The sequence below is a fragment of the Morganella psychrotolerans genome (assembly GCF_001676055.1).
GTDB classification, from domain to species: domain Bacteria; phylum Pseudomonadota; class Gammaproteobacteria; order Enterobacterales; family Enterobacteriaceae; genus Morganella; species Morganella psychrotolerans_B.
The window spans coordinates 1-57,671 of sequence record NZ_LZEX01000009.1 but is presented as its reverse complement, the minus strand read 5'-3'; the positions used below and the strand labels follow the sequence as shown (position 1 = coordinate 57,671).

Sequence of the window (57,671 nt, the reverse complement as noted above, 5' to 3'; positions counted from 1 at the left end):
TTGCCGCTATTTTTGATTTAACCCTCGCCAACTACGGCATCGACCGCGGTCTGAGTGATGTAAACTGCGCCACTGACTACAGTGAAATCAAAGCCTATACTCCTGCGTGGGCAGAAAAAGTAACCGGTGTCAGCCAGCACAATATCATCCGTATTGCCCGTGAATTTGCCGATAACGCAGAGAAAACACACGGTCGCTCAATGGTGATTGTCGGTGCCGGGATCAACCACTGGTATCACATGGATATGACCTACCGCGGCATCATCAATATGCTGGTGTTCTGTGGTTGTGTCGGTCAGAGCGGCGGCGGCTGGTCCCACTATGTGGGTCAGGAAAAACTGCGTCCGCAGACCGGCTGGCTGCCGCTGGCATTTGGCCTGGACTGGTCACGTCCGCCGCGTCATATGAACAGCACGTCTTTCTTCTACAACCACTCAAGCCAGTGGCGCTATGAAACTGTTCAGCCGCAGGAACTATTGTCCCCGCTGGCAGACAAATCCCGTTTCAGCGGCAGTCTGCTGGATCTCAATATCCGCGCTGAGCGCATGGGCTGGCTGCCGTCTGCACCTCAACTGAACGTCAACCCGCTGGAGATTGCCGCGCGTGCAAAAGACGCCGGACAAGATCCGCTGGCATACACTGTCGACAGTCTGAAAAACGGCAGCATCCGCTTTGCCGCAGAGCAGCCGGACAATCCGCAGAACTTCCCGCGTAACCTGTTTATCTGGCGCTCCAATCTGCTCGGATCCGCCGGGAAAGGCCATGAGTATCTGCTGAAATACCTGCTCGGAACGGAAAACGGTATTCTGGGTAAAGATCTCGGTCAGCAGGGTAAAGTCAAACCGGAAGAAGCCGAATGGGTGGATGACGCCCCGCAGGGCAAAGTAGATTTAGTCGTTACACTCGATTTCCGTATGTCCAGCACCTGTCTGTTCTCCGATATCGTGTTGCCGACGGCGACCTGGTATGAAAAAGACGATCTGAATACCTCCGATATGCATCCGTTTATTCATCCGCTGACAGCGGCTGTTGATCCTGCCTGGGAGTCCAAAACCGACTGGGAAATTTATAAAGGGATCGCCAAATCCTTCTCTGAACTCTGTCCGGGACATCTGGGCAAAGAGACCGATATTGTCACCCTGCCGATTCAGCATGACTCCGCCGCTGAAATGGCGCAGCCGTTTGATGTGAAGGACTGGAAAAAAGGCGAATGTGACCTGATCCCGGGTAAAACCGCACCGCACCTGATTGCTGTCGAGCGTGATTATCCGGAAACCTACGCCCGTTTTACCTCTCTCGGTCCTCTGCTTGATAAACTCGGTAACGGCGGGAAAGGCATCAACTGGAATACACAGGAAGAGATTGATTTCCTTAAAAAATTAAACCGCACCCGTACCAATGGTGCCGCAGACGGTCGTCCGTCAATTGAAACCGCGATTGATGCCGCTGAAGTGGTTCTCACCCTGGCACCTGAAACCAACGGGCACGTTGCCGTGAAAGCCTGGGATGCACTGGGTAAAATCACCGGACGCGACCATACTCATCTTGCTATCCATAAAGAAGATGAAAAAATCCGCTTCCGCGATATCGTGGCGCAGCCGCGTAAAATTATCTCCAGCCCTATCTGGTCCGGTCTGGAAGATGAACACGTTTCTTATAACGCCTGTTATACCAACGTCCATGAAATGATCCCGTGGCGTACCCTGAGCGGACGCCAGCAGTTGTATCAGGATCATGAATGGATGCGTGCTTTCGGCGAATCCCTGGTGGTGTACCGTCCGCCGGTTGATACCCGCGCAGCACAGCCGTTGCTGGGTGCGAAACCAAACGGTCATCCGGAAAAAGCACTTAACTTCCTGACACCGCACCAAAAATGGGGCATTCACTCCACTTACAGTGATAACCAGCTGATGCTGACACTTGGTCGCGGCGGTCCTGTGGTGTGGCTGAGTGAAGAAGACGCCCGCTCTCTGGGGATTGAAGATAATGACTGGGTGGAAGCCTTTAACAGCAACGGCGCACTGACTGCCCGCGCGATTGTCAGCCAGCGTATTCCTGACGGCATGATCTTTATGTACCACGCCCAGGAGCGTCAGATTAACCTGCCCGGCTCTGAAGTGACCGGTATGCGCGGCGGGATCCATAACTCCGTCACACGTGTCTGCCCGAAACCGACGCATATGATCGGCGGCTATGGTCATCTCGCGTACAGCTTTAACTATTACGGCACTGTCGGCTCCAACCGCGACGAGTTTGTTGTCGTGCGCAAAATGAAAAACGTGGACTGGCTCGATGGTGAGCAAGATGGCTACCAACAGACCCTGAGCGGGCAGGAGAAAGCGAAATGAAGATCCGTTCCCAAGTCGGCATGGTATTGAACCTGGATAAATGTATCGGTTGCCATACCTGCTCTGTCACCTGTAAAAACGTCTGGTCAAGCCGCGAAGGAGTTGAATACGCGTGGTTTAATAACGTCGAGACCAAACCCGGTCTGGGCTATCCCCATAACTGGGAAGATCAGGACAAATGGAAAGGCGGCTGGGTAAAAAATATCCGTGGCAAACTGGTTCCCCGCATGGGCGGCAAAGTCGGCGTGCTGGCAAAAATCTTTGCCAACCCGAATCAGCCTGAGCTGGATGACTATTACGAGCCGTTCACTTATGACTATGATCATCTGAAAAATGCACCGGAAGGTAATTTACCAACTGCGCGTCCGCGCTCTCTGATAACCGGCCAGCGCATGACAAAAATCGAAAATGGTCCGAACTGGGAAGATGATTTAGGCGGTGAATTCAGTCGCCGCAGTGCGGACAAAAATTTCGATAACATGCAAAAAGAGATGTACGGTCAGTTCGAACAGACTTTTATGATGTATCTGCCGCGTCTGTGTGAACACTGTCTGAATCCTGCCTGTGTCGCGACCTGCCCGAGCGGCGCAATTTATAAACGCGCCGAAGACGGGATAGTCCTTATCGATCAGGACAAGTGCCGTGGCTGGCGGATGTGCCTGACCGGTTGCCCGTACAAAAAAATCTACTTCAACTGGAAGAGCGGCAAATCGGAAAAATGTATTTTCTGCTACCCGCGCATTGAAGCCGGTCAGCCGACAGTCTGTTCGGAAACCTGTGTCGGACGGATCCGTTATCTCGGCGTACTGCTCTATGATGCTGACAGGATTGAAGAAGCAGCAAGTGCGGATAATGAAAAAGACCTGTATGAACGCCAGCTCGGGATCTTCCTCGACCCGAATGACCCGGACGTGATCCGTCAGGCGCAGGCCGACGGTATTCCGCTGAGTGTGATTGATGCCGCACAGAAATCGCCGGTCTATAAAATGGCAATGGAGTGGAGACTCGCTCTGCCGCTGCACCCGGAATACCGCACATTACCGATGGTCTGGTATGTGCCGCCTCTGTCACCGATTCAGTCTGTCAGTGATGCGGGTATGTTACCGCACAGCGGCGTACTGCCGGATGTGGAGAGCCTGCGCATTCCTGTGCAGTATCTCGCCAATCTGCTGACCGCCGGTGATACCGCGCCGGTGCTGCTTGCCCTGAAACGGATGCTGGCAATGCGTCATTACAAACGCGCTGAAACTGTGGATAAAACCCGCGATATCAGTGCGTTGGAAGAGGTCGGACTGACGGAAGCCCAGGCGCAGGAGATGTACCGCTACCTGGCTATCGCTAACTATGAAGATCGCTTTGTTATTCCGTCAAGCCACCGCGAACTCGCGCGGGAAGCCTTCCCTGAACGCAACGGCTGCGGATTCAGTTTTGGTGACGGTTGCCACGGCAGCGACACTAAATTTAATCTGTTTAACAGCCGACGTATCGATGCCATCGATATCACCCAAAAGACGCCTGAAGATGCGCCAATCTCAGAGAGGCATTCATCATGATCACACTGAAAATCATCGGATGCCTGCTGGATTATCCGAATGACGCGTTATGGGCACACCGCGATGAACTGATCACAGAGATTGAACAGGCGCACGAACTGCGCCTGACTCAGGCAGCCGCGCTGATGTATTTCACCGGTGAACTGACCGCCGAATCCCTGCTGGACAGCCAGGCGCGTTACAGTGAACTGTTTGATCGCGGCAGAGCCACGTCTCTGCTGCTGTTTGAACATGTTTACGGTGAATCACGCGATCGTGGTCAGGCGATGGTTTCCCTGCTGGATCAATATGAAGAAGCCGGGATCACCCTGAACAGCCGCGAATTGCCGGACTATCTGCCGGTTTATCTGGAATACCTCTCTGTCATGCCGCCGGAAAAAGCCATTCAGGGGCTGAAAGATATCGCGCCAATCCTGGCACTGCTCGGTGAGCGTCTGCGCCAGCGGGAGAGCCATTACCATGAGCTGTTTAAACTGCTTCTGGAACTGGCGGACAGCGAGCTGACACTTGAATCACTGAACCGTCAGGTCGCAGGTGAAGCCCGTGATGATACCCCGGCAGCACTGGATGCCGTATGGGAAGAAGAGCAGGTTACATTCCTGGCGGATAAAGGCTGTGACAACTCCGTGCTGACACAGCATCAGCGTCGTTTTTCACAGAGTGTCGCCCCTGATTATATTCAGGTCGGTGACGCCCCGGCGTCCCCTGCGGCGAAAGGAGTGAACCCATGAATTTCCTCAATACGTTTTTCTTTAATATTTTCCCGTACATTGCAGGGACTGTCTTTATCGTCGGCAGCTGGCTGCGCTATGACTATGGTCAGTACAGCTGGCGCGCGGGTTCCAGCCAGATGCTCAGTAAAAAAGGCATGCATCTGGCATCCAACCTGTTCCATTTCGGGATAATCGGGATCTTCTTCGGTCATTTCGTCGGAATGCTGACGCCGCACTGGATGTACGAACCCTTCATTACGGTGGGGCAAAAACAGATGCTGGCAATGGTCGCGGGCGGCACCTGTGGTGTGATGACGCTGGTGGGTGGTGGTCTGCTGCTCAAACGCCGTCTGACTAACCCACGCGTGCGTGCAACCTCTTCAACCGGCGATATCCTTATCCTGTCACTACTGGTGGTTCAGGTGATCCTGGGTCTGGCGACCATTCCGTTCTCCGCCCAACACACTGACGGCAGCGAAATGATGAAATTGGTCGGCTGGGCGCAGGCCGTAGTGACGTTTCAGGGGGATGCCGCCGCACACTTAGAGGGCGTTGCCTTTATCTTCCGGATGCACCTGGTGCTCGGTATGACCTTGTTTATTCTGTTCCCGTTCTGCCGTCTGGTGCACATCTGGAGTGCGCCGGTTGAATATATTACGCGCCGCTATCAGTTAGTGCGCAACCGCCATTAATGCAGTACCCATAAAACAACGACAGTCTCATCCTTTAAATGCACAGTTTCGGGTGGCGTATGCCACCCTTTTTTTTGCTCACAACCAAAATTCAACATTTACAACATCTCCGTGCAGATAAAAAAATTACTGCTAAATCAATTCAGTAAAAACACACCAGCAGAAACATACTGTTTTCCTCCGGTTGTGATGCTCATAATTACTATTTTTCACTGCTTTTTTGTTATTAAAATGATTTTGTAATCATTAAAAAATAGTTGAAATTAATGTTGACCGGCATCACAAAACTGGTAAGATACCTCCATCGAAGCGAAACACGCTTACTCAACTAAATTCAAACGCAGGAGTTCATTATGAAAATGATTAAATCTTTCTTTTCTCACCTGACCCATGCTGCTGCTATCATTGCTAAATACAGCAAAGCATTCTGATTATCAGACAGATTTAAAAAAGCGCCTTTAAGGCGCTTTTTTATTGCCCGCAATCCGGCATTCAACAAAAGTTGAAGAAAGCCCGGCTGACTCAGTAAACGATCCCCGCCACGCAGCGAAAACGCAGCCTCTCAACCAAAATTCAACATTTACAACATCTCCATGCAGATAAAAAATTACTGCTAAATCAATTCAGTAAAAACACATCAGCAGAAACATACTGTTTCTCTCTGGTTGCGATGCTCATTATTGCTATTTTTCACTGCTTTTTTGTTATTAAAATGATTTTGTAATCATTAAAAAATAGTTGAAATTAATGTTGACCGGCATCACAAAACTGGTAAGATACCTCCATCGAAGCGAAACACGCTTTACACCTAATTAAAACGCAGGAGTTCATTATGAAAAGCATCAAAACTTTCTTCTCAAATCTGACCCGTGCTGCTGCTATCATTGCTAAATACAGCAAAGCATTCTGAGTTACAGATTGACGAAAAAAGCGCCTCTAAGGCGCTTTTTTTATGTCTGCAATTTATACCTTTATTTAGTCAAACGGCAATTTCCCGTAATTTTTGTACCAGATAATCAATAAATACCATCATGTGTGGCGGCTGATAGCGCGAAGGCGGATAAAGCAGCCAGGCATCCCCGCTGTAACGTGTTTTAAATGTCCAGTCTGCCAGCACCTGAACCACCTCACCCTTTTCCAGTGATTTACGGGCAGTAAATACCGGAAGCCCGCCGATACCAAGGTGTGATTTCACACCATCGAGTCGCACCCCGCTGTGATTAGACGCATAACGCCCGTGTACATTCACAGACACCACTTTATTTCCCTGCTGAAAACGCCAGCGGGTATCTGTTGCTTCCTCGCTCAAAAATAAACAACTGTGATTTTTCAGCTCCTGCGGATGAGACGGCACTCCGTGCTCAGCAAGATATTGCGGTGTGGCGCATAAAATATGACTGACAGCAAATAGCCGCTTGCCGATAAGTCCCGGCGGCGGCTCATTGGTGATGCGGATAGCAAGATCGATCTCTTCATCAATCAAATCCATATAGCGATCTTCGAGGCGCAACATTACATTCACCCCGGGATTAGCATTAAGGAACTCATTGATAAGCGGATGCACCATAAAATACCCCAGTGCTTTCGGCGCACCCATACGCACCAGCCCGGAGGGCGTTTCACTGAACTGCCCGCTGGCATTCATCACTGCACCCGCAGAATTGACCAGCGCCTGACAATGCTGATAAACCGCTTTACCACTTTCATTCAAACGCAGCTTACGGGTTGTGCGCTGTAACAGGCGGGTATTGAGCGCACGTTCAAGACGGGAAACCGAGCGGCTGATAGCAGAAGGGGTTGCCCCCAGTTGCCGGGCGGCTTCAGAAAAGCTGCCGGTCTCAACCACTTTGGCAAATACTGCCATTTCTTCGAGTAATGCGAGGGTTTCACTTGTGATCACAGGGAATAAATCCTTTGCATTTTTGCCGTATTATCATATTACAGTGTCTGCAATACAATGGATAACAACCAAACAGAATAATCACGGGGCGCACATCATCATGACCGAAAAATGTTATCTGACCAGCACGGCCTTACAAGATACTGTCACTGTACTGGATTGCCATCCGGCAGAAGACGGGCATTATGCGGTAATCCTGGATAAAACCCTGTTTCATCCACAGGGCGGCGGGCAACCGGGTGATACCGGAACCATTGGTGATGCGAATGTTATTCAGACCGCTTTTATGCCTGAGGGAATTATTCATTACACTGATGCACCGGTTCCTGCCGGTGAAGCGGTGATTTGTGTGGATGCACAAAAGCGCCTGTTGCACTCACGGCTGCATACCGGCGGGCACCTATTGTCTCATGTGATGGAAACTCTCGGCTGGAAACCAACCAAAGGTCATCACTGGCCGGATGAAGGACGGATCCAATATATCCCGATAGGATCGCCGGTGATTATTGATTCAGAAGATGTCCGTCAGCGCTGTCAGCAATTGATCGACGCGGATCATAAATGTCACCATTATCAGGATGACGACGGACTGTTTCAGATCCGCTTTGCTGACTTTGAACCCTACTCCTGCGGCGGTACACATGTGCAGTCACTCGGGGAAATCGGCACAATTATTCTTAAATCACAAAAAACCAAAAAAGGCGTTCTGTCCATTCAATACGACGTCACCTGAGGTCATTATGAACCTGTTTAACTGGAATGAATTTCTGGGGCTCGCGCTCGTCCATTTTTTCATTGTTGTCTCGCCGGGGCCGGACTTCGCCGTCACGCTGCGCCAGAGCATTTACCATGGACGCAAAGCCGGACTGATGACCGCGCTGGGTATCGGCGCAGGTATTTCTGTGCATGTCATTTATACACTGATTGGCGTGACAGCCCTGATGCAGGCAACCCCCTGGCTGATGAATGTCGCGAAATACATTGGTGCGGCTTATCTTATCTGGCTCGGGATCCAGTTCCTGCGCAGTAAAGGATCACATGCAAACATCACACCGGATACTGCGGATTCAGGAACTGCACAAACTGCCGGAAAGGCATTTTGGATGGGTTTTCTGACCAATGCCACCAATCCGAAAGCGATGCTGTTTTTCCTGGCGATGTTCACCAGTCTGGTCAGCGTCTCAACACCGGTATCAATCAAACTGTTTTACGGTGTCTGGATGTGTGGCGTAAATGCCGCATGGTTTATGCTGGTTTCCCTGCTTTTTTCCCATCAGCGGATCCGCGAACGCTTCCTCGCCCACAGCAAACTGTTTGATAATATCATCGGTGTGGTGCTGCTGCTGTTTGCCGGGCGGCTCTTATTGATGGTGTGAGTATTGATGGTATAAATTCACATACGGCAGGGGAACGGATATATCCCCTGCTGCTTAACACTGCGATATTATTTTAAACGGGGAATATCAGGGTTATCTCTGACCAGGTTCTGATAGGTTGCGTTATCCATTTTTAAAAATGTGTATTTTTCGCCGGGTCTGGTCAGTCTGATCGCTAAGATTTCATTCCCGAGCATATACAACTGTGTGTTGTAATGCGTTTTTTCATTCAATTCTTCAATTTTCGGTGCTTTTCCGTTTATAACAGACTTGCGTTTAAACGAATTCATTGTGAATATTTTGTCTTTCTCATTAAATTCCCAGGTGTAATATTCACTGTATTCCGACTCTGGTTTTCCGTCTTTTTCATCGATTGAAAGATAATTTAACCCTGAATGGTTCGGAAGAAAAACCGCCAGATAAAGAAAATCCACAGGATCTTCATCGGATATCGCCCAGGCGCCATATAAGTCTTTAGTTTTAATTGTTTCCGCTATTGTCGCGCTTTCCACTTTCTGGTCATTCACCCCGTCCATTGGTGAAGAAAGCATACTACAGGAAACTATAAATAAGCATGATAATGCAATTAAACCATTTTTAATCAATGACATATTTCATCCTGTTTATTTTTTTATCCGTTGAGTGCTTTATTTATATCATCATCATTTTCACAATACGGTATGACAATATAATACTGCCGGCTTAACCTCCGGCGAATAGCATGCAAGGCACTGAAATGCTTATACTACAGACAGAAAATAAAAATATAAACATCCGTAAATGACCTTACCTTCCTTCGCTTGTGTCTTTTTTACAGGTAACACCCGGGTTGACGAGTGTCGCAAAATATCTTGATGCAACTTATCTTATTCGGACGGCTATTATTGATGATGCGAATTGAAGCCCGGCGTTACGCCCCGGGCAGAAAATCAAAATACAGCCGCCCGCCGATTGCCTCAGCATAACGAAGTAATGTCCCCAGTTGAGGATCGTACTCGCCTTTTTCCAGGCGTGAAATATTTTGCTTTTGAGTTGCCATCCTCGCTGCAACCTCGGTCTGCGATATTTTTTTGGCTTTGCGGGCAGCTTTCAATGTACTCAACAGTATTTTTCGTGCCGCTATTTCATCCAGAGCTTCCCTGACTGCATCGTCTTTAAGCAGTATCGCTTTCAACTCAGAAAACGGTACCAGGTCATAGTCATCATGATGGTTCATTTCAGCCTCCGTTTATACCCTTATTCATTCAAACTGCAGGTTCGTTGGCTACGCTCAGCTAGCCGGGTCACATACTGATGTATGCTCCCCGGCTATCTTCCTTTGCCGCCTGCCTGCATTTTGAATGACGTTGGGTATAACTTCTTTCATTCTTTCATTCTTTCTTCTGCTAATTCTGATAGCTGCGACATTACAGGCAGTTTTATGATTTCTTTTTGAGCGGACCTGATAACTGATAGTGTAAACATCTTTGATTCCAATGTTTTTTCTCAGTTTACACACACCCCAAAAAGTAATCAAATACGATTACTTTATAATATACCTCAACTTTATTCTAACAATCAATAAATTTGGTAATTAATGCTGCCTTTTGCAGTTATAGACAAATTCATCACCACGTTAATAGTTTGATATGGTAATGTTCATAGACGTTAATAAAATACTTGTCAGCTATATTTCTGTGAATTTGTGCCTTGTTGTACCGATGAGGCCATCCCGGCACTCATCCGTCACCCGGATAGAACGGAGAAGATAATGATTAAGTTGAAAGATATTGAACAAGCACTACGCCCGCAGCCATCCTACAAAATGCTGATTAACGGCCGCTGGACGCAAAGCAGTGATCACGCTCAAAGCCAGACATTTAACCCGGCAACCGGCGAGCTGTTAGCCGATTACCCCGCCGGTACTGCGGAAGATGTAAATACCGCGGTCGCCGGTGCCAAAAAAGCATTTGAAACCTGGCGTCACACTTCCCCCGCCGAACGCCAGCAACTGTTACTGAAAATCGCCGACCGCCTGGAAGCAGAGAAAGAGCGCTTCGCCACTCTGGAATCCCTTGATAACGGCAAGCCGTACAACGAAGCCATTTCTATTGACCTGCCTGCCGCGATTGACCATTTCCGCTACTTTGCCGGCGCTATCCGCGCTCACTCAGACCAGGCCGATGTGCTGGATGAAAACACGCTGAGTCTGGTGATCCGCGAACCGCTGGGTGTTATCGGCCAGATTATTCCGTGGAACTTCCCGCTGCTGATGGCAGCGTGGAAACTGGCTCCGGTGATTGCCGCCGGTGACACCGTGGTGATAAACCCCGCCAGTCTGACACCCATCACACTGCTGGAGCTGGGGCGCATCATGAATGATGTTCTGCCTGCCGGTGTGGTCAATATTGTTACCGGGCGCGGCTCGGTCGTGGGTCAGGCGATTCTCGACCATCCGGATGTGGATAAAGTCGCATTCACCGGCTCCACCAGCGTCGGCTATACTGTGGCAGAAGCAGCGGCGAAGAAACTGATCCCGGCAACACTGGAACTGGGCGGGAAATCCGCCAATATCGTGTTCCCGGATGCCAATATGGAAAAAGCGGTAAAATATGCCGCGATTGCTATCCTGATGAACCAGGGTCAGGCCTGTGAATCCGGCTCGCGCCTGTTCCTGCATAAAGATATCCATGACGAATTCCTGAAAAAACTCAAAGCCCGCTTTGAGTCAGTCAATGTCGGTGACCCGATGGCGAAAGAGACACAGATGGGCAGCCAGGTCAGTCAGGGACAACTGGACACCATCCTCGGCTATGTTGAACTGGCGAAAAAAGAGGGTGCCACTGTTCTTACCGGCGGCGAACGCCTGACCCATGACGGGCTGGATGCCGGTTTCTTTATGAAGCCGACAATCATCACCAATGTCACCAACCAGATGCGCGTTGCCCGCGAAGAAATTTTCGGACCGGTGCTGGTTGTTATCCCGTTCAGTAATGAAGACGAGGTTGTCGCGATGGCGAATGACTCTGAGTACGGGCTGGGTGGTGCGGTCTGGACACAGGATATCAACCGCGCATTACGCGTGGCAAAAGCGGTGAGAACCGGTCGTATGTGGGTGAATACCTATCATGAGTTACCGGCACATGCCCCTTTTGGTGGCTATAAAAACTCCGGTCTGGGGCGCGAAACCCATAAAATGATGCTGGATGCTTACACAGAAGTGAAAAATATCTATATCAGTACCAAAGAGTCATAAATAAACCGCCCGGTGACACAGACTGTTACCGGGCATTTTCTGTCTGTTCGTTACTTTTTATCTGTTGTTTCCGGGTTTTTCCCGATAGATCGCGCAATACTGTACAGTCGGCGCATGGTGTCCGGATCAGGCGTTTCCGCTACAACAATCACATAGCGCCGTTCTTTCAGATCATACCTGAAATAGGTACTTTCCGGCTTACCCCAGCGGTTGTAATAAATAGCCCCGTTCTCTTCCTGATGAATCACACCTTTTTGTTTTTTCAGCCATTCATCAAAACGAAGCCGGTACTTCGGAATTTTAACCAGATGAATAATACCTTCGGCGCCGCTGACAGGATCAGTAAAGCGGTAGATTTCTACATTTTGATCGTCACGATCAATCTGTATACCGCCAATATCGCGGACATAAGAGTCCGTTTCCTGCTTTTTCAGGCTCAGTGCCATCATTTCAGGCAGCGTGATAGTGATGTTTTCTGTCATTCTGACAGCATCACCGGGCACATCCGGGAAGCCTTCCTGCTTATAATAAAGCCGCTGAGTATCCAGATATGCTTCATAGGCGGATGCTCTGGCATCAGACACTGCTTTCAGTCCGGCCAGTTTTTCTGACGTATGATCAGCTTTGGACAGTGTCATATTAAGCGTGCAGTTGAAAAAGCCGCATGCACCTTCTTTTTCTGTGGTCAGATACACGATCTGTCCGCTGTCCGGCGTAGTCCATGTGGTTTTTATATTATTAAGATCAAACGTATTGCCGCTGATATCGCTGTCAAACCGGCTACCGCTGTTATCGACGGTGACTTTGGCCGGTTCAAAATAAAAATAGGTTGTCTCTTTCAGACCAACCATTGTTTCGCGGATAGCTGATTTTACATTTTGCTCCGGATCTCCGGCTGAGCTTTCATTATCTGCAGTGTTATCATATGTGACGGTAATATTATCAATCACATAATATCCATCCGGTGCCGGTGGCGGTGCTTCTTTACAACCCGCCAACAGTGCAATCGCAACAGATAAAAAAAACGCCCCTTTTCATGCAGTTTCCTTTCATTTTACTTATTACTTAATTCCCCGCGTGATCATAACGCAAAAAATTCCAAATGCTGACCGGAATTATCCTTATCTTCATCAACCCGTTTTACAAATGTGATACCGGGGACAATTCTGCGTTTTTTTAGGGCTTTGCACCCGCTTGCGGTATGATAATACGCCTGTTTTATTCTGTATCAGGGAACAAAATGATAGCGACACTCACAACACTGGCCACGGGTGCCGTTACCGGGCTGATTATCAGTACCACCGGCGTGGGCGGCGGGGTTATCGTGTTGCCCATCCTCGCGTATCTCTACGGAATGAATGCGCTGATGGCTGTTGCGACAGCCAATCTCCTTTCCATGCTGATGAAAATCACCTCATCCTGGCTGCATTACCGGCTCGGAAATATTCCGCTGAAACGCGCAATGATTGTTATCGGTATTATGCTGCCCGCAACATTTGGCGCGAGCCTGCTGGTAAGCTATCTCGCCTCTGTTCCTGCCTGGCAGACCACCGTTAATCAAACCATTAATCTGCTGGTGGTTGCCGCAATCCTCTTTTCTCTCTGGTTGTTTATCCGGCGGATGTTTTTTTGCCCGTCGCTGCCGCCTGCGGATGCTTCAGACCCGATATCCGTGCGCACACTGCTGCTGCCGGGGATTGCCGCCGGTGTTGTGCTGGGCGCAACGGGTGTCGGTGGCGGAATAGTGGTACTGCCGATGCTGCTGCGTTACGCAAAGATGGATATCAGGCAAGCTATCGGTACCTCCATTTTTGTCACAACACTGCTCTCCGGGTCCTCTGCCATTGCGTATATGCAGGACGGACACACTGATGTCACGCTGGCATTATGGCTGTTCGCCGGTTCACTGCTCAGTATGCCGCTGACCAAAATTCTGCTGATACGGATGCCGGATCGCGCATTTCAGTATGCAACCCTGGTGCTTATCCTGTGCAGTGCCGTGATGATGATCCTGAAACTGTTTTAAGCGACTGTAACGCCTGCCGCCTGTAATGCCGCCGCCAGACGGCGGATCCCGTCCTTAAGTTGTTCTGCCGGATACGCGGCAAAACCAAACAAAATCCCTTCCTGCGGGGCATCCGGGCGACAGTAACGCGACAGCGGCTGCATCCCCATGCCACAGGCGCGCCCTGTCTGTATGACAACCTGAGCCGGAACCCGGTTTTTCATCCGGCACATCAGATGAATACCTGAATCACTGGGCACAATATCAAATACCGCAGGCAGATAAAGATTAATTGCATCAGTGAGTGCATGCTGGCGCTCATAACAGGCTTTGCGGACGCGCCGGACATGACGCGCGTAATGACCTTCATTAATAAAGCGCGTCAGTGTCGCCTGCTCCAGATAGCCACACCCGGTATCAGCAAAATATTTTATCGCGGCAAATGCCGGGATCAGCGCTTTCGGCACCACCAGAAAACCGAGCCGGAACGCAGGATAGAGCATCTTGGAGAAGGTGCCCGCGTAGATCACCCGCTGATGTCTGTCCAGCCCCTGCAATGCCTGCAACGGACGATCCGCATAGCGGAATTCGCCGTTGTAATCATCTTCCAAAATCCAGACATGGTGTTTCGCCGCCCAGGACAATAGTGCCGCACGCCGGGACAAGCTCAGGGTTCCGCCTGCCGGAAACTGATGAGACGGCGCGGTAAAAACCAGCCTGGCATCCGGCCAGCGGCTCAGCCCGTCATAAATATCCATCCCCTCTTCATCCACCCGGACCGGGCGCACTGTCAGCCCCTGAGACACAAACGCCCCGCGCGCACCGTCATAGCCCGGATCATCCAGCCAGACTTCATCTCCCGGCTGTAGCAATGTCTGGACAGTGAGATTGATCGCCTGTTGTGTACCGCTCACAATCAGGATCTGATCTTCATCGCACTGCAAGCCTCTGGTTGCGCGGACATAATGACAAATTGCACGGCGCAGCGGCAGGTAACCATGCGGATCACTGTGTGTATGTAACGCGTGACGCGACTGACGCCAGACCCGCCCCAGCAACCGGCCCCAGACATCATGAGGAAAAAGATCAACACACCCGGTGCCGACCATAAATAACGAATCTGACGGCGCGCCGGAGGATGCCCGCAAGGACAGCAATTGATCCGCCAGCGGGCTGATATTCGCAATCACCGTCTGTGCCGCATCCTCTGCCGGAGATGAAACCGGCTGACTGATACTGTGATCCGGCAGATTATCGGCGACAAAGGTTCCCGATCCCCGCCGGGTGATGAGATAGCCCTCATCCTGCAAACGCTCAAATCCGGCAATAACAGAGTTCCGGGAAATCCCCATCATCTCTGCCAGCGCCCGCCCGGACGGAACTTTACTGCCCGCATGCAGGCGTCCGCTGAGAATAGCCTCGCGCAGGGCGTGATATACCTGGTCTTTGATTATTCCGTGACCGGTAAGTAATTCAGGAAACGCTGCTGCGCCAGATTTTTTCATTATTACCTGCCAAATCATTTGCCAAAAGTGGATCTGCTAAATATACAAAAAGTGTATCTTATAAAGAACCAAAATAACACGTACTCTTCACATCATGGAAAACGCGTTTTCTTCTGATTTTCACAATTTTGCGACACACCGGGTGCTGTCGCGTTAAGAATGATGAGGGAAAAACCATGAATAATACAACGACATCGTCAGCACCAATGCTGGCACAGGTAACTGTTTCACCTGCCACACAGAATGATTATGCGGGTTGGTTGCCGCACTGGCTGGCGTATCAGGAATTCTATAAAGTCAGCTTTCCCGAAGAAGTCACACTGACCACCTGGTCACGTTTCTTCGATGAAAATGAACCGATGTTCTGCGCCATTGCCCGCATGGACGGCAAAGTCGTGGGATTTGTTCATTATCTGTATCACCGCTCGTGCTGGGCAGAAAAAGAGTTCTGCTATCTGGAAGATTTATATGTGGATCCGACTGTACGTGGGCAGCATATCGGTAAGCAACTAATTGAATTTGTTCAGCAACAGGCGGTAGCCCGCCCGTGTGGACGCCTCTACTGGCATACCCACAAAGATAATACCCGCGGTCAGCGCCTGTATGACTGGGTTGCTAATAAATCCGGCGCTATTGAATATATTATGCCACTTAAATAACCGGTATTTATTGCAGATATGAAAAAGACCTTTGCGGGTCTTTTTTTTATATAATTTTTATGTATTACACTGAGTTATACTCTGCCTGGCCGTTTTCCGGTTACTTCTGCGGTTGTTTTTATATTGATAAAAAACGGTTTAAAACCGAATTTTTCATAGCGCTGCAATACATACCAGAGACGGAAAAACCGGTTGCCGCCATTAAAGCGTTTCATATCGCCGGTACTTAATCCGAAATGCCCCTGAAGCTGATAACTGAGCAGTGCGGTAAAATGACCATTCTTAATATTCAGCGATTCCAGGGTAATTTCAGTCGCCCAGGTATCATTGAGAATAACCGGTGTTTTTCTTTTTAAATCATGCCAGCGGCTGTATGCCGGTAACAATGTCTTATTCAGCCCTTCGCGGAATTTATTCTCAATATTCACATTGCTGCACAATTTACCTGCCTGCCAGTCGATATGCGCCGTCAGTGTTTTTCTGACAGAGGACAGCACAGGATTAAATACATCCCGGCTCAATATATTGTCACGCAATGAATAATCCAGCGCACGATCACGATACGGTTTACCGTCTGCACGCTGCATGTGGGAGATAAGTTTACTTAAAATTCCCCGGTAGCCACATGACCAGGAAAACTGAGAGGATAATTGCCGCATCTCATCAAACAGGATCCGGCTGCACGCTTTTGCGCCGAGGTTAAAAACCTGAGGTTTGTAATTCAGCCCCATAAAGGCAGGATGACAACCCGAATCAGCCTCGGGTTTTTGCATAGTCCAGGGATCCGCCAAAGCGGAAACATCGCAAAGCCGCAATTGGTCACGGAGTACAAGTATATCCAGATCACCACACCGCATATCGTCCGTATGGTAATCATCCCTGCGCCGCTGAGACTGATAAATTAATAAAGGTACTGAGATTATCGCCATTCTGTCCCTGAATGTTGTCTGCATCTTTCTTATGCAATGGTGACTTTATCACCAATAACAGGATAAATCTTTTCCGTCTGTCTGAAAGCGGGACGAAATCAACAGAAAGTGGGCAAACACAGAGAAAAGGCCCGTTTCCGGGCCTTGTCGGGGATTATCAGCTTTTAAAGGAACCGATAAATTTGAGGTACTCATCTTTTTTCATCAGCGGTGTGTATTCTGCTAACAGTGTTTCAGCACCGGCAGCATCATCAAACAGCAGATCGATAATGGTCATTGCCATCATCTGAGCCGGACGGATATAGGCCATATCATCATCAAAGACCACATAATCCTTCCCGTGCAGACCGCCGCGGATTGAACCAATCCACGGATGACTGACCGGCATGATGTGGGAGAGATCCCCGGTGTCGGTACTGCCGGTCATGTGCGCAGCAACCCAGACATTTTCATCACCAATCAAATCACCCGCATTTTGCTGTAACAAGTCATTCAGTATGGCGTTGTTATACAGCGGCAGATAGCCCGGTAAATCCTTCACTTCCACTTCGGCACCAACAGACATAGCACCTGCCACCAGCGCACGGGTAATGCGTTCGTTAGCATCAATCATGGCCGGCACGTTTGATGCGCGGACATAGCTTTCCATCCGTACATCACTTGGTGTGACGTTCACCAGATCACCGCCCTGGGTGATGATCGGGTGGAAGCGGATGTAATCTTTCTCCTGAAAGGTTTCACGCAAAGCATTGACGCCCATGATACCAATCATTGCCGCATTCAGAGCATTAATGCCAAGATGCGGAGCCGCCGCGGCGTGTGCCGGTTTACCTTTATAATTAATCAGTTTACCGACAAACCCGTTAGTGGTTGTGGAGATTTCAATAAAGCCATTCTCACGCTCAGGCTTAACGCTGGTTAAGTGGATTTGCATTGCCATATCCACATCGTCAAATTCGCCGAGAGAAATGAGCTCCGGTTTACCACCGATATAACTGATTTTTCCCTGCTCAATCAGTTTGTTGCGGTACGCAAGTTCCACATACTCTTCCGCAGGAACCGCGAAAGGTACAACGTCCCCCGCAAGATACGCCATCGCCCCGGAATCAACCAGTCCCATGGTGACAGCCATCATATTAGCTATCTGCGCATTGTGACCACAACAGTGCGCCGCACCGGTCTGATCGTCAGCATCGGGGTGTTCAGCACAAATAATGGCATCCAGCTCACCGATCACCGCAACACTTCGTTTACTGCCTTTTCCGCCTTTAAGGCGGGCTTTAACCCCGGTGAGTGCCAGCTGATTGCGGTAGCTTACGCCCAGAGAATCAAATGCGGCTTCAACTTTCTTCGCCGTTTTGGTCTCTTTATAACCGAGTTCAGGCTCTGCCCAGATATTCTCTGCCAGTTTCTTAATGTCACTCTTGCGGGCAGCAATTGCCTCACAGACTTTCGCTTTCAGTTGGTCTTTAGTCATTGTCATGCTGAATACTCCGCCTGATTAGATAACACCGCTCCATGTGAGCGTTAGTTGACCGATAAGTGCAGCAAATAAGAATGTCCCGGAGAACACTGCCAGCGATACCGGGATGATGCGCCAGGAGATCGCTTTGAACTTATCAATATCTTTACCCAGTGAAAGACCGGCAAAGGCCAGTACTGTCGTACTGATAACCGCAATGGAGACTTTACCGGTCATCGCGATCATTTCTTTGTCGTACGGGAACAGCGGTGAACACAGACCGGCGGCAATCAGGGAAACCCAGAAGATAACCGGCAGTTTGCCTAACGGCGGGATCATCGCAATCAGGTAAGCCACAAAGGACATTCCGCCCAGCAGACTCATCGCCAGCAAGGTATCACTGAAGATCTGCCCGAACTCACCACGTCCGGACATAGACCCGCCGACGGCATCACCAAGCGCGGTAAACAACACGACCAAAACCAGGATTACGGCAATTTCTGTCATCTTTTTCATGATTAATTATCCTTATTAGTATCCGCAGCCGCCGTTGCACGTTTTCCTTTAAATTTGTTGTACAGGTAAGACGCAAACGGTAAGGAGAAGAAGATATAGATGTACAGACCTAACACAGAGGACATCAGGTTTGCAGAAGATGAGAATGCCTGAATATCAGCAGCCTGATCAGGATAGAGTTCCAGCAGAGGTGCAACAGCCGCCGCCAGCATTGAACCACTTCCCACACCGGCGCCCATCGCCAGAGCAAGCGGGCTCATAATATCCAGACCGGCAATCACACTCGCGAGAACGCCCATCCAGACCGCACCATATAACGTACCGCAGATATACATCGCCATCACACCGCGGCCTTCCGGTGAACTTAATCCGTATTTGGCTTCGATAATGGCAATATTAGGTTCACGGCCGACAGAATAAGTCGCGCCGACTGCTTCACGTCCCATACCTAACATAATAGCCAGCGGCAGCCCCATCAGAATGGTGCCGATAAAGTGGCCGACTTCCTGTAAAATCAGCGCACCACCCGCCTGAATGATTTTCTCCCAGGATGCCCCGACCGATGTACTCAGCTTGGCAATCAGGATAACCAGCGCCACACTCATAATGGAAGCAGCGCGGGCCATGTTCTTTTCATTGAGGATTTTGAATTTCGGAAAACTGATAATACCACCCATCAGCATCGAATAAAGCATCGGAAAAATCATCACCAAACTGATCTTAATTTGCCCTATTGCTTCCGCGAGGAGAATGATAAATAAGCTGACCAAAAGCAACTTACTATCTTTTAATATATCCATAGTGTTACCTTTATAGTAATTGTTATTGAGAATTACTCGTGTGTATTTATATAAAACGTACCCTTTCCTTATTCATACTACCTGTGAGACTGTTTTCCTGACAATATTCCGAAAATTCCTCTTCCATGCCTTTTAGGAATGACGAAAATAAATAAATAAATATTTATTGATTAACTTTGATTTTCTCACTTATTTCGGGATAATAATTAATTAAAATAACGTTATTTTTCATGATGATATAAATTGATGTGTTTTTGTGAAAAATATTATTCGATAAGTGATGTTTGTTTTGGTTCAAATAATCATAAAAATAGTCAAATAAATCCATAATGTGAGCCTGACCCTGTTTTTTTAATTATCTCTCCATAAAGTCACATTATTAATGGTTTTATATAATCATGGAAATAGAACTTTACTGCTGGATTTATTCAGCAGAACCCTGCCATAGTATGGGGTTACACCTTATTACCAACGTTAGGTCAGAATATTAAACTGTTTACTGAAAGACAGACCGGATACCGACAGGATAAATAAATCAGATTCAGATCACATTATGATGTAAATATAGATGCAGCTCACAATATTGAGCATTCCTCCCTCCGGAAACATAAAATCAGACAAAAGGAGGCTATGTCAGTAGCGTGAGTCCCGGCGGATAGTATTTCAGATTATGGTTGTTCAACCCATAGTCCGGCAAAAAATGCCTTATTTATGTTAAAATAATGAGTTAATTTGTGTATTTTATGTTTCATTTGTGTACAATTGCTCTTCTCACCAAAAAATCGCTCCCACCAAAATAAAAAAAAAATACGCTGAGTCACATACAATAAAACACCATTGCTCATCCATTTTTGAGTTAATGCACACATCCGATAACACATAATATAAGTAAAAAAATTGTTAATGTTAATATTAATGGATTTTTATTATCACTGTGTTTTTCCTTAATATTTATGACAGAAGAATGACTATCACCTTATATTCCACCAACCAGTCATAAGAAAATCTGTATAGTATAATTGATGACACAAATTACTATCTTAAGTAATCAATTTCACTTATATCGGTAAGCATAAAAACCAGTCAATTAACTACATTATTATAGTTGGCCGGGCAATAAAAATAGTATTTAAATCTATTTACACGCATTTATTGCTAACAAAACCAGATTAAAAACCCAATATTGCAACTAAAATTAATTCAAAAATATTAAAAATTTCATGTTTGTTGATATGTATGCAATATGATAATAAGACGGATTAGTATTTATACCTTAATCATAAATTCACACCATGAACTAATTATGCTCATATCAATGATATAATTCTATTTATAATTACTCACTCAAAACTTAACATTGAATGTTAATGTAATATAGAAAAAACACATCTATCCGCACCAAATTGACACTCTATAAAACAAGTAACATAATATGTTTAAGCATTTGAAATTCATTACTCATATATTAATCACATTAATATCCACGGTATATTACCTGTCGTGGGACCTCTATTTCATTGCTTCTGTTATACATAAAAATAGTCTTTTTAGTTTGTTAACTACGACAAATACTCCGATAAAGGAAATAACATGAAAATCCAAAAAGTATTACTCTCAGTTGTTCTGGGGTCTTTATTTACTGTCGGCTTTGCTCAGGCTGAAGATGCTGTACCAGAAGTAAAAAGTGGTCTGGGTACAGTTCATTTTAAAGGTTACATTAATAATGTACCTTGCTCTATTGATAGTAAATTCCTGGACCAGACAGTTGATTTCGGTGAAATCAGCCGTAATGAATTAACTGCCGGTACTTACCGTACTGACAGTAAAAATTTCAGTATTGAACTGAAAAACTGTGACACCACAACATATAAAACAGCTCAAATTCAATTTACAGCGCCAACTATCGAACTGAAAGACGGTACTGCAACCTCTAAATATGTTGGTCTGGGTTCTATTCAAAATGCCGGTATCGCACTGACTGACAGCGGCGGTAAAGCAATTGAGCTGGGTTCACGTTTCCCTGCTGAAAAATATTCGCTTAACGGTGGTAAAGATCAGATAACTCCGCTGAATTTCGCAGCTTATGTGAAAGGTAATCAGTCTGCAGTTGCCGGTGAACAGGCAACAACAGGTCGTTTCGATACTCCGGTTAACTTCCAGATTTTCTATCAATAACAGGACTGTTACTGATTAAAAATTGAATACATGCAGTGGTTGCAAGGATTGCTTCAGTCACTGCATTAATAAATAAAACAATGGTGGCTCGCGTTATTTATGAAGCTCATGACTACAATAAAAATACTTGCTGCTTCAATCATTGTATCCTTTCAGATAAACAATGCATTTGCAGAAGAGGCGGTTAATTTCAATACCTCTTTTCTTGATGCAGAGAGCCAGGAAATAGATTTTTCTAAGTTTAGTCGTGCTCATTATGTTATGCCCGGCACTTACCCTTTAGCTATAAAATTAAACAACCATATTATTGACAGTGAAGAAAACATACTTTTCTACACGCCTGAAGATGATCAGGAAATAACACTTCCTTGTATTACGCCTGAATTATTCAAACAGCTTGCACTGAAAGAAGAGTGGAAGAATAAAGCAAACTGGCTGACTCAGGATAACTTACAGTGCCTGGATATCCGTGCTATTCCTGAGATGCAGACATCCGGGGATATTCCCGGAAATAAACTGAATATTAATATTCCCCAGGCCTATATGGAGTACAACGATCCGGCCTGGGATCCGCCTGCCCGCTGGGATGACGGTATTGCCGGTTTTATTTTTGACTATAATGCCACCGCAACCTACAGCAAATATCAAAAAGAGCAGGATCACGGAAAAAACGATAAGAAAGAGGTCGTCGGTTATGGTGATGTCGGCGTAAACCTCGGAGCCTGGCGTGTCCGTGCTGAGTGGCAGGGAACCGGAGGCGACCAGCCCGACAGTACAAAACGCTGGCAGTGGAACCAGGTATACGGCTATCGCGCTCTGCGTTCAATCAGTGCCCGCCTGATGATGGGGGAGCAATATCTTACCTCCGAACTGTTTGAAAGCTTCCGCTACCTTGGCCTGAGCCTGGAAACAGATGAAAATATGTTTCCGCCGCTTTTACGGGGATATGCGCCGGAAGTAGCCGGCGTTGCGCGAACCAATGCGACCGTTATTATCCGCCAGGGCGAACGTATCGTGTACCAGGAGCAGGTCAGTAAAGGACCTTTCCGTATCCGTGATATGAACTATATCGGTGATGGTATTCTGAATGTCACCATTAAAGAACAAGATGGCAGTGAACAGCATTTCACTATTGAAACATCCCGCCTGGCGACATTAACACGCCCCGGTCAGTTCCTGTTTAAACTGGCCGCCGGGAAACCGATGGCAGATAACCATAAAACGGAAGGTCCCGACTTTGGGGTCGGCAGTTTCTCCTGGGGGATGAACAACAACACCACATTATTCGGTGGTGTGCTGGCGGCGGCTGACTATCAGAATATATCAGCAGGGATCGGGCGTGATATCGCACCATTCGGGGTATTTTCCGTGAAAGTATCCTATTCACGGGCGCAGCTGGATAACCTTGCGGATAAACAAAATAAGAACGGCTCATCTTACAGTATTACGTATTCAAAAGAATTCGATGCCATCAACAGTCAGCTGACATTTGCCGGTTATCGCTTCTCCGAGCGCAATTACATGACAATGAACCAGTTTGTCGAACAACGCTACCGGGGTGATAATACCGACAACAATAAAGAGATGTATAACATCATCTTTAATAAGGTGTTTCCGTCTTTACGCATGAACGCCTATCTGAACTACAGCCATCAGACATTCTGGAATAAGCCAAGCATCAATAACTACAGTCTGACACTGTCACGCAGTTTTGACTGGGCGGATAAACGCAACCTCAGTGTCAGCATGTCAGCGTACCGGACAGAATCTGACAAATCCAAAGATAATGGTATTTACGCCAGTTTGTCTGTTCCGCTTGATGACCACAAAGGTATGGTCAGCTATAGCGGCAGCTATAATAAAAAAGCACACAGTAACAACATTAACTATTATACCGATATTGATAATGCCAGCAGCTATTCTCTTTCCGTCGGGGAAGGTGATAATCATGCTAATGTTGCCGGTTTTTACAGTAATGAAGGGGGGAATAACTACCTTTCACTGAGCGGTACTTATGTGCAGGATGATATTGTTACATTATCAGGTCAGTCGCGCGGTGGCATGACGCTGACTAAAGAGGGTGCGGCATTCCACCGCAACGGAAATACCATGGCACCGCGTATTCTTATCGATACCAATGGTGCGGCTGATATCTCTGTACGCGGTACCGGAAAAGCAGTGCATTCCAATCATTTCGGAAAAGCGGTTATCCCGACAGCAACTGCCTATTCGCGCAGTCAGTTATCTCTGGAACTTGATGAACTGCCGGACAATGCAGAAGCCCTGACATCCGTTCAGGCAGCAACATTGACATCCGGTGCTATCGGCTATCGTAAATTTAATATTGTAGAAGGCTATAAAATTATGAGTATTATTGCTATGAGTGATAATTCTCATCCGCCATTCGGTGCATCCGTTCTGAATGATAAAAATGTGGAGATCGGAATTATTGCGGATAATGGCGCGGCTTACCTGACAGGTATTCAACCGGGCCAAAATCTGAGTGTTGCCTGGAATGGAAAAACACAATGCTCGCTCCACATTCCGGCGACACTGGCTGATAATTTTAAATTTAATATGCTGTTGCCCTGCCTGAAATAATAAAGCGGCACAGACATTGTACATACCCGAATTGACAGATGACTCCGTAAGGAACGATACATGCAAAAAGTAACAACATTATTCTGTGCCGCACTGGCGACACTGGTTTTAACCCCACTGGCGGCCAATGCTGCAATCGCACTGGACAGAACCCGCGTAATTTATAATGAAGGTGATAAATCGGTACCGCTGACCGTGACAAATGAGCATCTCAGTAAGCCATACCTGGCTCAATCATGGATTGAAAACAGCGCAGGCCAGAAAATCACGTCTCCTGTCTTTGTCACCCCGCCGGTTCAGCGGATAGAAGCCAACAGCAAAAGTCAGATAAAGGTTCAGTTATCACCGGAAGCCGCGTCATTACCGGCTGATCGTGAGTCTGTATTTTACCTGAATATCCGTGAGATACCGCCGGCAGTTGAAAAAAGTAATGTTCTGCAAATTGCACTTCAGACCAAAATCAAACTGTTCTACCGCCCGAAAGCGATTCAGGTACAGGACAGAATGGAGACTATTGAGGGTGCTCAGGGTATCCGTATGACGCAGAACGGCGGGCAATATACCATTGATAATACAACCGCTTTCCATCTTTCAGTCACACGCATGGAAGCCAGCGGCGGGAAAGAAGTGAAATTCAGCCCGATAATGGTGGCGCCAAAATCCTCCGCAACATTCAGTGCCCCGGCGCTGGGTAATACGCCAACCGCTTACTATGTGAATGACTATGGTGATACCAAGCCGCTGAAATTCAGTTGTAACGGAAATACCTGTTCCGTACAGACTGAAAATAAATAACCAGCTAAGTAATAAAAGGAGGTTCGCCGGTGATCCAGTCATGTTTAACCCGCGCAGGATGCGCAGCACTTTTGTGCCTGCCGCTGACGGTATCCGGCGTGTCCTATACCTACCTTGATGTGTATGTAAGAGGCGAAATTAATTCTGCCCCCTGCAAAATTAATCAGGGAAAAAATATCCTGGTGGATTTTAAAGATGTCATTACCACTCACATAGAAAATGATAATTACAGTGAAAAACTGGATTACCGTATTGAATGTCAGGATAACCGCCCGCGCGGGATAAAAATGTACATAAGCGGTACGCCGTCTTCCCTTGATGCGCGCTTCCTTTCCACCAGCGTGGGTGACCTGGCTGTAAAATTTCAGGCTGATAACACACTCATGGAACTGGGTAAAAGTATAAATATTCAGTCTCAGGCACAGCCGGAGATCCGGGTTATTCTGGCAAAAAAATCCGGTGTCAAACTTCCGTCCGGGGATTTTAATGCAAATGCCACTATCCATATTGAGTATGAATAAGGAGCTGTCATGCGATTTTTTGTAACCACACTGCTCCTGATTTGTGCAGCAACCCCCGGTCATACTGCAAATGTTGTCCGAAGCGCTGTTGATATCCGGATCATCGGAAAGCTGGTACCGCCGCCGCCCTGCAAGGTCAATAACGATGAAGAGATACTGATTGATTTTCAGCGTATACAGATAAAATCTCTGGAAAAAGCAGATGCCCGCAGAGATGTGGATATCCCCTTTGTCTGTGAGCAGGAAGGCACTGATTTCAAATACTATCTGACCGTAGATGGCCCGCGCGCCCAGTTCAATAATAAGCTGATTAAAACCAACCAAAGCAACCTGGCATTTAATATTGAGTTAGCAGGAACAAAACTGGATTTAGGTAAAGCACAGTTGGTTAACAGCCGTCATCTGACACTGACAGTGGTATTGACAAAAAATCCGAACGGAGCGCTGTCGCCCGGCAACTTTAACGGAACCGGTACTGTGACTATGGAGTATTTCTGATGATATTTCGCCCGTCTGCACTCTGTACGTTGATAATGAGTACCGCGATCACTTTCTCCGCCGGTTTTATCCCTGCCGTCAATGCGGCAGATAATCTGCGGGTCACCGGCGAATTATATAATGACCCCTGTACATTATTACCTGAAAATAAAGAGTTACTGGTTGATTTCAGTGATGTTTCACTGCCTGACCTTTATGACGGAAATGAAGTCAGTAAATCATTTTCGCTGGTTTTATCTGAGTGTGATATCAGTGACATGAACCGTTTTAAAATTAAATTTACCGGCGCGACCGCAGCAGAGCTGAAAGAATATCTTGCGCTTGATGCTTCCAGTGATGCCGGCGGCTTTGCTATCGGTATCAAAACAGAATCGGCATCCGTTATCCCGCTGAATCAATTCTCTGATGCCATTAATATTGCCGGTAACGGCGAGAATAAAATCCGGTTTATCGCCTTTTTAAAAGTCGCCCCCAAAGCACTGGCCGATAAAACAATTAAGTACGGTGCATTTAATGCCACTGCGTTCCTGACTATCGACTACTTCTGAGGCCGGTATGAAAAATATTATCCGTTATCTGAGTGTACTGTCTGTACTTTTTTTATTCACCCTCTCCTCCGCACAGGCAGAAATTTACAGCTATATCACCCGGTCGGAAGGGAAACCTACAAATATTGATTACTTCTATACCATTGCAGCCTGGAGCCCGCCTGCGCGCGGTACACCAAACCCATGCCTTCAGGCCGGGCTTTCTAAAACCTGCTATGCCAATATTAACCATCGCCATACAAATGCCAATAAAGGCGGGATAACATCACGTAACGATAGTAATTTTAATAGTCGCTGTCAGGGAAACTTAGCTATTCTGCCGGATGCACGTGATGTCTATGACTATATTTATAACAACTGCTTTGGCGGATTACCTTACTCAAGCAATACAAACCATGTCGGCGATACTATCCGTAATGAATGTGTCACCCTTTTTCTGACCTCCAAATCCAAGGAAGGCGGAGGCTATATGTTCCCCGGTGCCATTTGTGGTGTCTCCCCTCCGCCCGGCGGGATATGCAGTTTTGATGTCGGCAACCCGAACATCTTCTTAGATCACGGCCGTATTCAGGACGATATGATTAATGGTAATGTCGCCTCGCAATACCTGACCATAAAATGCAGTAAAGATGCGGTTGTCCGGGTGTACTCTGTTTCTGATTCAGATAGCCGACTGAAACTCAAACAAAATCTGTATAGCCGGCTGACACTGAATAACTACCCGCTGAACGCATCGCATGGTGGCGTACCTATGTATGTCAGAGGTGATTACCCGACAGAAGCCGAACTGAAAAGTACACTGGAAACAACCGGAACCGTCGCTCCGGGGGCATTCAGTGGTATGATTTCGATTATCATGACTATCGACTGATACTCAGTTACACGCCGGCAGCACTCTCTGCCGGCGCTTTTCCTCCCGCCCGCCTTTTCGTGTAGAATAGCGCTACTTTTCACCACTACCGCTGAGCCGCCATGAAAAATGTAGATTATAAATCACTGAGATTGCTTGATCTTATTATCAAAGAGCAGGGATTTGAAAAAGCATCGGCAAAACTGTTTATTACCCAGTCTGCAGTCTCTCAGCGCGTGAAACAGCTGGAAAACCAGGTCGGCTCTTTGCTCCTGACACGAACAGTGCCGCCGAAACCAACAGAGCTGGGTCAGAAATTACTCGGACTTTTATATCATGTTGATTTAATTGAGCATGATGCATTCGATAATGAAAGCGGCAACCATGTAGTGACCATTCCCATTTCTATTAACGCCGACTCCCTGGCAACCTGGTTTCTGGGCGCAATAAAACCGATTCTGGATGACCGGGCAATCCGCCTGGATATAAAAGTGGATGATGAAAGCCGTACACTCGACTATCTGCTGAAAGGTGAAGCGGTCGGGGCGATCAGTATGCAGCCGCTGCCTGCGGTCGGCGGAACCTGTGATTATCTGGGCGCGATGGATTATATTTTTGTTTCAAGCCCGGCATTTGCAGAGAAACACTTTAAAAACGGTGTCACCAAAGAGGCATTGCTGCGTGCGCCGGTTATCTCGTTCAATCACTCATCTGATATGCACCATATTTTTCTTCAGGAATACTTCCGGTTAACCCCCGGCAGCCTGAACAGCCACATAGTGCCTTCATCAGAAGCCTATATTCAGCTGATATTACAAAACTCAGCCTGCTGTATGATTGCAGAACATCAGATTAAACATGAGCTTGAATCAGGCCGGATGGTTAATCTTGTCCCGGAACTGGTTCAGCAGAAACAACTTTACTGGCATCGTTATCAGCCGGAATCCGCCACATTACAGCGTATCTCACAGGCAATTATTGAAAATGCGAAAAATTACCTGACCCAGTCTCCGGTGACCGCCTGAATGGCGGTCATTATCAGAATAAACAATCAATTAAATAGCCTGACCCGCAGAGCCGAACAGACGCATCCGTTCTTCCACTCTCTCAGCAACCGGCTTTAATCCCTTCATAATCACTTTGCGCGGATCATTAATATCATGCGCACCCTGTTGGTCGAACTGCTCTTTTACTGCCAGGCACCAGGCATACATATTTTCAGTATTCACATTGATTTTTGCTGTACCCAGTGAAATAGCTCTCTTCATATCCTCATCACAAATTCCTGTACCGCCGTGTAATACCAGCGGAACACTCACCAATTGTGCGATATGCTGCATTTCAGCAAAACCCAGTTTTGCCTTACCTTTATACAGCCCGTGAGTCGAACCGAGCGCAGCGGCCAGGCAATCCACACCGGTTTCTTCCACCAGCGTCTGACACTCCTGCGGATCGGCATAAATCACATGGGAATTAATAATGCCATCCTCACTGCCCGCAATGGTTCCCAACTCGGCTTCAACCGAAACACCACGGCGGTGGGCATAGGTTACCAGACGTTTGGTGATTGCCAGGTTTTCAGCAAACGGCATGTGTGACCCGTCAAACATCACAGAACTGAACCCCGCCTTAATTGCTGCTTCACAGGCTTCATATGACTGGCCGTGATCCAGATGAAGTGCAACCGGGACATCAATTTCCAGATAGTCCATCGCGTTAACCACAATATCGTGAATACATTTCAGCCCGAGCATGTGTTTTATTGTCCCGCCGGAAACACCTAAAATAACCGGTGAACGTAATGTCTGAGCGACGTTTAATACCGCTCCCGTCCACTCCATATTATTAATATTAAACTGACCGACGGCATACTGATGTGCGAAAGCACGATTAAGCATATTCTGCATCGAAACTAGCATTGGTATTCCCCTTGTTGGCATATACCCGTATGACGTTGGGTATATAACTCAGAAATTAATCAAAATAATTTTTCAGGTTTCTTTCATATTTATTAACAGCATTATGGACATCAGCCAAATCAGGCATTGATTCGCGCACCCCTTTTTTCTCAATAGAAATAGCGGCAGATAAACTGGCAAATAAGATAATATTTTCTATATGCCAGTTATAATGAACACCATACGTAAAGGCACCGTGAAAAATATCACCGGCACCGGTGGTATCAATAGCATTGCAGACAAACGCCGGTGATATTGTCAGCATGCCATTTTGTAAATAAGCGCATCCTTTTTCTCCCAGGGTAATAAATGCCTGCCCACGTGCGAGCTTATTCAACTCAGTTAATGCTGTTTTTAACTGGTTGTCAGTTGTGAATTGATCAATTTCAATCAGATCACGGGCAAAATTCTCACTGGCAACCAGGTAATCTGTATATTTAGCCAGATTTAAATTACTTTCTCTCAGTGATCCCGCATCCATCACAATACGGGCTTGCGGTAGCCGCTGAATAATATATTCGCTTAACTCAGGTTCATGACCATCAATTAATATTGTGGTCACTTCCCCTTTATCCTTTTGTGTCAGTTTATTAATTAACTCATCAATTTTATGCTTTTCTTCAAATGTCATGCGGGGTGGTAATGGTAATTTCCGCGTGATAATTGTCCGTGATCCATTTAATTGATTTACTAATACTGATGCAAGCGGAGTGACCATTTCATCATTAAAAATGACATAATCCGTATTTACCCCCACATCATGAAACTCATTAATAATTTTCTGACCATAAATGTCGTTATTGAGGTGTCCGGTATAATAAATATCCTCTCCCCACAACCCTAATAACCAGGCGGCATTTGCACACGGGCCGCCTCCGCTTTCAATAAAATCCCCGGAAAAATTTTTGGTATTCTCTTGCGGCCAGTGATTAATAAAAAAGAACTGGTCGAAGCAGGATAAACCGACAGAAATTACTGCCATGATAACTCCTTAAAACATTTCGTCAGCATATATCCTTATTCATTCAAACCGCAGGTTCGTTGGCCGCACTCAACCAGCCGGGTCACATACTGATGTATGCTCCCCATCTGTTTTCCCTTGCCGCCTGCCTGCATCTTGAATGACGTTGGGTATATATTTATTTATGTGCACGGTCTTTTTCGATTAACTCTTCATAACTGAGAGTATCACCAACCACTTTGACCGATTTAAAGGCAAACGGGATTAATAACGCCAGCAGTAAAACAAAGCAAATCAGGTAAATTGCAATTTGTCCGAAGTGCGTAAATGCCTCTCCGATAACAATACCCCAGACGGCGAAGTCAAAGTCTGCGAATGTACTATTTTCAAAACCGAGATTACCCAGTGCCGGTAATAACATTGCCGGTAAGAATGCGAGGAAAATACCACCGATGAAGGATGCAATAATACAGCCTTTTTTCCCGCCCAGTTTGTCAGCGAAAACACCGGATGTACCACCACAGAAGAAATGCGGCACCATGCCCGGGATAATCAGCGCCATACCCAGCCCGCCGAGCATCAGCATGCCCACAAGCCCGCCGATAAAGGAGCTGATAAAACCAATAACCACAGCCGTCGGGCTGAAGGTAAAGAAGACCGCACAGTCAACCGCCGGAATAGAATTCGGGATTAATTTTTGGCTGATACCCTGGAATGCCGGCACCAAATCACCAAGAATTAAGCGGACACCGCTGTAGACAATCGCCACCCCGACCGCAAATTGCAGACCGGTAATAATGGAGAAGATAACCATGTTTTGTTCAGTGATGGTGCTGATATAGCCCGAACCTGCCACAATGCTGCACACCAGATAGATAACGACCATAACAATACCGGTAGTGACTGTGGTATCACGCAGGAAGCCCCATTTTTCTGAGATTTCAGTATCGGCAAATGAGTCTTCCGCTTTACCGACTTTGCCCGCAATCCACGCCGACAGGTAATAGCCGAGTGACCCGAAGTGCCCCATAGCAATGCCGCCGTCCTCTGTCACGCGTTTGGTATAACGCTGCCCGATAGCCGGAGAGATAGCTGACCATGACCCCAGCAGGAAACCACCGATAAGCACCATTTCCCAGCCTTTAAAACTTGCCGCCTGTAATACCGCAGAAAATAAACAGGCTAAAAAGAAAGAGTGGTGACCGGTTAAAAAGATATATTTATATTTGGTCAGTCGTGCAATTGCGAGGTTAAAAATAAAACCGAGCAATAAAATACTCATAGTTTCCACACCCAGTATTTTCTGGGCAACAGAAACTATTGCTTCATTATTCGGAATAACACCACGGATATTAAATCCGGCTTCAATAATACCACCAAGCGGATTCAGGTTTGCCACAATAACACCGGCACCCGCACTTAACATTAAATAACCCAGAATAGGTTTTAATGTCCCGGTTAATAATTTATTGACCGGTGATCGTAATGCCAGCAATCCCACCAGGGAAATAATACCCATGAGAAAAGCCGGCTGACTGAATATCTCAGTCAGGAATGAGAGAATATAAGTCATATTTTAATTCCTGTAAAAGAAATGAATATACCCGATATCATTCAGGATGCAGGTAAAAGGCGGGCTGAGTACCGCCAGTGAAGAGCCTGCAACCTGAAGAAATAAAGGGGTATCAGGACTGACTCAGTTTAAGTAAAGCCTCTTTAATATCTTCTGCAATTTTTGCTTTATGAACATAACTGCGGATCACCGCAACCTGACAGTGAGCAGGAAATTGCGAGGCCAGTTCTTTAATTGTGACATATAAATCTGCTCTTTCGCCAACGGCATTAGCAAAATCAACAGATGCAACATCGGCTTTAATCCCCATCTCCTCACAAATCTTTTTTACATTATTAGCTGCCATTAATGAACTGCCGATACCATTGCCACATACGGTTCTTATTTTAATCATACTGTCCTCTCTATCGACGCCCGGATGAAATGTAAAATCTGTTCTTCATTATTCTCTTTTACAAATTCAGTAATATTATTTTCAATAAGGCAGGCTACTGTCTGAATCAGATGAATATGGGTATCCGGGTCCGTTGCAGTAATCGCAATAATGACATTAACCGGATCAAATTCTTCATGATGAAACACCAGCGGCGTTCCTGTTACCACAACAGAAAATGCGGTTTTTAACGCACCTTTTTCCGGTCTGGCGTGTGGCATCGCAACACCGGTATCCAGAACAATAACCGGACCAAATTCATGATAAACGCGGATCATCTCCTCAATATAATCATGGTTACAGGCTCCGGCCTGATATAACAACCCTCCGGCGTAACGAATGCCCTCCTCCGGGGAGGTAAAATGCTGATTCAGGGATAACAGCTCACTGTCGAAATAAATCTCCAAAACCGTGCTCCTGATGTGAATTTTCTTATTTTTAAAGATGGCCTAAATATGTGTAAATAAGTAGCGATGCAGATCACATTCCCGTTTTAAAAATGTGATAGTGATCTCGTTTGCCTGAAATAGCGCTTTATCGTTTAAAGCAAAATATAATGTAATAAATTCATTGTGTTATTTTTTTCAGTGATTTCGTTTGTTTTTACTTTTATGCCGGAATATGTGGCGTGACTCATATTTACGCTTATAAAAATGAGTTATTCATCACGTTTATATAGCTACTGAATGATGAGATTGAGAGGAGGATCAAATCAGAGGACAGAATTGCCGGAATATTAACCGGTGAAGAAAAATAACAAAAAAATAAGGACAACCGGATAGGTTGTCCTTATGCATAATATACCTTGATGAAGGAACAAATTACTGCGCGGTCACCCAAAATGTCCCGGCACCACTGATTGCCGTAAACCGCTGATGAAATGAGATCATTTCGGCCTGCGGATTCAGATCACTGAATGCCTGCGGATGGAAAAATGCCGCAAGTGCCTCCGCAGCAAAGATGTTCAGCGGGCTGTTATAAAAATTATGGTAAACCGCCATCACCCGCTGTGATTTTACTGCTTCCAGTGACGCAAGACCCTGCCGGTTCATCAGCGCGTTCATCTCTTTGCGCGCCGGCTCAGACGGTGCGCCATAGCCGAGGCTCACCGCTTCTGAACGCCGGTTATATTGTTTCCAGTCAGCACCGGTCAGCACATAAAACTGCGGGTTGAGATGCAGGATATTCTCAACGCTGCTTTCCGCGCCGTTTGCCGGTATTGAGCCGCTGACCAGGTTGTTTCCGCCCGCCAGTGCCGCTAACTCACCGAAACCGGTGCGCCCGTACAGCTTGCAGCACTCATTACCGAATAACCCGGCGTTGCTTTCAATCAATACAGAGGCGGCCTGCTCCGGCAGCCGTTTGCGTAACGCGGCCAGTTTCAGCTGATAATATTCCGTGAATGCATCAGCCCTGTCCTGTGTGTCAAATAACTCCCCGAGGATCTGAATACTCTTCGGCGTGTTTTCTGTCATATCACTGCGAAAATCAATAAAAATCACAGGGATCCCGGCGGCTTCCAGTTGCGGCAGCAGATTTGAGCTTTTCATCAGCCCGTAGGACGATTTATGCATCAGCACCGCATCCGGCGAGAGTGCCAGCAGATTTTCCACCACAAATGTACCGTCTTTACTCTTAGGCAGAACCGGTAAACGTGCCAGTTCCGGCATCACATCCAGATACGCGGCTTCCAGATCCGGCGCATAATGCGCCAGCGTATCACTCCATCCGCTGAGAGAAGAGAGGTGATTCTTTCCGGCGGCAATATCCACCGCCAGAATATCGCGGGCATCCGCCAGAAACAGCCGTTTTACCGGTGTATTAACTGCGACAGGGCGGCCCTGCAGATCGGTAATGATCCGGGTCTGAGCCTGTGCTGCTACGCTCAGGACCAGGGTTACAACCAACAACAATATACGCATAGAAAGAGTCTCAGAATGTTACCTGATAATTAAGTGCAAATGTCCGGCCACGCCCTTTGTAGCTGTAAAGCTCCGGAGCGCCGTATGCCGGGCTGTAGAGGATCGGTGCGCGTTGTCCCCAGACCGTGGTGTAATCTTTATCCAGCAGATTTTCGACAGCAAAGCTGACTTTACCGACCGGTAACAGATAACTGCCAAGGAAATCAACGGTGTTATACCCATCCAGTTTTTGTCCGTCCGCATCCGTCAGGTTGAATGACTGCTGGCTTTGCAGACGCAATGTCCAGTCATCCGGCTCCCATCCGACATAGGCGGTTACTTTTGACGGGCTGGCGAATTTTACACTCCATTTCTGCCATTGTTCACCCGACTTTGTCTCAGATTTGATCAGATTGAAGTTTGAGCCCACCCGCCAGTCAGTATCCGCAATAAAATAATCCACCGCACCTTCCACACCATAAATCCGGCGTTTGTCGTCTTTCAGGAAGATAGTCATGTCTTTCTTATTGATATCATAGCTGCTGTCAGACAGTGAATAATAGGCCGCTAACTGACTTTGCAGACTGTCACCGGTATAACGCCAGCCCAGTTCAAATGAGTTAACTTTAATGCCTTTAACCCGCGTATCATTAATATTCACACTATTGAGCAGCGGATAATGTCCGTTAACTGAACTGCCATACGTACCGGTGCCATAAAACTTGGCAATATCCGGAATTTCAAAGCCTTGTGAGAAATTAAACCAGGTTTGCTGTGTATCGGTGATATTCACCAGAACACCGGCATTAAATAACAGGTTGTTGTAATCCGTTTCTCCGCCCGCAATTGCATCCGCAGAAGTGGCTTTTCCTTCCGCGATCAATTGCTGCTGCTGATAGCCGACAAAATCATCCACTTTGTTTTTAGTGTACTGATAACGCATACCGCCGCTCAGCGTCACCCACGGATTAATGTCATAGCTGCTTTGCAGGAAAGCCGCCATATTCGTTGTGGTATAACCCGGATAGCGCCCGGTGTTATACGCCGAATCCAGCGTCAGCCCGTTACTCTCTTTTGCTTTTTCCAGATTGAAAAACTTCTGATTAGCACTGAATTTTTCATGCTCGGCATCTGCGCCATAAGTCAGTGTCAGATTATCGAGAGGCTTACTATTAAAGGTGATTTTGCTGCCGTAAAAATCAGTTTTCTGCTCCGATGCACTAATGCTGCTCACCACATAATCCGGTTTTTTACCGCCGAGCGCCGGGAAAGGATAAAACGTCTGTGTTTCGTCGCGGTAATAAACCTGTGCGACCAAATCCTGTCCGAGCACATCCTGATTACTGTATTGCAGATTCACCAGATGACGTTTGGTGCCGGGAACCCGGTCTGAATCCAGCTTATCACTGTTACGGGCGGCTCCTTTGCCGAGCACAGCAGAGAAATCTTTGCCAAGGTCAATCCCGTGTTTACCGTCTGATTCACTGTTGTAATATTGCGCCATCAGCTCCAGTTTCTGGTTTTCATCAATGTTCAGTGTCCCGGAGCCCATCACATCCAGACGGTCAGAATACTGAAGTCCGGTCTGTGTGTTATCAATCAGCACTTCATTGCCTTTGCCGTCATACCAGCCGCCATAGCGCTGATACGCAACCGACATCCGTCCGGTCACCTGTTCATTTCCGCCACTGACGGCTGCCGCCACATTTTCATCATGATCAGAACCATTATGAAAACCACTTTTGCCGCCAATCTGCACTTCAACCTGCTTTTCTGCCTGCCCTTTTTTAGTCACGATATTGATCAGGCCGCCGCTGCTGCCGCCGCCATACAGAGAGGTTGCGCCGGAGATCACTTCAATATGATTGATATTGAACGGATCAATAGAATCGAGCTGGCGGCTGTCACTGCGTGATGAATTCAGCCGAACACCGTCCACCATCACAATCATTGAGCGCCCGCGCATATTCATGCCGTAATTCGTCCGCCCCTGCCCGCTGACACTCATCCCCGGGATCAGTTGCGCCAGAATATCTTTCAGCTCTTTGCCGCCTTCCGCCTGTTGTGCAATATCCGCATTATCAATAACCCAGGTGGTCTGTGCCATTTCTGCAACCGTCCGGTAACCCCGCGTGGCAGATACCACAATCGGCTCATCAGCATCCGGTGATTGTGCCGCCAGCAGCGGAGGAGGCGTGAGAACAGTCAGGCAGGGCGTGAGCAGCCAAAACGAACGAATACGCATGTCATAATTCCTGTGAGAATAAGTGAGGATCAATAAGGCATCATTTGGATGGTAAATAATATTGACTGAGAATGATTATCACAAGAAGAAATATTCTCTCTAATGATTTATCTGCTGTATTTATGCAAAGTGTATTATTGTGCAGTTGGGTATCCCGGATCCCTGCGGCCTATCCCGCCTGAGCACAGGCGCGTAATCATCATAAAATAAGGAGACCCCCATGCGGGCGGCGGACTATCTGAGACTCACACTGTTGGCGGCAATCTGGGGCGCCAGTTTTCTTTTTATGCGGGTGGCAGCACCGCAGTTAGGTGCCGTCAATACGGCATTTCTGCGCGTGTTTTTCGGCTGTGCCGGTCTTGCCGTGATCCTGCTGGTCATGCGCCGGGCACTCCGGTTTGACGGAAAACTTAAATCGATATTATTGCTGGGCGTAATTAACTCAGGTATTCCTTTCTTTATGTATTGCCTGGCGGCGCAATGGCTGCCCGCCGGTTACTCAGCGATCCTCAATGCCACCACACCGCTGATGGGCGCATTAATTGGTTTTGCTTTCTTTTCAGAAACCCTGACTCTGCGAAAATGGTTGGGTGTGTTACTGGGTTTGATTGGCATAGTCGTCATCACCACGGTAGGTGAAAGTCAGGCCTCTGCCTATTTACTGTGGGGGGTTCTCGCGTGTCTGACTGCAACTGCCTGTTACGGATTCGCCGGTTTCCTGACACGCCGCTGGATAAATGACAAAGGCGGGCTGGATGCCAAACTGGTCGCATTCGGCAGTCAGTTGGGGGCCACACTTTTCCTTCTGCCGTTTTTTGGTTTTTCCGTCACAACCGGACCGGATATTAATTGGGCGCAGCCGATGGTCTGGGGCAGTGTCATTGCCGTCGGACTGCTGTGTACCGCGATTGCGTATATTCTCTATTTCCGGTTGATTGCCGACATTGGTCCGATGCGCTCACTAACTGTGACATTTATGATCCCGCCATTCGGTATCCTGTGGGGATATCTGGTGCTTGATGAAACACTCAGTCCGAATTTTTTCTTCGGCGCATTAATTGTCAGTGCTGCCGTCTGGCTGCTGGTCAGTCAGGGGAAAAAACAAAAAACCGCTGACAATGCAGCGGCGGTAAAATAAATCGGGTGCCGGCTTTCCGCCGGCATCCGTCTCTTATTTTTTATCGGCCTACCAGTCCCGTTCCGTGATCAATTCCTCCGGATCGGCGTCTTCAAAACCATAGGCACAGGCAATAATATAAAAAGAATTACCAATAGACTCACGGGCAACGGTTTCAATCTCGCTTCCCGCCTCACCAAATGCCTCCTGTAAATCATTAAATTCTTCTGTTGCCCGCTCAGTCAGTACATACAGTGCCGCCAAATCCGCCGGCGGGTTACTTTCCAGGGTTTCGCACAAACGCAGCAAAATATCCTCCCCCCGCTTTACCAGGTGATCCGGAAAGTAGCTGTCGTTGTACATATCATGTAAGAGTTTGGCATTCAGAATAGCTGGGTTAGTTACGGGCATTGCGGTGTCCTTGTTATCAGCTGAGTTCGAAATAATAGATATCCGAATGATATTTAGCAGAAAAACCGCCCGCAGGGAATGCTGTTTTTGCCCGGATAGTGGCATACAGTTAATTAATACGTATATACACCTAATCTCAATTTGTTTAAAACTCGACGGGTAAATTTAATTACTTAAAAAACAAGAAATTACGAATGGATCAGTATTGTACTCATTTTTAGATTTTACTTGGCATCAAAATAACAAAAAAAACTCTGCACTAATGATTATTATTAATAAAAAAACAACCTGATGAAACTATATTGAGCACATTATCAGTTTATTATACCGCAATAACCGATATAACAAGAGAGATAATAATGCACTTAAGTAAAAAAACGTAAAAAAACACCTCAATAAGTAAAATATTAACTTGATAAGCGCAATTAGTAGATTATACTACTCGCAACACAATTAATTTCCCTCATGAATTAAACATTAAATATTTAAGAAAAATAAAATAAATACATCTTTTTGTATAGCAATATACTATATTTTTGATAAATATCATTTTTTATAAAAATATTATTTTTTAATATAAACGCATGTAATTAACATAGAATTAAAACTTGTATAGATAGTCTTAATTTGATTATTAATAAATTTAAATAAACCGAAAAAACAATTAGTTACCAGTACATCCTGATGAATAACACCTTTGCTTTTCTCCATTGAATATTAATTTAATGAGATAAGAAACTTAAATTATTTTTATGAATATATTTAGTGATATTACAGCCTCTACATTCGTGTCATTTAAAATGATAATGCACTGCTACATAATTAAATCAATGTTACATATATGTAATACATAAAATTATAATTCTGTCTGTAATGAAGTAAAAGTAGCAAAAGAGAGAAGTAATTAACACTAACTAACCGATATTTTATTTAACCTAATTCCGCCTCAAAAGGATACATCATGAAATTTTCAAAATTAGTATTAATCACTGCTTTCACTGCATCTGTTGCTTCATTCGGTGTCCTGGCAGAAAACACCGGTACCATTAAATTTACCGGAAACGTTGTTGATTCTCCTTGTAACATTGCGAACAAATCACTGAACCAGGAAATTACCTTTGGTCAGTTATCCCGTAAATCATTAGAAGCAGGTAACAGTGCTGAAGTGGGTTTCGATATTGAACTGACTAATTGTGATTTAAACACAACTGGTACAGGTTCAACTCCGGGGGCACCTGTTGCAATTAAAACCATGGAGCTGACTTTTACCGGTCAGAACTACACGGATGGAACTAATACGTTGTTAGCAACCTCTACAGGTAACACCAACAACCTGGGTATTGCCATTGATGGCTTCAAATTTGAAGAAGCAAAAAGCATAATATCCCAAATGGTTAATAAGAAAGGTGATAATACACTGTCATTCAAAGCTCTGGCAAAAGCAGTTACTGCTAACCAGGCTGTAGCAGAAGGTCAGTTCAGTGCTATTACTAACTTCCGTATCAGCTATCAATAATCTGTAGTTCGCTTTGAAAAAACCGCCGGTATACTACTGGCGGACTTTAATATAAATAGCAGGAGAATAGTTGTGAGCATCTATCAACGTTCAATCTGCTATGTGACAATGATGATAACACTGGGATGTGTGTCTTCTGCCGGCTATGCAAAAAATACGGAGGATACATTCAGGCAAAAGACAGGAACTACCCGCCTGACCGGGAGTGTTATTTCATCTCCCTGCACAATTGTGATGAAAAACCGGTATCAGTCTGTCAATATTACTCCGTTAACATTGTCACTGCTTTCTGAATCCGTAAACCGGGATAAATATCGCCAACCATTTGAAATTGAGTTACAAGGTTGTAGCAGCCGTTTTTCTTCTGTTGATAGTAAAACGTGGATAATCCGCTTCGACGGAATCAGGGCTGAGAATACAGACTCATTTGAGTTGCAAGGCCCGTCACGGGGACTGGGTGTATCCCTTCATGATAACGCTATGAAGCTACTGACACCCGGAACGAACTACCCGTTACATAATAATATGCTGCTAACGGATAAGTCAGGTAACTCGCTTTTTTTGCGTTATTTTCTTAAGCCAGAACTGACCGGGCTACCGATACAAGCCGGAAGTTATCAGGGCTTAATCCGATTCTCTATTGATTATAAATAATAAAATGGGAATCAATACCGGGTGATCATTTCCGGAACTATGACTCCAGCCGTATTCGGGTGGTAAAGGAATTATGTCCAGACGCATCAATTCAAAATATCACATTTCATTGGCATTCAGCTTGTTCTCAGGAGCCGTCTATGCGTCTGAATTCAATACTGATATCCTGGATGCAGAGGACCTTCAGAATGTGGATCTCAGTCAATTTTCTGTTGCCGGTTATGTTCCGCCCGGTGATTATATTCTGACATTATTTACTAACGGGCAGCGCATGGGTGCTCCGCGTGATGTCACCGTTTATCCGCAGAAAGCAGCATCTGAGGGCTCTTCTGTTTGTATTCCTGCCGATACATCAGACTTGTTAGGCCTGACTCCTGAATCAAAAGAAAAAATCACACTTTCTCATGATGGAAAATGCCTGGATTTCTCTGCACTCAGCGGTGTACAAACAAAAGTAGATCTTCCGACACTCTCCTTAAAACTAAATATCCCGCAGGCATGGCTCGAGTACAGCGATCCGGACTGGACCCCTCCGGCACTCTGGGAAGAGGGTATAAACGGTGCATTTATTGATTATAACCTCAACGCCAATGTGACAAGCCAATCAGACGGACTAAAGCAAACCTATGCATCTGCAAACGGTATTGCCGGTGTTAACCTGGGTGTCTGGCGGTTACGCGGAGACTACAGCGCTAATTATCAGAAAAATAGCGGTAATCAATTTAGCCGGGAAGACAGTAATTTTGATTTTAGTCGGTTATATGCATTCACATCATTAAAAACCATCGCATCCATCCTGACGGTCGGCGAAAATTACTTCTATTCTGATGTCTTCGATGCCTGGCAATACACCGGTATCTCGCTGGAAAGTGATGACAGAATGCTCCCGCCAAAGCTGGTCGGATACGCACCTGAAATTATTGGTGTCGCAAATACCAACGCAACCGTTACTGTCCGCAGTCAGGATCGCGTGATTACAGAAACCTCTGTTCCGCCCGGACCATTTCGTATCCAGACTCTGGATAGCGGGATCCGTGGCGTGCTGGATGTCACTGTCCGCGAAGAAAATGGTGAAGAAAGAAAATTCAGTATTAACACTGCGTCACTGCCTTACCTGACCCGCCCGGGTCGCCTTATTTATAAATTAGCGGCAGGTAAAACACGTTATAACGCACATGATTTAGCGGGCAGCCCGGTTGCTGCAGGTGAACTCTCTTATGGTCTGACTAATGCCTGGTCACTGTACGGTGGTGCTCAAATCAGTAAAGATTATCAATCTGCTGCGATAGGTATTGGTCGTGATTTATTTGCCTTTGGTGCATTATCTGTAGATATCACCCAGTCTATCGCCCGCCAATCTGAAAAATCGTTACAGGGTCGTTCATACCGGGTAAATTATTCAAAATCCTTTGAGAATATCCGCACAGATATTACCTTTGCCGGCTATCGCTTTGCTGACCGGGACTACCGCAGTCTGACACAATTTATGGACAGTGAGCGTATCAGCGACATCGGTCGCGCCCAAAAAGAAAATTACCAGGTTTATCTGAACAAACATTTTGATGATTTTAATATTTCAGTTAATTATCAATACAGTACCTATTGGACGGATAAACCACAGACCCAATATGGTATCTACGCCAGTACCAATTTTAACATTCCGGCACTGTCACAACAGAATGTGAACCTGTCGCTTTCCGCCTCACGGACAGAGCGCCAGAACGGCTATAAAGATGATGCTGTTAACGTATATCTCTCCATTCCGTTGTACTCCGGACACAGCCTGACATTCTCCGAGTATGCCAACCGATCAAACGGCAGAACGCAATACAGCCATAATGTTGGTTACAGCGGATATGATGATCAGAGCAGCTATAATCTGAATACCGGTTATACCCATGGTCAGGACCGGGATAGCCAGTCAAACTTCAGCGGTTATTACTCCCGCAACTTATCACAGGCGGTATTATCTGCTAATGCCAGTTATGTGCCGGGGCAATATCACAGCTATGGTGGTTCTGTCAGTGGAGGGATGACGGCAACACTGCATGGTGTGGCATTACACCGTAATGCTAACGGCGATACCCGTCTGATGATTGAAACACCTAATGCCGATGGTGTACCACTGGAAAATGGTATCACCAAAACAAACTATTTCGGGCTTGCAGTACTTCCGGATATCAGCAGTTATCGTAAATCCACAGCATCGATCAATACCAGCCAACTGCCGGACAACATGGAAACACTGGAAACGACTACGGATATCACCCTGACAAAAGGCGCTATAGGTTATCGCCGTATGCAGGTAATGATAGGTGAAAAACTGTTTGCAGTGCTGTCACTGGCCGACGGTAGTAAACCACCGCTTGGTGCCAGTGTACGTAATGCCGATAACCGTGAATTGGGGATCGTGGGTGAAAATGGCGTAACATGGATTGTCGGCGTATCTCCAAAAGAAATATTATCTGTTCACTGGAGTGATAAAAAACAATGTGAGGTAACATTGCCGGAGGATATGAGTTTATCCACCGGAATGCTATTGCTGCCATGCTCCGGTTAAATTGGTACAGAGGTCATGATGCCCCTGTTTGCACACAGACATTATATTTAATGTGTTTTTATGAGGTATGTTATGTTGAATTTTTATCTGCGTAAGAGTGTATTAACGGCACTTATATCAGTTGCCACACTGGCGTCAACCACTGCGTACAGTGCCGTCACGCTGGATCGGACACGGGTTATTTTTCCCGGTACTGAAAAATCAGTCAACATTACAATTACTAACGATAACCCGTCAGAGGCCTATTTGGCTCAGACATGGATTGAAGATATGCAGGGACATAAATTAACTCAGGGTGCAATTATTGCCACACCTCCGCTGCAACGGATGGAGCCGAAAACAAATGCGCTTATCCGCCTGAGTACCACTCCGCTGCTCAATTCGTTACCTCAGGACAAAGAATCCGTTTTTTATTTTAACGTACGTGAGATTCCGCCACGTGCCACTGACAGCAATACATTACAAATTGCCCTACAATCACGGGTTAAATTATTCTACCGTCCTGCTGCTATTGTGCCGGAAGCTGAAACCAAATGGGCACAAAAAATCACCCTGACTAAAACAGCCACCGGATACCGTTTAAATAACGTAACACCATTCCACCTGACCGTAATAGGTATTGGTAATGACAAAAAATTATCAGAAAGCAGTCAGTTTTCAACGATCATGATTGCGCCGAAATCTACTCAGGATATAGCGTCCGCTATGCTCAGTACACCTCATATAACCTATATCAATGACTACGGCGGCAAACCGACAATTGAGTTCAGCTGTAAAGGAGATACCTGCACGGCAACCGGTGAGAAATAACTCTGAACCTGATGTCAGAACAGCAGAATGAGCAAAGAGGCAACAGTAATGAAATCCAACACATTATGGGGGATCATGGTCATCATAGGCTTATCGGCCTGGCATAATGACACTGCGGCCGCCTCTGTTACCCTGAAACTTAGTGCCATACCAGAAATCGTGACCGATGATGTCCTCCGGGGAGATATCATTGTTAATGCAGCTATCTTTAACGCTCCCTGTAATTTACAAATTAAAGACGCGGCATGGCCGCTACTAACCGGATGTGGTGCAGGTTCTGACTTTCGCAATATGAACTTGCAACATGTTATGGCAGATAACCCCGTATCTGTCCGTTTCTATGATGCAAAATATAAACAATACTCCGATTGGCACTCTGTACGACTGGGGAATGGTGACAACATTTTGAAACAAAACGGAAAAATAAAGCATAATACTTCATCACGAGTGGAGATCCGCTATGAATAAATGTTTATATACCGCAGGGCTGATCTCTCTGTTTTCCGGTTTATTTTCTCCATCCGCATTCAGTGCCGGAGAATTGGTTATTGAATTTAGCGGTGAATTACTGAGTACAGCATGCAAAGTATCTCAGGAATCCGTCAATAAAGAAATTAAGTTAGAAAACCTGCATTGGCGGACAATTAATGAGCAAGGCACCAGTTACGCTACGCCTTTTTTTATCGCTATTGATAAATGCAGCACAACTGATCTACAAAAAAGTATCAAACTTACCTGGAAAAACACTCAAGTCATTGATATCGGAAATGAAAAAGTATTTCCCACACAGGGAAGCAGTGGTGTTTATCTTGGGATCCGTGACAAAGATAATAACCCGGTAAGTTGGAATAAACCCATGAAAGTGGGAACCGTATCTGAAATTGAAAATCAGCAACGACTGAATTTTGGTGTGATTGTTCATAAACCCCCGACCGGTGACGCCAGCATCGGTGATTTCACAGGCACAGTTACCTTTGCTGTGGAGTATGAATAATGAATATTATCAGAATAATAAAAAACCTCATTCTGTTATCCATATTATGGATATCAAACAGCTATGCTGATGTAGTGATTAATGTCACTGCTGAAATGATGGCACCCGCCTGTGATATCCGCAGTAACAATAACAGTACACCATTAAACATTAGTTTTGGTTCACAAAATATTGATGTGGTTAATAAATCCACAGTATTCCGGGAGTTTCCATTATATCTGTCAAACTGTGATTTCAGAAAAAACATGGCTATTGTTTTGACACCAAATACCGGAAAATCAATTGATTACAATGGAAAGCCTGTACTGGAAACCAGTATCAGCAACCTGGGCATTAATTTTAATGATATCACCGGAGGCACAGTTAAATCGCTGGAAGTTGGTCAGTCAAAACGTATTACACCAGAAAAAGTTAATGATACCGAATATCGAATTGATTTACAGGCAGATTTAGTCAGCACCATCCCCCCGGAAAAATTGGCCCCGGGAAAATTCACCGCCTCAATGACAGTACAGATTGTTTATGATTAACAGGAGTTTCCGTGATGTCATTAATAAAGCCACATACCCGAAAAAATACACACGACCAGACGGCAATCCGCAAATGTATTCTTCGCTTACTGCCCGCTGCTGTGCTGATCACGGGAATTACCAATACATCATCACGTGCAGATTACATTCCCTATATTGTTAATCCGGCAGATGGCTATCTTGTCCGTCTGAACAGTAATACAACACTGTCTGAGATCCCTATAAAAGGAACAGACGGTATAAATTATTACCAGATAGGCCCAACAATAACCCTTGGAGCAGGCAGCAGTAACCTGAGTATAACAGGGCAGGTAAAATGTCTGGGAAAAGTTTATTCAGCTCTCGGCCCCAACCAGGGAACATATGGGCCACCCGACGGCGCACACCATAACTTTGCAATGAACGGCTCATTACAACGCACTATAATATCCGGGACGATGGTGGGTTATTATGTTACTAAGAATTTAGTCATCGGAATTGACTATTCTATTAGTACTTACTGGAGTAAAAAAAGTATCTATACCTGCTCAGGAACAAACTCCTCCAGACCAGAAATAGTCAGCGCATCTGCATTTAATGAGGTATTACCATTTAAACTGTCATTTTTTCTGGTCAATAAACCGGTTGATAGCCAGCTCTATATTCCACAAACGGATCTGGGCGGGCTGCAGGTTTATTTTTCATCACGGGGGTCTGGCTATGGTCCGGTAATCGATGCCTCATCTCCTGCCATAATGTCACAAACAACTATACCATTGCGGTTAGCACCCTCTGTGATTAATATCCCGTCATCGTGTAAAACCAGTACATCAACGGGAACCGGCGGGCAATTAGAGATTCGCCATGGCACACTCAACAGCCTGAATTATGACAATACAGTAAAAGAAAAAATAACCTACTCTTGTAATTTCTCAGCACTGACAAAGGTCCGGCTTCGTCTTGATTATACGCCGGATTCTGACCCGCAAAAACGGCTGCCGATGATAAATACATCAGATAAAACAAAGGTTATCTATAGCGATTTAAATATAACAGATGAGAGTACCGGTCAGTCAGGGAAAGAGCTAAACATCAATATCCGGGATTCAAAAACAGTCACTATCAACAGTCACCTGAAAGGAACAAACTCAGAAGCAGGCCATTACCAGGGATCAGCCTGGCTAATTGCCACCTATGACTGATACTTTTTGTAGCTAACCACCGTCTCAGGTTTCCCGGAGCCCCGGGCAGTGCTATAGTGCCCGGATAAAACCGGCGCACTGCCCGGCGGCTGTTTACCGAACCGGAGATAACATTGAAAAAACACCCTGAGGACGCCCCTTTCCGGCAGTCACCAAAAGATGAATGCACATTCACCTTTATTGACCTGTTTGCCGGTATCGGCGGGATCCGCCTTCCCTTTCAGAAACAGGGCGGACGCTGTGTTTTCACCTCAGAATGGGATAAATTTGCCCAGCGCACTTATCTTGCCAATTTCGGTGATCTCCCCAACGGCGATATTACGCAGATAGCCGCAAAAGATATTCCGGATCATGATGTACTGCTCGGTGGCTTTCCCTGCCAGGCATTCTCTCAGGCGGGCTTTCGCCAGGGATTTAATGATACGCGCGGAACCATGTTCTTTGAAATTCAGCGCATTATGACAGAAAAGAAACCAAAGGCCTTTCTGCTCGAAAATGTAAAGCAACTACGCGGACATGATGGCGGGCGCACATTACAAACCATTCTCGACATCCTGCGCGGCACACATGAACAAGCCGTCCCGGATCATCTTCCGCTGAGTGAAGAAGCCCGCACAGCGCTGTCAGAAAAACTCAATTATTGGGTAGATTTCCGGGTACTGCGTGCCGCAGACTTTGGTATTCCGCAAAACCGGGAACGTATTTTTATTGTTGGTTTTGATCGCAACCAATTCCCTGATGCTGATTTCGACACCTTATTTTCCTGGCCTGAACCAAGCTATGCCCCTACCCGGCTCGGCAATATTCTGCAAAGCAGGAAAGCCCTGGCAGACGATGCACTGCAATATAAAAAAGATCGCTTTACCATCTCGGATAAATTATGGGAAGGTCATCAGAAACGGAAAAGAGAACATAAAGAGCGGGGTAACGGGTTCGGTTATTGCTTATTTAATGAAGAGAGTGAATATACCAATACACTCAGCGCCCGTTATTATAAAGACGGCTCAGAAATTCTGATTGATCAGTCTCACATGGGCAAAAATCCACGGAAGCTGACACCCCGGGAATGTGCTGACCTTCAGGGATTTCCGTCTGATTATATTACCAATGCTGTTTCACAAGGGCAGATATATAAACAGTTTGGTAACTCTGTCTGTATGACAGTCGTCGATGCTATTGCAGAAAAATTAATCTCTGCACTAAAATCTGCCGGTTCTTCTCGCCCGAAAAAATAAAAACAGCATCGGTATATAACTCTGTATATTTTATACAGAGTTATATCTGCATGCAAAAAAGACACTACATTTATAATCAATAAATATGTTTGAAATATGAAAGTAAAAAAAACGTGTTTATTGATATATTTCCGCCCGTTTTTAATAGAAACAAATCAAAAATAACATAATAAAATGGATATTAATTATGAAATTAATTAAATGCAGCACGCTTATTGGATTACTCGTATCATCTTGTTATACCGGAAATACTCTTGCTGATTCACCGTATGACATCACACACACACCCCCTGTTTTTAGTACTCCTGCAGTTCAATATCATTCATTTTCAGATAGCTATCACGACTATAAATCTGTTATTTCAGGTGTATCAGCCACATCTCAGGGCGACTATACTGTTGCTGTCGGTAACAATGCAAAATCTGAAAAGCACCATACTGTCAGCCTTGGTGCTTACTCAAGAGCAGCCGGAGAAGACTCTGTTGCACTCGGGTATGGTGCATATACAGGTCGTTCACGAACAGTTTCTATCGGGAACAACTATGTCAAAAAACAATTAATAAATGTGGCTGCAGGCACTGAAGATAATGATGCCGTTAATGTTCTGCAATTAAATCAAAAAGCAGAGAATATTCAGGACAATATTAACATTTCAAAAAATGATGCTATAAATACAAGTACACACTATACAAATAATAAAATCAATGAATCGACGAATAAACATGATCAACAATTTAAAAAAATAAAAACACAGCTTACTAAAAATGAACAGCGTATCGATACTTTTGAAAAACGTGTAAATGCAGGTCTTGCCGGTGTAACCGCTATATCATCAATCCCTTATGTTACTGCAAATAATTTTTCGTTCGGGATAGGGGTCGGTAATTACAAAAATGGAAATGCCATCGCCGCAGGTGCGCAATATAAACCATTTGAGAATACAAATATCCGTATCAATACCTCCCTCGATAACGATAATAACTCGGTTGTTGGTGCAGGTCTTGCCATCGGCTGGTAATTAGTAGTGACCGCGCAGAGGGATACCTCTGCGTTATATTACAGATAGTTACCCCATTGTATTTATCTTCATGCTCCTCCTCCTGATTTTTCGGTTTATACCCTTATTCATTAGAACTGCAGGTTTGTTGGCGGCATGAATGACGTTGGGTATATAATGAGAGTATCTTGTCATTATACTGAACAGACTTTCAGCCGGAATATCGGATTATGGATGTGCATAATAAAGAAACCCGCTCCCGGAATATGCAGGCAATTAAAAACCGGGATACAGGACCGGAACTCCACATCCGAAAATTATTGCATAACAATGGCTTTCGTTTTCGCTTGTGCCCTGCCAACCTGCCCGGGAAACCCGATATCTGGATGGCAAAATACCGTACAGCTATATTTATCCACGGCTGTTTCTGGCATATGCATGATTGTGATAAATTCCGCCTTCCCACTACACGAACAGAATTCTGGCAAAAAAAACTGTCTGAAAATAAAGCGCGTGATGAAAAAAATATCCGTGAATTACACCAAACCGGGATCCGCACATTAATTATCCACGAGTGTGCACTGACCGGAAAAACCAGGCTAAACGACCAAGTTTTGCTCACATTAATAAAAACCTGGCTGCTAAGCGGTGTTATGTGCGGTGAAATAACAGACGAAGGGCTGGTTATCAATCCCTGATAATCATCCGGTACTATAATAGATGCATCACTGTTATGATGCCCTCATACAACCGCGTCACAAACAACAACCGGCTGATACATTCATGACCCGAACTCAACGCCTGCTCACGTTATTACAAATCCTGAAAGAAAATCGCTACCCGGTGACTGCAGAGTCCCTTGCCTCACAATTACAAATCAGTGTGCGATCCATCTACCGGGATATTGAATCATTACGTTGTCAGGGTGCAGAAATTACCGGGGAAGCAGGTATCGGTTATCAGTTGAAATCAGGCTTGTTATTGCCGCCGCTGATATTTGATGTCAATGAGCTGGAAGCGCTGGTCCTTGGTTTGCGCTGGGTACAAAATAATGCAGATGATGAACTGAAAGCCTCGGCAAAACGTGCCGCAAATAAAATTAACTCTGTTGTTGAAAATGAATCTCAGGTGATATTCAGTCAGAGCACCTTATTTGCTCTCTCCACACAACTTACTCAGGTTGATAATCAAATCGCCAAAGAATTACGCCGCAGCCTGCGGGAAGAACTGAAAGCACAAATTGATTATCAGGATGAAAAAAAACAATTAAGCAGCCGGGTTATCTGGCCGGTTGCTGTCGGATATATGAAAGACGTTCAGGTGCTCGCCGCCTGGTGTGAATTACGGCAAAATTACCGGCATTTCCGTCTGGACAGGATCCAAACGTATACTGTTTTGCCGGATAAATTACCTTACCCCAAACATTATTTACTCGAACGCTGGCGTAAAGATATTCTGTGTATACCCAACGCCACTTAAAATTCAGGCAGGCAGCCAACAAACCTGCAGCCTGAATGAATAAGGGTATAATCACTCCTGACAGTTTCTGACACCCCCCTGCTCTATGATGATAACTCAACATAAAAACAGGAAATCATCATGAGCGGACTTACCCTTTATACCAATGCCATGTCACGCGGGAATACCGTGGATTTATTTTTTAAAATCTTAGCCGTTCCTTATCAGCGTATTGAACTCGGTTATGGTGCGGATATGCATACCCCTGAATATCTCGCCATTAACCCTATGGGCAAAGTTCCCGCTCTGGTTGATGGCGATAACATCATCACCGAAACTGCCGCAATTTGCATGTATCTTGCTGATAAATTTATTGAAAAGGGTTTCGCTCCTGCAATTGATTCACCTGCACGGGCATCTTATTACCGTTGGTTTTTATTTACAGCCGGACCGGTTGAAGCTGCATTCACTGCCCATGAAATGGGTCTGAAACTGAATGAAGAACAACAAATCATGTCAGGGTTCGGATCATTTGAACGGGTGATGGCTTGCCTGGAAAAAGGATTAACAGACGCCAAACCGTATTTATGCGGTAACATATTAACCGCAGTTGATGTCTATATCGGTTCTTTCCTGTTTTTTCTGGCAAAACATAATTTAATTGAAATATCGCCGGTTATTGCCCGCTACATAGAAAGCCTGACATTAAACCCGGAATTCGCCTCCGTCATCTCTGCAAAATAAATCCTATTTCCGGGAATCTGGCTCCGGCATACCGCTAATGACAGATAAAAAATACAATTTTATCTGTCATTTCCTGCTTTATTTTATTCTCCCCCGGCAGTACGATTACCTATCCGTCCCCGGAAAATAAAGGCAATATGATGATCAAATACATACTAAAAATAACACTGGTCTCTGCGTTATTTTTTATGTCTTCCGTGAGTACAGCACAAACCATCACTGCCTGGGGTGACACTCTCTCTGATGCAGAAGCCAATATTGCCAAACAGGCCGAAAAAACCGGAGCAACATATAAAATTACCAGCGCCAGAGTCGGTTGGGTAACTTATGTCACTGCAACATTGATAAAACAAAAAGACACTCCGGATACTGCTCCTGTGAAAAATAAAAAAAATAAGGTTAATCAACCGGCTGAAACTTTACCAATGTCAGGGAAAATGTCGCCTACAGATTAAAAATTAGCTCAGTTCAAGAGTATTCTCCTTATAAAAAAATGCATCATTCACACCTATATATTTATAATCAACAGTGAACATATAATGTGCAGTCCGATATTTACCGGCAACCGTAAATATTAAATCATGGATAGTCATTGTACTTAATAAAGGAATAAAAAAATGAGAGAATTAAACCAAGTTGAAATGGAAGCAACAAATGGTGGTTTTGGTTTATTAGCATTCCCGGCCGCATTAGGGCTGATGCTTTCTATCCCGGCAATCCCGCTGGGCGCAGTAGCAGCACCATTCACTGGCGGCCTGGGCTTTATCGGCATGGCAGCAGGAATTGTCGGAACCGCACTCTCCGGCGCAGCAATGATTGCAAGTATCGCACTGCCGATTCTGTAATTATACTGACTGTCGCAGGAGTACTCCTGCGACTTTCCTTAAAACAAATATCTATTATGCAAAGAATAAAAAATCTCATGCTTTTTTCTGATAAAAAACAAAAAAATATTTTACTCTGATTATTCTTCATCTGTGATCGAGCTATGTGCTTAAATAAGACAAAGCTAATATCGAAAACGGGATATTTCTACATTAAACCCTAATGAGACAACAAAGTCTGTAAACCTTTAACGAAACATAAAGTTAGATGCTAACTCTTATAAATTTAGTTCTGATTATGCGGTTAGCAATAAACTTCATATACTTATTTATGCCTACTCAAAATAATCCATATCCGGCTTCGGTAGTTTAATAATTTTCGAGCTAACACCAATTTCATTATCCATCATCAGGTTAACTAAGCGGTTACCATCAATAAGAACCAGTCCTTCAACCGATTTAGCGAACTCAATCGCATGAGCGGTATAGCCGGATGTAGTAATAAAAATACCGCGTTTGGCTTTTTGTCCGGCAAGGGCACCATAGAATGCTTGTAAATCAGGGCGCCCGACGGTACCTTGCCAGCGTTTTGCCTGTACATAAATTCGTTCTAATCCAAGTTTATCTAACGATATGATCCCATCAATTCCGCCATCACCGGTACCACCAACACGTTGTAAATCATCACGATGGCTGCCATAACCTAATTTATGCAGTACATCTAATACAATGAATTCAAAACGGACAGGGGATACCTGAAGTAAATTTGTGAGCAAATCAAGAGCGACAGATTCACGGATTTCTTTCAGTGCATCATTCAGGCGATCATCCGGGCTGCGAACCAGCCGGGGATTGTCAGCATCTGTTTGTGTATCTCCATCCGGCATTACTGTATCAGGGCTGGTTTTGAGTTTTACATTCATAAAGCCAAAAGCCAGGTGAGCAACTTGTTCTTTAGTCAGCGGAAACGGGTTATTTTTTATCCATTCGAAACCAGCCTGCACGGTTTTTATAGACTAACTGACCGCTTGAAATGAGTTCAGAACGCTGATTGTCATCTAACCCCAGCGCTTCGGCAGCCCCTTCATGGGCATATTTGGCGGCAATACCTTCCGGATGATACTTTAAAAAACGTAATACTGGTTCAATAAATTTATCGTAGGTCGGAACCGCCATGGAAATCCTCTATAGGAGATGCTCAACATGAATTTCTATACTATGTCACCTAACTTTATGGATGTTAAGCCAAATTTCAAGGCACGGAATAATTATCTACCCGCCCTTAAACAGACTTTCAGGCTCCGCACCGTTCCCGGGTCTTGTAGCGTTTCGATGGTTTTACTGACCAGCCACACGATATTTTAGAAAGAGTAGACAGGCCGAGGATTGAAAAGTGGTAATAAGCCCTATAAACCGCGATTTCAGGCACAAAAAACCACCTCACGATAGCTTGATTTTACTTAAGATTGCGAAGGCCGGACTCGCATTCTATAGACAATGCATTGTTTTTATTTAATATAAAATTTTAGATTAATTTTTGTATACTTAAATGCATGCTCATTAAACTTTAATGGCTACCCGTATCAAAAACCTTAACTCTGATATGGGCTGATTTAACGATAACGCTGTTGGATAGGAGTAAAGAATTTATCCCAAAGGTACTCCGCCATACCTTCGTTTGTAAGTAACTCACTCCTCCCAGCTCCGCTCATTGAACTATAGAAACCTAGAGTTTGCTCATTATCGCCAATACTCAAACTATCATTAAAACTATTTAGGGTTACACGGTAATCCCCCCGAAAAACCAGAGTGTTCATAAGTGGAATTTTCTCGTAACATGAATCGGGGAGATTTATATGAAAAAATCACGTTTTACCGACAGTCAGATTATCGCGATCCTGAAACAGGCTGAAGCCGGAACACCGGTTCCCGAGCTTTGTCGTGAGCACGGTATGAGCAGCGCGAGCTTTTATAAATGGCGTTCACGTTTCGGCGGAATGGATGCCTCCATGGTCGCCCGTCTTAAAGAACTTGAGGATGAAAACCGGCGACTGAAAAAAATGTATGCTGAAGAACGGCTTAAATCCGAAATTATTCAGGAAGCCATGCAAAAAAAGTGGTAACCATGCCACAGCGTCGTCTGTTGGCTCAGAATGCCGTGGCGGTCAGAGGTATCAGTATCCGTCTGGCCTGTGAAACATTCTGTATCAGCAACAGTGGTTACCGTTATCAGTCAAAACTTAGCGATGAAAATCAACTCATTGCCGATTTACTGACAGAACAAACGACAAAAAATAACCAGTGGGGATTTGGTTTATGCTTTTTATTTCTGCGGAATGTAAAAGGCTTCCGCTGGAACCATAAACGCGTCTACCGTATTTATTGTGAACTGAAACTGAATTTACGGATTAAGCCCAAAATCCGGATTATCCGGTTGCCACCGGCTCCGCTGACAGTGCCGGAAATGATTAATCAGACCTGGTCAATGGATTTTATGCATGACCAGTTGAGTGACGGCAGAACATTCCGGACATTCAATGTTATTGACGATTTTAACCGTGAAGCACTGGCCATTGACGTAGATTTTTCATTACCGTCTGCACGGGTTATCCGTTCGCTGGAACAGATTATTGAATGACGCGGAAAACCGGATTGTATCCGTTGTGATAACGGCCCGGAATATCTTAGCCATCAGTTGCAGGAATGGGCAATAAACAGAAAGATAACACTGTTGTATATTCAGCCCGGAAAACCACAACAGAATGCGTATATTGAACGCTTTAACCGGACAATGCGTTATGATTGGCTGAACCAGACTATTTTCAGCCACATTAGTGAAGTACAGGAAGTCGCGACCAATTGGTTATGGCATTATAATCATGAGCGACCACACATGGGTCTCGGGGGTATTACGCCGATACAAAGGCGGACTGAGTTAACCACATTCTACTGAAAACCTCTGTTTAAAATGGGGGGATTACCCAGCGTCTGAGCGCCGTATCACCGATACCCAGAGCACGGCAGGCTTCCGTCACGGAGTAACCCTGATCAACAACCAGACTGGCTGCTTCATGCTTAAATTCAGGAGAAAAAGAACGTCGTTTTTTGGTCATGAAACACCTCTTGTTAAGATGGTAATCTTACCACCTAAAATGGTGTCCGGAATAATTAGACCACTATATGCTCATGCTAATCGTGGGGAGAAAAGGGGTATGGCTTGGAAAAAAAATAGGTAATAATATAAAACCATTAAGCGAAAAAATATAATAATAAACAATATGGTTTATGTATAATTAGGTAATAATTGTTTTTTAATTTATAAGAAAATCACCAACGCCTAGGGATGGTGATTTCATAAAAGACCTAAAATACATATGTTTATATTTTATTAAGCAATCTAATCAATGCCCTACCTAACGCAGCAGCCATATTTACAGGAACAGCATTACCTATCTGCTTATACACTGCACCTAGAGAGCCCTTAAATTCCCAATCATCAGGAAAGGTTTGAATTCTCGCATATTCACGAACCTGAAGAGGTCTAGTTTCAATAGGGTGGCAACGCTCCGTCTGTTTTTGTGCTGGAGAAGTTGTCAAAGTTAAACTCGGTTCATCTAATGACAAACGCCTTGCCATGCCTGTTTTTCCTCCACCTAAAAAATAACTACCTTGCATATATTCTCTTTGTAAGTCATCACTTAAATCTCTCCAATACCCGCCAGGAGGAACATGACTCATAATCCATTTTTTTCTTTCTGGGTAAGCTTGACCAAGAGAAGGAGGAACATTAGATGGATATAACTCTCCAGCAAAAAAAGCATCTCTCAGAGTAAAAATTTTTTTTATATGGTGAAGGCCATTCAAAAAGAGCCTCGTCAAATAAATCTTTCCTAATTCCGATTAAAATTAGCCTTTCTCTTTTCTGTGGTACTTTATAAAAAAGTGCCTTTAAAACTTTAGGTTCAATTAATTTGTACCCTAAATCATCAATTATTTTTTTTATTGTTTCTAGGGTTCTACCTTCATCATGACTTATTAAACCTCTCACATTTTCAGCCATAAATACTTTAGGGCGTAATGTTTTTACCGCTCGAGCAAATTCAAAAAACAATGTCCCTCTTGTATCTTCGAAACCTAATTTTTTACCTGCATAAGAAAATGCTTGGCATGGAAACCCGCCGGTTAATACATCAATCTTTTCATAGATTTTAGTAAAATCAATGGTAGATATATCACCCTGTACAACATTCCAATTAGGCCTATTATGCTTTAATGTATAGCAAGCTGACTTATCTAATTCGTTGAGGAAAACACTATGAAAGCCTGCTTGTTCTAAGCCAATAGCCAATCCGCCCCCACCTGCAAATAATTCAACCAGGTTGTATTGACGATTCGGTTTAGTTTTTAATTCGTCATCCCATTTACTTTCATCTAAAAGTTGAACCTCAGGAAAATGTTTAACCTGAGAATGATGAATAAAAAGTCGATTATCAATAGATTCAGGTTTAATTATACCTCTTGACACCCAACTTTCGATAGTTCTCTTGGATTCTGATAAAATATCTGCTAATACTTCTAAAGTGAAATATTCGTTAGCACAGGAATTAATTAGTTGATTTTTTTTGGACATCACTCATCTGACGCTTCCAATTTAATTGATTAACACTGTCCTATTATACAGTAGTATGGCGTTAATGTTGAGTAAACTTCTATATATTATGAGATTGATTAGCATGGTGAAATTATGAGCAGCAAAGAGGTTATCCTAGCAAAGGTCAAGGAATGGTTCTCAGAATCAATTGCAAAAAATCATATCAAAAACACAGAAAAATTAGTAAACCCTAATGAATTTAACATTAATCCGTTTTTAGCCGTTTATCTAGCTAAGTACCTTACAGGAAATGCATCCCCTGAAAGCATAGCAAAAGCATTAGTATTACCACGCGTACTAAGCACCTCAATTACAACATCATTTGGTACTCATATGCAGAGTTTCTTAAGTATCATTAAAGAAACATATGGTAGTACAACTGCTGGTGTTGATATTGAATTTACAGATCGTATCGATGGTAATAAAAAGTATTGTCAGCTAAAAGCTGGGCCAAATACCATAAATAAAGATGACGTTGAATCTATAGCGGGTCACTTTACAGGCGTTAGGAACTTAGCTAGAACCAATAATATCAGAATACATCGAGACGATATGATCGTTGGTGTTCTCTATGGTGATCGTAGTGAGTTAAGTTCACACTATAAAAGGATTACTTCTCAATATGAATATCCCGTCATCATAGGGCAAGATTTTTGGCTGAGATTGACTGGAGATGAAGATTTTTATGCCGACTTAATTAAAGCTATTACCTCTGTAGCTATTGAAGCAGATTATAGTCAGGAACTGAATAGAGTAATAACTGAGTTAGCTAATACAGATAAGATTCAACAACTTTCATCACTATAGTTGAATTAGTTCAGACTAGTTATCACATTAAAGACCCAACTGCCCAGTCAGACAATGACCGCGCAAAAATAGCTGAAGTACCTTACTGTGTAAAGGAGATGTCCACTTCCCCTTATCTTAAACAGTCCTGATTAGAGTTTTCCAGTTGCTTCCGGTAAATCTCAGGCGGAAGATTATTCAGGCTTTCATGTGTCCGGTTCCGGTTGTAATCCTGCATCCAGAACCAGGCCATTTCTTTTACCTGACTCAGTGATTCAAATAAATACGTATTTAAAAACTCACGACGGAATGATCCGTTAAAATGCTCAATAAACCCGTTCTGCTGCGGTTTTCCCGGTTGAATATAATTCAGTGCCACTCCGTTTTCTGTACAAAACTGAACCAGTTTATCCGATATAAATTCTGGTCCGTTGTCCACCCGGATATATTC

54 protein-coding genes and 3 pseudogenes (1 of these 57 running past the window's edge) are annotated in these 57,671 nt (G+C 45.1%); 35 read left to right on the top strand and 22 right to left on the bottom strand.

Annotated elements, in window-relative coordinates; translation table 11 throughout:
* The 4 genes in view from AYY17_RS07820 to narI are tightly spaced (each overlapping or abutting the next) and all read left to right on the top strand, a layout consistent with a single transcriptional unit that may run on beyond the window.
* Positions 1 to 2,348, top strand: the 3' portion of a protein-coding gene (locus AYY17_RS07820; protein ID WP_067422748.1) for a nitrate reductase subunit alpha. The gene continues 1,417 nt to the left of window position 1, outside the view; only the last 2,348 of its 3,765 coding nucleotides appear in the window; the start codon falls outside the window, past its left edge; its stop codon occupies positions 2,346 to 2,348.
* Entirely contained in the window at positions 2,345 to 3,901 is a 1,557-nt protein-coding gene (gene narH, locus AYY17_RS07815) for a nitrate reductase subunit beta (protein WP_067406652.1), read from the top strand. The genes AYY17_RS07820 and narH overlap by 4 nt, the downstream gene beginning before the upstream one ends.
* Positions 3,898 to 4,632 (top strand): nitrate reductase molybdenum cofactor assembly chaperone, encoded by a 735-nt coding sequence (gene narJ / locus AYY17_RS07810; RefSeq protein ID WP_067422746.1) that lies wholly within the window; start codon positions 3,898 to 3,900, stop codon positions 4,630 to 4,632. Before narH ends, narJ begins: the two co-directional genes overlap by 4 nt.
* Positions 4,629 to 5,306, top strand: coding sequence for a respiratory nitrate reductase subunit gamma (narI, locus tag AYY17_RS07805; protein ID WP_067422744.1), 678 nt, complete (start codon positions 4,629 to 4,631; stop codon positions 5,304 to 5,306). The genes narJ and narI overlap by 4 nt, the downstream gene beginning before the upstream one ends.
* A 979-nt stretch (positions 5,307 to 6,285) precedes the next feature.
* On the opposite strand, the gene AYY17_RS07800 is transcribed toward narI, so the two are convergent.
* Complete coding sequence (locus AYY17_RS07800; RefSeq protein ID WP_067422742.1) at positions 6,286 to 7,206, bottom strand: LysR family transcriptional regulator; 921 nt, start codon at positions 7,204 to 7,206, stop codon at positions 6,286 to 6,288.
* Positions 7,207 to 7,306: 100 nt separating this feature from the next.
* Between AYY17_RS07800 and AYY17_RS07795 the strand changes: the two genes are divergently transcribed.
* Together AYY17_RS07795 and AYY17_RS07790 are read left to right on the top strand one after the other, a co-directional pair.
* Positions 7,307 to 7,939 carry an alanyl-tRNA editing protein gene (locus tag AYY17_RS07795; protein WP_067422740.1) on the top strand — a complete coding sequence of 211 codons (633 nt, stop codon included), beginning with the start codon at positions 7,307 to 7,309 and terminating at the stop codon, positions 7,937 to 7,939.
* A gap of 7 nt (positions 7,940 to 7,946) precedes the next feature.
* On the top strand, positions 7,947 to 8,582 hold the full coding sequence (locus AYY17_RS07790) for a LysE family translocator (protein ID WP_067422738.1): 636 nt from the start codon (positions 7,947 to 7,949) through the stop codon (positions 8,580 to 8,582).
* Positions 8,583 to 8,650: 68 nt separating this feature from the next.
* Here the strand turns inward: AYY17_RS07790 and AYY17_RS07785 are convergent, their stop codons facing one another.
* Entirely contained in the window at positions 8,651 to 9,193 is a 543-nt protein-coding gene (locus tag AYY17_RS07785; RefSeq protein WP_067422736.1) for a hypothetical protein, read from the bottom strand.
* Between the two features lie 299 nt (positions 9,194 to 9,492).
* Positions 9,493 to 9,798, bottom strand: a complete 306-nt coding sequence (locus tag AYY17_RS07780) for a helix-turn-helix domain-containing protein (protein ID WP_067422734.1) — start codon at positions 9,796 to 9,798, stop codon at positions 9,493 to 9,495.
* A gap of 534 nt (positions 9,799 to 10,332) precedes the next feature.
* On the opposite strand from AYY17_RS07780, the gene AYY17_RS07775 reads away from it, so the two are divergent.
* Positions 10,333 to 11,817 (top strand): aldehyde dehydrogenase family protein, encoded by a 1,485-nt coding sequence (locus tag AYY17_RS07775; protein WP_067422732.1) that lies wholly within the window; start codon positions 10,333 to 10,335, stop codon positions 11,815 to 11,817.
* 50 nt (positions 11,818 to 11,867) lie between these two features.
* Here AYY17_RS07775 and AYY17_RS07770 read toward each other — a convergent pair whose 3' ends face one another.
* Positions 11,868 to 12,767 (bottom strand): hypothetical protein, encoded by a 900-nt coding sequence (locus AYY17_RS07770; protein ID WP_235845328.1) that lies wholly within the window; start codon positions 12,765 to 12,767, stop codon positions 11,868 to 11,870.
* Between the two features lie 290 nt (positions 12,768 to 13,057).
* Between AYY17_RS07770 and AYY17_RS07765 the strand changes: the two genes are divergently transcribed.
* Complete coding sequence (locus AYY17_RS07765) at positions 13,058 to 13,843, top strand: sulfite exporter TauE/SafE family protein (RefSeq protein ID WP_067422728.1); 786 nt, start codon at positions 13,058 to 13,060, stop codon at positions 13,841 to 13,843.
* On the opposite strand, the gene pdxR is transcribed toward AYY17_RS07765, so the two are convergent.
* Positions 13,840 to 15,327: a MocR-like pyridoxine biosynthesis transcription factor PdxR gene (pdxR, locus tag AYY17_RS07760; RefSeq protein ID WP_067422726.1), complete on the bottom strand. Its 1,488-nt coding sequence runs from the start codon at positions 15,325 to 15,327 to the stop codon at positions 13,840 to 13,842. The genes AYY17_RS07765 and pdxR overlap by 4 nt on opposite strands.
* Positions 15,328 to 15,533: 206 nt before the next feature.
* Here pdxR and AYY17_RS07755 point away from each other — a divergent pair, with 206 nt between their 5' ends.
* Positions 15,534 to 15,986 carry a GNAT family N-acetyltransferase gene (locus AYY17_RS07755; protein ID WP_067422765.1) on the top strand — a complete coding sequence of 151 codons (453 nt, stop codon included), beginning with the start codon at positions 15,534 to 15,536 and terminating at the stop codon, positions 15,984 to 15,986.
* A gap of 74 nt (positions 15,987 to 16,060) precedes the next feature.
* Here AYY17_RS07755 and AYY17_RS07750 read toward each other — a convergent pair whose 3' ends face one another.
* The 4 genes from AYY17_RS07750 to AYY17_RS07735 form a co-directional block, all read right to left on the bottom strand.
* Positions 16,061 to 16,915: a DUF3289 family protein gene (locus AYY17_RS07750; RefSeq protein ID WP_067422724.1), complete on the bottom strand. Its 855-nt coding sequence runs from the start codon at positions 16,913 to 16,915 to the stop codon at positions 16,061 to 16,063.
* A gap of 157 nt (positions 16,916 to 17,072) precedes the next feature.
* Positions 17,073 to 18,398 (bottom strand): amidohydrolase, encoded by a 1,326-nt coding sequence (locus tag AYY17_RS07745; protein WP_082981325.1) that lies wholly within the window; start codon positions 18,396 to 18,398, stop codon positions 17,073 to 17,075.
* An 18-nt stretch (positions 18,399 to 18,416) separates the two neighbouring features.
* Positions 18,417 to 18,893, bottom strand: coding sequence for a hypothetical protein (locus AYY17_RS07740; RefSeq protein WP_067422722.1), 477 nt, complete (start codon positions 18,891 to 18,893; stop codon positions 18,417 to 18,419).
* A gap of 2 nt (positions 18,894 to 18,895) precedes the next feature.
* A complete protein-coding gene (locus AYY17_RS07735; protein ID WP_067422720.1) occupies positions 18,896 to 19,693 on the bottom strand; it encodes a DUF3100 domain-containing protein in 798 nt (265 codons plus the stop codon).
* 1,590 nt (positions 19,694 to 21,283) lie between these two features.
* Here AYY17_RS07735 and AYY17_RS07730 point away from each other — a divergent pair.
* The 8 genes from AYY17_RS07730 to AYY17_RS07695 all read left to right on the top strand — a co-directional run bounded on the left by AYY17_RS07730 (position 21,284) and on the right by AYY17_RS07695 (position 28,706).
* Positions 21,284 to 21,868 (top strand): fimbrial protein, encoded by a 585-nt coding sequence (locus AYY17_RS07730; protein WP_067422718.1) that lies wholly within the window; start codon positions 21,284 to 21,286, stop codon positions 21,866 to 21,868.
* A gap of 108 nt (positions 21,869 to 21,976) precedes the next feature.
* Entirely contained in the window at positions 21,977 to 24,469 is a 2,493-nt protein-coding gene (locus tag AYY17_RS07725; RefSeq protein ID WP_235845327.1) for a fimbria/pilus outer membrane usher protein, read from the top strand.
* Positions 24,470 to 24,529: 60 nt separating this feature from the next.
* The gene (locus AYY17_RS07720; protein WP_067422714.1) at positions 24,530 to 25,264 is read left to right on the top strand and encodes a fimbrial biogenesis chaperone; all 735 of its coding nucleotides are present in this window, start codon (positions 24,530 to 24,532) and stop codon (positions 25,262 to 25,264) included.
* A gap of 29 nt (positions 25,265 to 25,293) precedes the next feature.
* On the top strand, positions 25,294 to 25,785 hold the full coding sequence (locus AYY17_RS07715; protein WP_067422712.1) for a fimbrial protein: 492 nt from the start codon (positions 25,294 to 25,296) through the stop codon (positions 25,783 to 25,785).
* A gap of 9 nt (positions 25,786 to 25,794) precedes the next feature.
* Positions 25,795 to 26,283, top strand: a complete 489-nt coding sequence (locus AYY17_RS07710; RefSeq protein WP_067422710.1) for a fimbrial protein — start codon at positions 25,795 to 25,797, stop codon at positions 26,281 to 26,283.
* Entirely contained in the window at positions 26,283 to 26,831 is a 549-nt protein-coding gene (locus tag AYY17_RS07705; RefSeq protein ID WP_082981324.1) for a fimbrial protein, read from the top strand. Before AYY17_RS07710 ends, AYY17_RS07705 begins: the two co-directional genes overlap by 1 nt.
* A 7-nt stretch (positions 26,832 to 26,838) precedes the next feature.
* Positions 26,839 to 27,702, top strand: coding sequence for an MrpH family fimbial adhesin (locus AYY17_RS07700; protein WP_067422708.1), 864 nt, complete (start codon positions 26,839 to 26,841; stop codon positions 27,700 to 27,702).
* 101 nt (positions 27,703 to 27,803) lie between these two features.
* Positions 27,804 to 28,706, top strand: a complete 903-nt coding sequence (locus AYY17_RS07695; protein ID WP_067406717.1) for a LysR family transcriptional regulator ArgP — start codon at positions 27,804 to 27,806, stop codon at positions 28,704 to 28,706.
* A gap of 30 nt (positions 28,707 to 28,736) precedes the next feature.
* Here AYY17_RS07695 and fba read toward each other — a convergent pair whose 3' ends face one another.
* From fba to AYY17_RS07660, 7 genes are all read right to left on the bottom strand, one after another.
* A complete protein-coding gene (gene fba, locus AYY17_RS07690; RefSeq protein ID WP_067422706.1) occupies positions 28,737 to 29,600 on the bottom strand; it encodes a class II fructose-1,6-bisphosphate aldolase in 864 nt (287 codons plus the stop codon).
* Positions 29,601 to 29,655: 55 nt separating this feature from the next.
* Entirely contained in the window at positions 29,656 to 30,621 is a 966-nt protein-coding gene (locus AYY17_RS07685) for a carbohydrate kinase family protein (RefSeq protein WP_067422704.1), read from the bottom strand.
* A gap of 157 nt (positions 30,622 to 30,778) precedes the next feature.
* On the bottom strand, positions 30,779 to 32,173 hold the full coding sequence (locus tag AYY17_RS07680; RefSeq protein ID WP_067406725.1) for a PTS ascorbate transporter subunit IIC: 1,395 nt from the start codon (positions 32,171 to 32,173) through the stop codon (positions 30,779 to 30,781).
* Between the two features lie 112 nt (positions 32,174 to 32,285).
* On the bottom strand, positions 32,286 to 32,567 hold the full coding sequence (locus AYY17_RS07675) for a PTS sugar transporter subunit IIB (protein ID WP_067366226.1): 282 nt from the start codon (positions 32,565 to 32,567) through the stop codon (positions 32,286 to 32,288).
* Positions 32,564 to 33,013: a PTS sugar transporter subunit IIA gene (locus AYY17_RS07670; RefSeq protein ID WP_067422702.1), complete on the bottom strand. Its 450-nt coding sequence runs from the start codon at positions 33,011 to 33,013 to the stop codon at positions 32,564 to 32,566. The genes AYY17_RS07675 and AYY17_RS07670 overlap by 4 nt, the downstream gene beginning before the upstream one ends.
* A 414-nt stretch (positions 33,014 to 33,427) precedes the next feature.
* The gene (locus tag AYY17_RS07665; protein WP_067422700.1) at positions 33,428 to 34,528 is read right to left on the bottom strand and encodes an ABC transporter substrate-binding protein; all 1,101 of its coding nucleotides are present in this window, start codon (positions 34,526 to 34,528) and stop codon (positions 33,428 to 33,430) included.
* 10 nt (positions 34,529 to 34,538) lie between these two features.
* Positions 34,539 to 36,752 carry a TonB-dependent siderophore receptor gene (locus AYY17_RS07660; RefSeq protein WP_067422697.1) on the bottom strand — a complete coding sequence of 738 codons (2,214 nt, stop codon included), beginning with the start codon at positions 36,750 to 36,752 and terminating at the stop codon, positions 34,539 to 34,541.
* A 220-nt stretch (positions 36,753 to 36,972) separates the two neighbouring features.
* Here AYY17_RS07660 and AYY17_RS07655 point away from each other — a divergent pair, with 220 nt between their 5' ends.
* Entirely contained in the window at positions 36,973 to 37,890 is a 918-nt protein-coding gene (locus tag AYY17_RS07655; protein ID WP_067422694.1) for a DMT family transporter, read from the top strand.
* Positions 37,891 to 37,938: 48 nt separating this feature from the next.
* Here the strand turns inward: AYY17_RS07655 and AYY17_RS07650 are convergent, their stop codons facing one another.
* Entirely contained in the window at positions 37,939 to 38,280 is a 342-nt protein-coding gene (locus AYY17_RS07650; RefSeq protein ID WP_067422692.1) for a DUF5713 family protein, read from the bottom strand.
* A 961-nt stretch (positions 38,281 to 39,241) separates the two neighbouring features.
* Between AYY17_RS07650 and AYY17_RS07645 the strand changes: the two genes are divergently transcribed.
* The 15 genes from AYY17_RS07645 (at position 39,242) to AYY17_RS07575 (ending at position 51,804) form a co-directional block, all read left to right on the top strand.
* Complete coding sequence (locus AYY17_RS07645) at positions 39,242 to 39,796, top strand: fimbrial protein (protein ID WP_067422690.1); 555 nt, start codon at positions 39,242 to 39,244, stop codon at positions 39,794 to 39,796.
* Between the two features lie 72 nt (positions 39,797 to 39,868).
* On the top strand, positions 39,869 to 40,450 hold the full coding sequence (locus AYY17_RS07640) for a fimbrial protein (protein ID WP_067422688.1): 582 nt from the start codon (positions 39,869 to 39,871) through the stop codon (positions 40,448 to 40,450).
* 73 nt (positions 40,451 to 40,523) lie between these two features.
* The gene (locus tag AYY17_RS07635) at positions 40,524 to 43,010 is read left to right on the top strand and encodes a fimbria/pilus outer membrane usher protein (protein ID WP_067422686.1); all 2,487 of its coding nucleotides are present in this window, start codon (positions 40,524 to 40,526) and stop codon (positions 43,008 to 43,010) included.
* 72 nt (positions 43,011 to 43,082) lie between these two features.
* Complete coding sequence (locus AYY17_RS07630; RefSeq protein WP_067422684.1) at positions 43,083 to 43,820, top strand: fimbrial biogenesis chaperone; 738 nt, start codon at positions 43,083 to 43,085, stop codon at positions 43,818 to 43,820.
* A gap of 27 nt (positions 43,821 to 43,847) precedes the next feature.
* Entirely contained in the window at positions 43,848 to 44,288 is a 441-nt protein-coding gene (locus AYY17_RS07625) for a hypothetical protein (protein WP_156656667.1), read from the top strand.
* The gene (locus tag AYY17_RS07620) at positions 44,281 to 44,814 is read left to right on the top strand and encodes a fimbrial protein (RefSeq protein ID WP_067422681.1); all 534 of its coding nucleotides are present in this window, start codon (positions 44,281 to 44,283) and stop codon (positions 44,812 to 44,814) included. The genes AYY17_RS07625 and AYY17_RS07620 overlap by 8 nt, the downstream gene beginning before the upstream one ends.
* Complete coding sequence (locus tag AYY17_RS07615; protein WP_082981323.1) at positions 44,814 to 45,344, top strand: fimbrial protein; 531 nt, start codon at positions 44,814 to 44,816, stop codon at positions 45,342 to 45,344. The genes AYY17_RS07620 and AYY17_RS07615 overlap by 1 nt, the downstream gene beginning before the upstream one ends.
* Positions 45,345 to 45,355: 11 nt before the next feature.
* Positions 45,356 to 46,525, top strand: a complete 1,170-nt coding sequence (locus AYY17_RS07610; RefSeq protein WP_156656666.1) for an adhesin — start codon at positions 45,356 to 45,358, stop codon at positions 46,523 to 46,525.
* 113 nt (positions 46,526 to 46,638) lie between these two features.
* Positions 46,639 to 47,760: a DNA cytosine methyltransferase gene (locus AYY17_RS07605; RefSeq protein ID WP_067422676.1), complete on the top strand. Its 1,122-nt coding sequence runs from the start codon at positions 46,639 to 46,641 to the stop codon at positions 47,758 to 47,760.
* Positions 47,761 to 47,947: 187 nt separating this feature from the next.
* On the top strand, positions 47,948 to 48,778 hold the full coding sequence (locus AYY17_RS07600; protein ID WP_067422674.1) for a YadA-like family protein: 831 nt from the start codon (positions 47,948 to 47,950) through the stop codon (positions 48,776 to 48,778).
* 209 nt (positions 48,779 to 48,987) lie between these two features.
* Positions 48,988 to 49,455, top strand: coding sequence for a very short patch repair endonuclease (locus tag AYY17_RS07595; protein WP_067422672.1), 468 nt, complete (start codon positions 48,988 to 48,990; stop codon positions 49,453 to 49,455).
* 85 nt (positions 49,456 to 49,540) lie between these two features.
* Positions 49,541 to 50,236 carry a helix-turn-helix transcriptional regulator gene (locus AYY17_RS07590; RefSeq protein ID WP_067422757.1) on the top strand — a complete coding sequence of 232 codons (696 nt, stop codon included), beginning with the start codon at positions 49,541 to 49,543 and terminating at the stop codon, positions 50,234 to 50,236.
* A gap of 120 nt (positions 50,237 to 50,356) precedes the next feature.
* A complete protein-coding gene (locus AYY17_RS07585; protein WP_067422670.1) occupies positions 50,357 to 50,959 on the top strand; it encodes a glutathione S-transferase family protein in 603 nt (200 codons plus the stop codon).
* A 137-nt stretch (positions 50,960 to 51,096) separates the two neighbouring features.
* A complete protein-coding gene (locus AYY17_RS22630; protein ID WP_082981321.1) occupies positions 51,097 to 51,414 on the top strand; it encodes a YdgH/BhsA/McbA family protein in 318 nt (105 codons plus the stop codon).
* 162 nt (positions 51,415 to 51,576) lie between these two features.
* The gene (locus tag AYY17_RS07575; RefSeq protein ID WP_067366174.1) at positions 51,577 to 51,804 is read left to right on the top strand and encodes a hypothetical protein; all 228 of its coding nucleotides are present in this window, start codon (positions 51,577 to 51,579) and stop codon (positions 51,802 to 51,804) included.
* A 314-nt stretch (positions 51,805 to 52,118) separates the two neighbouring features.
* On the opposite strand, the pseudogene AYY17_RS07570 reads toward AYY17_RS07575, so the two are convergent.
* Positions 52,119 to 52,959: pseudogene (locus AYY17_RS07570) on the bottom strand (restriction endonuclease).
* A 680-nt stretch (positions 52,960 to 53,639) separates the two neighbouring features.
* Here AYY17_RS07570 and AYY17_RS07560 point away from each other — a divergent pair.
* Positions 53,640 to 54,736, top strand: a pseudogene (locus tag AYY17_RS07560) (IS3 family transposase).
* A gap of 25 nt (positions 54,737 to 54,761) precedes the next feature.
* Here the strand turns inward: AYY17_RS07560 and AYY17_RS07555 are convergent.
* From AYY17_RS07555 to AYY17_RS07550, 3 genes and pseudogenes are all read right to left on the bottom strand, one after another.
* Positions 54,762 to 54,896, bottom strand: a pseudogene (locus AYY17_RS07555) (transposase); the annotation flags it as partial.
* 265 nt (positions 54,897 to 55,161) lie between these two features.
* A complete protein-coding gene (locus AYY17_RS22200; protein WP_235845326.1) occupies positions 55,162 to 55,521 on the bottom strand; it encodes a DNA cytosine methyltransferase in 360 nt (119 codons plus the stop codon).
* Positions 55,522 to 55,570: 49 nt separating this feature from the next.
* Complete coding sequence (locus tag AYY17_RS07550; protein WP_235845325.1) at positions 55,571 to 56,413, bottom strand: DNA cytosine methyltransferase; 843 nt, start codon at positions 56,411 to 56,413, stop codon at positions 55,571 to 55,573.
* A gap of 114 nt (positions 56,414 to 56,527) precedes the next feature.
* Between AYY17_RS07550 and AYY17_RS07545 the strand changes: the two genes are divergently transcribed.
* Complete coding sequence (locus AYY17_RS07545) at positions 56,528 to 57,241, top strand: PmeII family type II restriction endonuclease (protein WP_067422666.1); 714 nt, start codon at positions 56,528 to 56,530, stop codon at positions 57,239 to 57,241.
* A gap of 112 nt (positions 57,242 to 57,353) precedes the next feature.
* On the opposite strand, the gene AYY17_RS07540 is transcribed toward AYY17_RS07545, so the two are convergent.
* Positions 57,354 to 57,671: integrase core domain-containing protein (locus AYY17_RS07540; protein ID WP_156656665.1), on the bottom strand; the 318-nt coding region annotated here is incomplete at its 5' end.

Excerpts from the sequence above, each read along its gene's own strand:
- narH (WP_067406652.1), top strand. The coding sequence starts at position 2,345 with ATGAAGATCCGTTCCCAAGTCGGCATGGTATTGAACCTGGATAAATGT.
- narJ (WP_067422746.1), top strand. The coding sequence starts at position 3,898 with ATGATCACACTGAAAATCATCGGATGCCTGCTGGATTATCCGAATGAC.
- narI (WP_067422744.1), top strand. The coding sequence starts at position 4,629 with ATGAATTTCCTCAATACGTTTTTCTTTAATATTTTCCCGTACATTGCA.
- AYY17_RS07795 (WP_067422740.1), top strand. The coding sequence starts at position 7,307 with ATGACCGAAAAATGTTATCTGACCAGCACGGCCTTACAAGATACTGTC.
- AYY17_RS07790 (WP_067422738.1), top strand. The coding sequence starts at position 7,947 with ATGAACCTGTTTAACTGGAATGAATTTCTGGGGCTCGCGCTCGTCCAT.
- AYY17_RS07785 (WP_067422736.1), bottom strand. The coding sequence starts at position 9,193 with ATGTCATTGATTAAAAATGGTTTAATTGCATTATCATGCTTATTTATA.
- AYY17_RS07780 (WP_067422734.1), bottom strand. The coding sequence starts at position 9,798 with ATGAACCATCATGATGACTATGACCTGGTACCGTTTTCTGAGTTGAAA.
- AYY17_RS07775 (WP_067422732.1), top strand. The coding sequence starts at position 10,333 with ATGATTAAGTTGAAAGATATTGAACAAGCACTACGCCCGCAGCCATCC.
- AYY17_RS07765 (WP_067422728.1), top strand. The coding sequence starts at position 13,058 with ATGATAGCGACACTCACAACACTGGCCACGGGTGCCGTTACCGGGCTG.
- pdxR (WP_067422726.1), bottom strand. The coding sequence starts at position 15,327 with ATGAAAAAATCTGGCGCAGCAGCGTTTCCTGAATTACTTACCGGTCAC.
- AYY17_RS07755 (WP_067422765.1), top strand. The coding sequence starts at position 15,534 with ATGCTGGCACAGGTAACTGTTTCACCTGCCACACAGAATGATTATGCG.
- AYY17_RS07750 (WP_067422724.1), bottom strand. The coding sequence starts at position 16,915 with ATGGCGATAATCTCAGTACCTTTATTAATTTATCAGTCTCAGCGGCGC.
- AYY17_RS07745 (WP_082981325.1), bottom strand. The coding sequence starts at position 18,398 with ATGACAATGACTAAAGACCAACTGAAAGCGAAAGTCTGTGAGGCAATT.
- AYY17_RS07740 (WP_067422722.1), bottom strand. The coding sequence starts at position 18,893 with ATGAAAAAGATGACAGAAATTGCCGTAATCCTGGTTTTGGTCGTGTTG.
- AYY17_RS07735 (WP_067422720.1), bottom strand. The coding sequence starts at position 19,693 with ATGGATATATTAAAAGATAGTAAGTTGCTTTTGGTCAGCTTATTTATC.
- AYY17_RS07730 (WP_067422718.1), top strand. The coding sequence starts at position 21,284 with ATGAAAATCCAAAAAGTATTACTCTCAGTTGTTCTGGGGTCTTTATTT.
- AYY17_RS07725 (WP_235845327.1), top strand. The coding sequence starts at position 21,977 with ATGACTACAATAAAAATACTTGCTGCTTCAATCATTGTATCCTTTCAG.
- AYY17_RS07720 (WP_067422714.1), top strand. The coding sequence starts at position 24,530 with ATGCAAAAAGTAACAACATTATTCTGTGCCGCACTGGCGACACTGGTT.
- AYY17_RS07710 (WP_067422710.1), top strand. The coding sequence starts at position 25,795 with ATGCGATTTTTTGTAACCACACTGCTCCTGATTTGTGCAGCAACCCCC.
- AYY17_RS07705 (WP_082981324.1), top strand. The coding sequence starts at position 26,283 with ATGATATTTCGCCCGTCTGCACTCTGTACGTTGATAATGAGTACCGCG.
- AYY17_RS07700 (WP_067422708.1), top strand. The coding sequence starts at position 26,839 with ATGAAAAATATTATCCGTTATCTGAGTGTACTGTCTGTACTTTTTTTA.
- AYY17_RS07695 (WP_067406717.1), top strand. The coding sequence starts at position 27,804 with ATGAAAAATGTAGATTATAAATCACTGAGATTGCTTGATCTTATTATC.
- fba (WP_067422706.1), bottom strand. The coding sequence starts at position 29,600 with ATGCTAGTTTCGATGCAGAATATGCTTAATCGTGCTTTCGCACATCAG.
- AYY17_RS07685 (WP_067422704.1), bottom strand. The coding sequence starts at position 30,621 with ATGGCAGTAATTTCTGTCGGTTTATCCTGCTTCGACCAGTTCTTTTTT.
- AYY17_RS07680 (WP_067406725.1), bottom strand. The coding sequence starts at position 32,173 with ATGACTTATATTCTCTCATTCCTGACTGAGATATTCAGTCAGCCGGCT.
- AYY17_RS07675 (WP_067366226.1), bottom strand. The coding sequence starts at position 32,567 with ATGATTAAAATAAGAACCGTATGTGGCAATGGTATCGGCAGTTCATTA.
- AYY17_RS07665 (WP_067422700.1), bottom strand. The coding sequence starts at position 34,528 with ATGCGTATATTGTTGTTGGTTGTAACCCTGGTCCTGAGCGTAGCAGCA.
- AYY17_RS07660 (WP_067422697.1), bottom strand. The coding sequence starts at position 36,752 with ATGCGTATTCGTTCGTTTTGGCTGCTCACGCCCTGCCTGACTGTTCTC.
- AYY17_RS07655 (WP_067422694.1), top strand. The coding sequence starts at position 36,973 with ATGCGGGCGGCGGACTATCTGAGACTCACACTGTTGGCGGCAATCTGG.
- AYY17_RS07650 (WP_067422692.1), bottom strand. The coding sequence starts at position 38,280 with ATGCCCGTAACTAACCCAGCTATTCTGAATGCCAAACTCTTACATGAT.
- AYY17_RS07645 (WP_067422690.1), top strand. The coding sequence starts at position 39,242 with ATGAAATTTTCAAAATTAGTATTAATCACTGCTTTCACTGCATCTGTT.
- AYY17_RS07635 (WP_067422686.1), top strand. The coding sequence starts at position 40,524 with ATGTCCAGACGCATCAATTCAAAATATCACATTTCATTGGCATTCAGC.
- AYY17_RS07630 (WP_067422684.1), top strand. The coding sequence starts at position 43,083 with ATGTTGAATTTTTATCTGCGTAAGAGTGTATTAACGGCACTTATATCA.
- AYY17_RS07625 (WP_156656667.1), top strand. The coding sequence starts at position 43,848 with ATGAGCAAAGAGGCAACAGTAATGAAATCCAACACATTATGGGGGATC.
- AYY17_RS07620 (WP_067422681.1), top strand. The coding sequence starts at position 44,281 with ATGAATAAATGTTTATATACCGCAGGGCTGATCTCTCTGTTTTCCGGT.
- AYY17_RS07615 (WP_082981323.1), top strand. The coding sequence starts at position 44,814 with ATGAATATTATCAGAATAATAAAAAACCTCATTCTGTTATCCATATTA.
- AYY17_RS07600 (WP_067422674.1), top strand. The coding sequence starts at position 47,948 with ATGAAATTAATTAAATGCAGCACGCTTATTGGATTACTCGTATCATCT.
- AYY17_RS07595 (WP_067422672.1), top strand. The coding sequence starts at position 48,988 with ATGGATGTGCATAATAAAGAAACCCGCTCCCGGAATATGCAGGCAATT.
- AYY17_RS07590 (WP_067422757.1), top strand. The coding sequence starts at position 49,541 with ATGACCCGAACTCAACGCCTGCTCACGTTATTACAAATCCTGAAAGAA.
- AYY17_RS07585 (WP_067422670.1), top strand. The coding sequence starts at position 50,357 with ATGAGCGGACTTACCCTTTATACCAATGCCATGTCACGCGGGAATACC.
- AYY17_RS22630 (WP_082981321.1), top strand. The coding sequence starts at position 51,097 with ATGATGATCAAATACATACTAAAAATAACACTGGTCTCTGCGTTATTT.
- AYY17_RS07575 (WP_067366174.1), top strand. The coding sequence starts at position 51,577 with ATGAGAGAATTAAACCAAGTTGAAATGGAAGCAACAAATGGTGGTTTT.
- AYY17_RS22200 (WP_235845326.1), bottom strand. The coding sequence starts at position 55,521 with ATGAGTCATGTTCCTCCTGGCGGGTATTGGAGAGATTTAAGTGATGAC.
- AYY17_RS07550 (WP_235845325.1), bottom strand. The coding sequence starts at position 56,413 with ATGTCCAAAAAAAATCAACTAATTAATTCCTGTGCTAACGAATATTTC.
- AYY17_RS07545 (WP_067422666.1), top strand. The coding sequence starts at position 56,528 with ATGAGCAGCAAAGAGGTTATCCTAGCAAAGGTCAAGGAATGGTTCTCA.